We start from the raw sequence: 57671 nt of genomic DNA, 5'->3' as shown, positions 1-57671 counted from the left end.
ATTGCCTGGTCACGCAATCCACAAGCGCAGCGGCAGTTTGCCTTGCTTCAGGCTGCTGGCAGCGAACATCCGTTGAGCGCTTTTCAGGCTGGCAACCGTTACAGCCTGCAGGTTCAAAGCCCGGCGTTCCAGGCGGCATTAAGGGATTTTCATCAGCGCTTCTATCAGGCCGGGCAGATCACCTTGAGCCTGAGCGGGCCGCAAAGCCTCGACGAACTGCAGGCGCTGGCGTGTCGATTCGGCCAAGTGTTCAATAGCGGGACAAAAGTGCAGCAGGCGCTACCGCCAAGCTTCAACAACCAGGCACCACTGCAGGTCCGCAACGAGCGCCAAGTGGATGTCCTGTACCCGTGCGCCCCTCTCCCCGCTGGCTTTGAACAAGCCGTCGATTTTCTCGCGACCTGGCTGAGCGACACCCGGCCCGGCGGGCTACCGGCGACGCTGCGTGAGCGGGGCTGGCTGGAGCATTTCGAGTTTTCCTCGCTGTATGGCTTTGCCGGCCAGACCCTGCTGCACGCGGGCCTGAAACTCCACGTTACGGCTGACGCCGAGCAGGTCCGGGCACTGCTGGCTGACTGGCTGGCGTTCTTCCGGGCGGCTGACTTGGGCCAAATCAATCAGGAATACGCTCGATTGCAGCGCTGCCGCGAACTTACCGCCAGCGCATTGGAGCTGGCGCGCCGGGATAGCGCCGGGCAACGCTTCGAGGCGCTGGACGCGCAAGGACTTGCTGCGCTTGAGCGGTTACTCGAGACAATGCTCGCTGGCCAGGTAAAAACACCCACCCTCGCCTGGCAGTTGCCCACCGCGAATCCGTTGCTGAACGTGAAGGCAGAGACTACTCAAGCAACCGCCGTTCCCGAAGGCCTGACGGTTTCTCCCCTACTACCGCCGTCGCGCCAGCATGGTGTCATCTACCTGCGCTGGCAGCTCACCTCAGCCTTGCGCGAGCGCCTCTGGCAGGTACTTGATCGGGCGCTGCAAGCCCTGCGTGAACAGGCAGCGCAGGCTGGCGTACACCTGCAGTTCAGCGCCTGCGACAAATACTGGCAGTTGCGCTGCGCCGGCAATGGAACAGTGCTGGTCGCAGTGATCGAACAGGCGTTGGCAATCCTGCGGTTTCCCCCCAGCCAGAGCTGGACACCCGGCGCTGCCAACCAGCCCGATGTCATGCCAATTCGTGCCCTGCTCAGGCAGCTCCCGGAGCAGCTGCTTGGCTACCAGGACGAACCGTTACCAGCCTGTACCATCAGCCAGAGCGATCTTGATACGCTGTGGGAATATTCAATCTGGAATGTACTCTCGACCGGCTTGAGTGCCACCGATCAATCAGCACTGAACCGGGCCGTGGGTAAAGTGCCTGGGCGCGCAGGCAGGCATCTACCCGCCAGAATCGAAGCTGTGCGGCGCTGGCAAACACTGCCGCCGGTGGCCAGCGAGCAAGCGCTGCTGCTGTTTTGCCCGGTCGAAGACCAAGCCACTGGCCGGCTCCTTGCCCAGCAGTTGCAAGGGCCCTTCTATCAACGGCTGCGAGTCGAGCTGAATCTGGGCTATGCGGTGTTCAGCGCCTTCCGTCAGATCGAGGGCTGCAATGGCCTGCTACTCGGCGTGCAGTCGCCGTCGGCCAGCCACGCCGAGATCGTCAGGCACATCCACACAGTACTCGATGCCCTGCCCGCCACGCTGAGCTGCAACACCGCGGACAAGCAGGCCCTCGCCGCACAGTTCGACGAACAGGCCATGACCAACAATGACGTTGCCGAATGGGCCTGGCAGGCGCATCTGGCCGGCCATCAGCAGCCGCTGCTGAGCGATCTGCAAGCGGCGATCCTGGCTATCGACCCGCCACAACTGCAACACCTGGCGCGCCAGACAAGCCAGGCCGAACTCGGTTGGTTGTGCCTGGCGAACGGGCCGGCGCCCGGCGAAAACTGGCACTGACGCTGGCGATTCTTACCGTCCCTGTAACGGCGTTTATCTGAGATTTAACCATTCAGTTCGTATTTTTTTAGTAAGATAGCGCAATCTCGGCTATGGGACCCCCTCATCTGGAGGGTGGACTAAATAAGTAGCTGGCAAACCCCAGACCTATCCGGAAGGAGTAATCCCATGTGGACCAAACCTGCTTACACTGACCTGCGTATCGGCTTTGAAGTGACCATGTATTTCGCAAGCCGCTGAGCCTGCTTGCGGTACAACGCCTCGGTCCGCCGGGGCGTTTTTATTTCAGGACGCGGCAGGAGTGGCCATGTACATCCAGATTCTAGGTTCCGCCGCCGGTGGCGGGTTCCCGCAGTGGAACTGCAACTGCGCAAACTGCAAAGGCTTTCGCGACGGCAGCTTGCGCGCCACGGCGCGGACCCAGTCATCGATTGCCCTGTCTGACGACGGTATCCACTGGGTACTGTGCAACGCTTCGCCGGACATCCGCGCGCAGCTGCAAGGCTTTGCCCCGATGCAACCGGCCCGCGCCCTGCGCGACACCGGCATCAACGCCATCGTCCTGCTCGACAGCCAGATCGACCACACCACCGGCCTGCTCAGCCTGCGCGAAGGCTGCCCGCACCAGGTCTGGTGCACCGACATGGTCCATCAGGACCTGAGCACCGGCTTCCCGCTGTTCACCATGCTCAGCCACTGGAACGGCGGCCTGCAATGGAAGCGCATCGAGCTCGAAGGCAGCTTCGTCATCGACGCCTGTCCGAACCTGCGCTTTACCCCCTTCCCGCTGCGCAGCGCCGCACCGCCCTACTCACCGCACCGCTTCGACCCACACCCGGGCGACAACCTCGGGCTGATGGTCGAGGACCTGCGCACCGGCGGCAAGCTGTTCTACGCCCCGGGCCTGGGCCAGGTCGACGGCAAATTGCTACAGATGATGAGCGATGCCGACTGCCTGCTGGTCGACGGCACCCTGTGGGAGGATGATGAAATGCAGCGCCGTGGTGTCGGCACCCGCACCGGCCGCGAGATGGGCCACCTGGCGCAGAACGGCCCGGGCGGCATGCTCGAGGTGCTGGAAAGCTTCCCGCGTCAGCGCAAAGTGCTTATCCACATCAACAACACCAATCCGATTCTCGATGAGGATTCGGCCGAACGCGCCGAATGCGCCCGGCGCGGCGTCGAAGTGGCCTTCGACGGCATGAGCATCACTCTCTAGGAGCCGACATGAGCGACGCCAAACCGCTGTCCCCTGCCGAATTCGAACAGGCCCTGCGCGCCAAGGGCGCCTACTACCACATCCATCACCCCTACCATGTGGCGATGTATGAAGGCCGCGCAAGCCGCGAGCAGATCCAGGGCTGGGTGGCCAACCGTTTCTACTACCAGGTCAACATCCCGATGAAGGATGCAGCGATCCTGGCCAACTGCCCGGACCGCGAAATTCGCCGCGAGTGGATTCAGCGCCTGCTCGACCATGACGGCGCCCCTGGCGAAGACGGCGGCATCGAAGCCTGGCTGCGCCTGGGCCAGGCGGTCGGCCTCGACCCGGAGCAACTGCGCTCCCAGGAACTGGTGCTGCCCGGCGTGCGCTTTGCCGTGGATGCCTACGTCAACTTTGCCCGCCGCGCCAGCTGGCAGGAGGCGGCCAGCAGCTCGCTGACCGAGCTGTTCGCCCCGCAGATCCACCAGTCGCGGCTGGACAGCTGGCCCCAGCACTATCCGTGGATCGACCCGGCCGGCTACGAGTACTTCCGTACCCGCCTGGGCCAGGCCCGGCGTGACGTCGAGCATGGGCTGGCGATCACCCTGCAGCACTACACTACAGTTGCGGGCCAGCAGCGCATGCTGGAGATCCTGCAGTTCAAGCTGGACATTCTCTGGAGCATGCTCGACGCCATGAGCATGGCCTACGAACTGAACCGCCCGCCTTATCACAGTGTCACCAGCGAAAGGGTCTGGCACAAAGGAATCGCCTTATGAGTTTCGATCGCGCGCAAGTCCCGGCATGGCGCCCGGGCTATCGCTTCCAGTATGAGCCGGCACAAAAAGCTCATGTGCTGCTGTATCCGGAAGGGATGATCAAGCTCAACGAGAGCGCCGCGCTGATCGGCGGGCTGATCGACGGCCAGCGCGATGTCGCGGCGATCATTGCCGAGCTCGACACGCAGTTCCCCGGAGTACCCGAGCTCGGTGACGACATCGAGCAATTCATGGAGGTGGCCCGTGCCGAACACTGGATCACCCTTGCCTGAGCTGCCGGCAAAACCTGCAGTCGGCCTGCCGCTGTGGCTGCTTGCCGAGCTGACTTACCGTTGCCCGCTGCAGTGCCCGTACTGCTCCAACCCCCTGGACTTCGCCGCCCAGGGTCAGGAGCTGAGCACTGAGCAGTGGTTCAGGGTCATGGCCGAGGCGCGCGAGATGGGCGCGGCACAACTGGGCTTCTCCGGCGGTGAGCCGCTGGTGCGCCAGGACCTAGCCGAATTGATCGGCGAAGGTCGGCGCCTGGGCTATTACACCAACCTGATCACCTCCGGCATCGGCCTCACCGAGCAGAAGATCGCCGCCTTCAAGGAGGCCGGGCTGGACCATATCCAGATCAGCTTCCAGGCCAGCGACGAGCAGGTGAACAACCTGCTGGCCGGTTCGAAGAAGGCCTTCGCGCAGAAGCTGGAAATGGCCCGGGCAGTCAAAGCCCACGGCTACCCGATGGTGCTGAATTTCGTCACTCATCGGCACAACATCGACAAAATCGACCGTATCATCGAGCTGTGCGTTGCCCTCGAAGCCGATTTCGTCGAACTGGCCACCTGTCAGTTCTACGGCTGGGCACACCTCAACCGCGTCGGCCTGCTGCCGACCCGCGCCCAGCTCGAACGCGCCGAGCGCATCACCAACCAATACCGGGCTAAACTGCAGGCCGCCGGCAACCCGTGCAAGCTGATCTTCGTCACCCCGGACTATTACGAAGAGCGCCCCAAGGCCTGCATGAACGGCTGGGGCAGCGTGTTCCTCACCGTCACCCCGGATGGCACCGCCCTGCCCTGCCACGGCGCCCGCCAGCTGCCGGTGCAGTTTCCCAATGTCCGCGAGCACAGCATGCAGCACATCTGGTACGACTCGTTCGGCTTCAATCGCTTCCGCGGTTACGACTGGATGCCCGAGCCGTGCCGCTCCTGTGACGAGAAAGAGAAGGACTTCGGCGGCTGCCGCTGCCAGGCCTTCATGCTCACCGGCGACGCCAGTAACGCCGACCCGGTTTGCGCCAAGTCGGCCGAGCACGGCATCATCCTCAAGGCTCGCGAAGAAGCCGAGCACGCCCACCAGACCATCGACGAGCTGACCTTCCGTAATGAGCGAAACTCACGTGTCATTGTCCGCGGCTGAGCGCTTCAGCGCCGAACAGGCGGTCGCCGCCGGTACCGATTTTGCCGAGCTGCGGGTGGCTGCCCAGGGATTGTTCTGGAACGAATTTCGCCCCAGCGATGGCGCCTGCCGGATCTGGCACTGGCGCGATGGCCAGGCCCGTTGCCTGACGCCCAATGGCTTCAGCGTACGCAGCCGGGTCTATGAATACGGCGGTGGCAGCTTCTGCCTGAGCGACGATGGCCTGGTGTTTGTCAACGAGGCGGACCAGCAGCTGTATACCCAGGACCTCAACGGCGGGTTACCGCAGTCGCTGACCGAGGGCGTGCGGCGCTACGGCGATCTGCGCTGGGCCAACGGGCATGTGCTGGCGGTGGAAGAAAGCCATGGTCCGGGGGCGGTCGAGCATCGCCTGGTGGCCATCGCCAAGGGCAGCCGTGAAGTCCTGGCCGAAGGCGCCGACTTTTACGCCTCGCCAACCCTGAGCACCGATGGCTCGCGCCTGGCCTGGATTGAATGGAGCCGCCCGGAACAACCGTGGACGGCAACCCGGCTGCTGTGCTGCCAACGCCAGGCAGATGGCCAGTGGAGCACGCCACGCTGCATCGCCGGTGAAGCGGGTCCGCAACAGTCCCTGCAACAACCTCATTTTGACCCAGCCGGTCGTTTGTATTGCCTGTCCGACCGCAACGGCTATTGGCAGCCCTGGGGCGAAACGGCAACAGGCTGGAACCCCTTGCCAGCCGCCGCGGCCGACCATGCCGGCGCGCCCTGGCAGTTGGGCGCCAGCACCTGGTTACCGCTGGACGAGCAGCGCTACCTCGCGAGCTGGTTCGATAACGGCTTCAGCCGCTTGGGGATTTGCCTTGCCGATGGCTCGGTAGAGGATTACAGCGCGGACTACAGCCGCTTCCGCTGCCTGGATCTGGACGAGCAGCATCTCTATGCCATTGCCGCGTCGGCCATCAGCCCACCCGCCGTTATCGCCATCAACCGCCAGAACCATCATGTACAGGTCCTGGCCGGCGGTGCTTTACCGCTGCCCGCCGAACGCATCAGCCGTCCGCAAGCACTGCGCTACCGCAGCGGTGACGGCATCGCCCACGGTTTCTTCTACCCGGCCATGAACGCTGAGGTGCAGCCGCCGCTGCTGGTGTTCATCCATGGCGGCCCGACCTCGGCCTGCTACCCGGTGCTCGATCCACGCATCCAGTACTGGGCCCAGCGCGGCTTCGCCGTGGCCGACCTCAATTACCGTGGCAGCAGCGGCTATGGCCGGGACTATCGCCAGGCCCTGCACCTGCGCTGGGGCGAGATTGACGTCGAAGATGCCTGCGCCGTGGTCAGGCACCTGGCCGAGCGCAAGCTGATCGACCCGCAGCGCGCGTTTATCCGCGGCGGCAGTGCCGGCGGCTACACCACCCTCTGCGCCCTGGCGTTCCATGATGTATTCCGCGCCGGTGCCAGCCTGTATGGCGTCAGTGATCCGCAGGCGCTGGCCCGGGCAACGCACAAGTTCGAAGGTGATTACCTGGACTGGCTGATCGGCGATCCGGTGACCGATGCCGAGCGTTACCAGCGGCGCACCCCCTTGCTGCATGCCGCAAACATCAAGGTGCCGGTGATCTTCTTTCAGGGTGAGCTGGATGCTGTAGTAGTGCCGGAACAGACCCGTTCGATGCTTGAAGCGCTGAAGGCCAACGGGATTCGCGCCGAAGGGCATTTCTACCCTTCGGAGCGTCACGGTTTTCGTACGGCGAGCAACCTGGCGCATGCGCTGGAAGAGGAATGGAAGTTTTATCGGCGGGTGCTGGAAGGCAGTTAGATCGCTATCGCGGGTCAAGCCCGCTCCCACAGAGTCAATCCTGTGGGAGCGGCGGTGCGGCGCCCCGACTTGACCCGCGATTGGCCTCACCGCTTGGCGATGATATACACCGCATGGACGATGCCCGGGATATACCCCAGCAACGTCAGCAGGATGTTCAGCCAGAAGGCGCCGCCGAAGCCAACCTGCAGGAACACGCCAAGCGGCGGCAGGAGAATGGCGATGATGATGCGGATAAAGTCCATTGGGCAGCTCCCTTCAAAGATGTACTAGAACTGACTCTAGCGCGTCACCGGGGTTCCACTTGTAAGCAGCAGACAAAAAAACGCCCCAAGCCAAAAACAACAGGCCCGGGGCGATGCGCAGGAACGCGAGACGGTTCGGAAAATTCGTTAGTGCGGTGTAGTGATCAGGCCGTGGCCTCGCGCCGCAGGTTCTGCTGCGCGGCGTGCACACGGGCAAAGGCCCGGGCCAGGCGCAGGAGCATCTCGTCGATGTTGCCCTTGCTCACCGTCAGCGCTGGCGAAAAGCGCAGCACGTCGGCCTGCGGAGCGTTGAGCAGCAAGCCTTCGTGCAAGGCGGCCTGGACCAGCTCGGTGGCGATGTCTTCGCTCAGCTGCAACGCCCAGAGCAGCCCCTGGCCGCGCACCTCGGCCTGACCATAGCGACCCGCCAGACGGCTCAGACCGTCGCGCATGTGCCGCCCTGAATCCTGCACATGTTCGAAGAACCCCGGCTCCAGCACGGTCTGCAGCACCGCCAGGCCCGCCGCACTCATCAGCGCATTGCCATGGTGGCTGCCCTCCAGCTCGCCAGCCTCGGCGCAGCAGGCACTGCCACGGGCCAGCAGGGCCGCCAGTGGTACGCCGCCCCCCAGGCCCTTGCCAAGGGTAAGGATGTCAGCGCGCACGCCATACAACTGTTCGGCGAGCATCGCGCCGCAGCGACCGACGCCAGTCTGCACTTCATCGAGGATCAGCAGGATGCCCAGCTCGCGGCACAGTCGCTCGACACCCTGGAGATACGCCTGGGTCGCCGGAATCACCCCGGCTTCGCCCTGGATCGGTTCGAGCATGATTGCCACGGTGCGCGAATCGACAGCCGCGTGCAGCGCTTCAAGGTCGTTGAACGGCACCTTGCTGAAGCCCGGCAAACCCGGCTCGCAACGGTTGCACGGCGATGGGTCGGAGGCGGACAGCGCGCCCAGGCTGCGGCCATGGCAGCTCTGGCTGGCGGTGATGATGTGATAGGCGCCGTTGCGGTGCAGCTGACCCCATTTGCGCGCCAGCTTGATTGCCCCTTCGCAAGCTTCGGCGCCGCTGTTGAGCAGGTAGGCCTGATCGCTGCCGGTGCTTTCGCACAGGCGATTGACCAGGTTCAACAGGCCACGGTTATGAAAACCCGCCCCCGGATTGATCAACGCCTGCGCCTGGCTGCCCAGGGCTTTGACCAGCACACTGGGGCTGTGGCCGAGGCTGTTGACTGCACAGCCCTGGGTGAAATCCAGATATGCGTGACCTTCGCTGTCCCACAACCATGAGCCTTGGCCGCGGACGAAAACCTGGGGCGCGCGCTCTACCGCCGGCATCAGGTATTCACGCGACAATGCGTCTGCAGGCTGAGTAACGGCAGGTGCGATCTTGCGCTCGGCCACAGCCACAGCCGGGCGGCGCAGGTTGAACAGGTTCATGCGCGCAGCCCCTCGAGCGGCAGGCCAAGCAGACGCGCGGTCCAGTCTTCGACCTGACCGGTGCGCATGCGCTTGATCGCGATATCGCGCCAGCGTGACGAGAGGGCCGGACAATCCACCAGCTTTTTCAAACCTGCATGCTCCAGAGGTTCACGGTAAAAAGTGCGCAGCGCCCAGGCCACGGTCAGGCCCGGATAACTACGTTGAATCAGTTCGAAAGGTTCATCGGCGCTGACAAAACCCGGCTTGAGCACCCGGTAGAACCAGCCACAGCGGCCACTGTCCTGCGCCTGTTGCGGCAGGTTCGGCACGCCCCAGCGATGACTCAGGCGATAGCACGGCGAGCGCGGCTGACTGATCTGCAACAGCGCCCCGCCCCAGCGGAACATGTCCCCCAGGCACACCTGATGTTCATCCAGGCCGTGGGTCGAGAGGTTCTCGCCGAAACCCGGGGCGCGCCAATCGAGCTGTGGATAACGTTGCCGCCACCAGGCGTAGTGCTCGGCCGGGTAATGGTGCAAGGCCCGTTCAGGGCCGGTGTGAAAGCGTGGGTCGCCGTGTTCGTCGCTCCCCAGCCCCTGTGGCCATAACCACAACCGTCTTGCAACCTCCTGCTTATCAATATCAGTCAATAAGCCATGCCCGAGGTTTTTTGCCTTGCCTATGTAAACGCCATCCACATACACGATATTCATCGCGCCTTCTGGCCCTGTAAACCTTGTGAATACGGGATAGACTAGGCTTCTTGCAGGCTAACGGCCATTTGGTTTTTCGAGCATTTTTGATAAGTAATTCTTATGGATTTTCGCCAACTGCGTTATTTCGTCGCGGTGTATGAAGAAGGCCACGTCGGCCGGGCTGCCGAGCGCCTGTCACTGTCGCAACCGGCGCTTTCGCAGCAGATCCGCCAGCTTGAGCAAAACCTCGATGTGAGCCTGTTCGAGCGCGGCAACAAGCGCCTGCTGCCGACCCTGGCCGCGCACACCCTGTACAACCATGCCCTGCCCCTGCTCGACGGCCTGCAGCGGGCTCGCGAGGCGCTGCGCAACTTCAAGGGCCAGGCGTTGCGTACCCTGGCCATTGGCGTACTGCAGACCGTGCGCCCAAGCCTGGTACCGCAGCTGCTCGACCGAGTGCGCAAGGCGCAGCCGCATCTGGTGGTACAGATCTACGAACTGTCGGGCCTGGAGATCGAACGGCGTCTGCTCAACGGCAGCCTGGATATCGGCATCAGCTACCTGCCACCGCGCCAACCGGGCCTGCATGGGCTGCTGTTGTACGAAGATGAACTGCAGTTGGTCATCCCCAACACCCACCCCTTGCGTGAATTCAAGAAGGTCTCGCTCAAGCAGGCTGCCGAGTTACCCATGCTGCTGCTCGGCGAAGAGTTCCAGGTACGGCAGATCTGGCAGTCGCAACTGGCCAACCTCGGCCGGCGGCCGCAGGTACAGGCAGAAATGAACAACATGGGCGGGATTCTCGACAGCCTGGCGCATACCTCGCTGGCGACCGTATTGCCGGGGCGCGCCAAGGAAGTGGTCGAAGATGACCAGGAACTGCTGTGGAAGCCATTGAGCGAACCACGGGTGCCGCTGAAAATTGGCCTGGTGTTCCGCGATGCACAACGCCAGCAAGCGTCGGTGGAGCTGCTGCGCAACCTGCTGGAAGAAGAAGCCGATCCGCGGCAGATCGGGGTGTCGCCGCTGGATGTGCTGGGCTGAGGTTAAATCGCAGGCAAAAGAAAACCCCGCCGAAGCGGGGCTTTGCAGACTGTTTCCCTGACATCCTTTTCGCCCCGCCATCCTGGCAGGAATCCTTCGTGTCCGTGTTCTGTACTTTGCGCTTCCTGCGCTACGTCCATGTGAGAAGATTAACTGTGGATCCAATCTTCCGATAGAGGCGAAAAGTCACCACGTTATGTAAGAGAATGCTTACAAACAACTAACACCCTTAAAACTGTGCCGCATCGAGCAGGTACAGCGATTCGCTACCGGCTTTTACCGAGGTGCTGAGCGAGTGGATACGCGGCAGAAGACGGGCGAAATAGAAGCGTGCAGTGCCCAGCTTGCTGGCATAGAAATCGTCTTCACCTTGCTTGGCCAAGGCCGTACGGGCCATCAACGCCCACATGTAGGCATAAGCGGTATAGCCGAACACCTGCAGGTATTCCACCGAGGCTGCGCCAATTTCGTTCGGGTTGTTCTTGGCCCGATCCAGGACCCAGGCAGTCAGATCGTCAAGATTGTCCAGAGCCGCGTTGAGCGGTTTGACGAACTCGGCCAGGTTGCTGTCGGCACTGGCGGTGAAATGACGGATTTCGTCGGCAAACAGCTTGTACAGCGCCCCTCCGCTACCAACCACCTTGCGGCCCATCAGGTCGAGAGCCTGGATGCCATTGGTGCCTTCGTAGATCTGGGTAATGCGCACGTCGCGCACCAGTTGCTCCTGGCCCCACTCACGGATGTAGCCGTGGCCGCCGAATACCTGCTGGCCGTGTACGGCCGATTCCAGGCCCAGGTCCGTCAGGAACGCCTTGGCCACCGGAGTCAGCAACGCCACTAGCTCTTCGGCGCGTTTGCGCGTGTCGGCGTCTTCGCTGAACTTGGCGGTATCGAGCTGCATCGCCACGTAGGTGGAAAATGCACGACCGCCTTCATTGAGGGCCTTCATGGTCAACAGCATGCGTCGCACATCAGGGTGGACGATGATCGGGTCAGCGACCTTGTCCTTTGCTTGCGGGCCGGTTGGCGCGCGGCTTTGCAGGCGGTCGCGCGCGTATTCAATGGCGTTCTGGTAAGAGCGCTCGGCCGAGGCCAGGCCCTGAATACCCACGCCCAGACGCTCGTAGTTCATCATGGTGAACATCGCCGCCAGGCCCTTGTTCGGCTCGCCGACCAGGTACCCGACCGCCTCATCGAAGTTCATCACGCAGGTGGCCGAGGCCTGGATGCCCATCTTGTGTTCGATCGAGCCACAGGTGGCCGGGTTGCGTGCGCCCAGGCTGCCATCGGCATTGACCATGAACTTCGGCACCAGGAACAGGGAAATACCCTTCGGCCCGGCAGGCGCATCCGGCAGCTTGGCCAGCACCAGATGGATGATGTTTTCGGTGAGGTCGTGTTCGCCACCGGTGATGAAAATCTTGGTGCCACTGACCTTGTAGCTGCCATCGGCCTGAGGGTCGGCCTTGGTGCGGATAATCCCCAGGTCAGTACCGGCGTGCGGCTCGGTCAGGCACATGGAGCCGGCCCAGACACCGGCATACATGTTCGGCAGGTATTTTTCCTTGAGCTCGTCGCTGGCGTGGGCGTTGATCGACAAGCAAGCACCAGCAGTCAGCATCGGGTACAGGCCGAAGGACAGGCTGGAGGAATTGACCATTTCCTCGACCTGGGCCGAGATCACCTTGGGCATGCCCATGCCGCCGTAGGCTGGGTCGCCACCGACGCCAACCCAGCCGCCTTCGGCGTAGGTCTTGTAGGCTTCGATAAAACCGGCCGGAGTGCTCACGGCGCCGTTATCCCAGTGGCAACCTTCTTCATCGCCGCTGCGGCTCAGCGGCGCGATGCTCTTGCTGGTGACCTTGCCGGCTTCTTCCAGCACCGCCAGGGCGGTGTCTTCGTCCACCGCTTCGGCAAGGCCGGGCAACTGCGCCCAGAGCTTGGCGACTTCGAAGACTTCATTGAGGACGAAGCGCATATCGCGCAGGGGCGCTTTATAGTCAGCCATGGCTACCTCTCACACTAGAGTCGGGGACGGCCTACAGGGCCGCATCACTGTTATGAAACCAGTGTAACCGAACAACTTTTGTGACACATAGGGTCATCTGGCGACTATACAGTCTATTTCGGTCACGCCATGCGCACCGCACCACGTTTTGCCTGAACCCCATGGGCCATGACACAGTTGCGCCCGGCGCCCTTGGCGCTGTAGAGGGCCTGGTCGGCGGATTTGAGCACTTCATCGGGTGAACGATGATCGGCCAGGCGCTCACTGGCACCAATACTGATAGTCACCGACACACTGGAAGCCGCCGACGCCCCACGCCGTTGTCGACCCTGCTGGTCGTCCTGGGGGCGGTTGTCCTGGTTGCGCAACTGGATGTTGTAGTTGGCGATCACCTCGCGCACTGCCTCAAGGTGCGGCATACACTCTTCGATAGTTTTGCCGGCAAATACCACGGCGAATTCCTCACCCCCATAGCGATAGGCCCGACCGCCGCCGGTGACCTTGGACAGTTTGCTCGCCACCAGGCGCAGTACCTGGTCACCCACATCGTGGCCATGGGTGTCGTTGAATTTCTTGAAGTGGTCGACGTCAGTCATCGCCAGCACATAGTTGCGCCCCAGGCGCTGCATGCGCTCGTTGAGCGCGCGGCGGCCGGGCAAACCGGTCAGCTCATCACGAAAAGCCATTTGATAGGCCTCGTGGGACACCGCCGCGGCAATCATCAGCATCACCTGGCTGCACATGATGTTCAGGGTGAACGGCAGGATGAAGGTCTTGGGCAGCATCCAGAAGATACCGATCAGGCCGATCACCTGCGCCGCGTGCAAGGGACGCGGTTCACGCAGGTACTGCACCACCAGCAGGATGAAGGCGCAGAGGAACACCGGATAGGCCAGCTGGATCAGGCTCATCCACTGGCCATGCAACGAAGGCCAGCGAATCTCCGCCAGCCAGCTCAACAGCGCTTGGGGAAAACTCTGCTCCAGGCCCAGGGCGACGCTGCCCACAGCCAACAATACGGCGAAACGCGCGACCATGTCCTGGAACAGATGGGTGCGCTCTTGCCAGGCGCCATACAGGGCGAACATCAGCGGCAACAGCAGGCAGACCAGGTGGAACACCACCGCTGCATCTTCTCGCACGCGGCCGTTGTCGCGGTAGAAGTCGGTCTGGGTGTCGAGCAGGAAGTAGGCGATGTACACCGTGAGCATCAGAAACAGTTCACGTTGGCGGCGGTACACGGCGCAGTAGGCGCCGCCGAGCAACAAAACCAAGGTGGGCAGGACATTGAACAGCGACGTGAAAAACACACTGAGGTCTCTCACGTAAGCGGCCGCGAGCCCTGACACCAGCAAACAGACCGATGGCAGGAAGTGGCTCAGGCGTACAGCGGATAAACGAAACAAGGGTAATCTCCGACCCGGCAGATCAATAATGGCATTGTGCCTTAATGTATCGGCAGCGCACATGAATAGATGAATGCACTTGATCGGGATGGCTGGATGGGGTGGGCTGGGTGGGAGCGGGCTTGCCCCGCGATGCGATGTGGCTGACAGAAAGCTATCGCGGGGCAAGCCCGCTCCCACAGGAAGCAAAAGCAAAAAAAAACGCCTGCCGGTGAGGGCAGGCGTTTTTTCTTACAGCCTTTGACTTAGTAGGAGAGACCGAAGTCCTCTTCTTTCATGTCCATCAGGTTGTTGGCGCCCGACAGCATGGTTGCTACGTGGGTGCGGGTACGCGGCAGGATGCGCTGGAAGTAGAAGCGCGCGGTCTGCAGCTTGGCGGTGTAGAAGGCTTCTTCAGTGGTGCCGGCAGCCAGTTTTTCGGCAGCCAGGCGCGCCATGTCAGCCCAGAAGTAGGCCAGGCAGGCATAACCGGAGTACATCAGGTAGTCCACCGAAGCGGCACCGACTTCTTCACGGTCTTTCATCGCGGCCATACCGACCTTCATGGTCAGTTCGCCCCACTCTTTGTTCAGCTGGGCCAGCGGCGCGACGAACTCGCTGATTGCTTCGTTGCCTTCGTTACCCTGGCAGAACTTGTGCACGATCTTGGTGAAGCCCTTGAGCGCTTCGCCCTGGGTCATCAAGACTTTACGGCCGAGCAGGTCCAGCGCCTGGATGCCGGTGGTGCCTTCGTACAGCATCGAGATACGGCTGTCGCGAACGTTCTGCTCCATGCCCCACTCGGCGATGAAGCCGTGGCCGCCATAGATCTGCACGCCGTGGTTGGCCGCTTCGAAGCCGACTTCGGTCATGAATGCCTTGGCGATCGGAGTCATGAAGGCCAGCAGTGCGTCGGCTTTCTTCTTCTCTTCTTCGTCCTGGCTGTACTTGACGATGTCCACCTGCTTGGCGGTGAAGTAGACCATCGCGCGGTTGCCTTCGGCGAACGCCTTCATGGTCAGCAGCATGCGACGTACGTCCGGGTGGACGATGATCGGGTCAGCGGCTTTGTCCGGCGCTTTCGGGCCAGTCAGCGAGCGCATTTGCAGGCGGTCGCGAGCATATTTCAGGCCGCCCTGGAACGCCACTTCAGCGTGGGCCAGGCCTTGCAGCGCGGTACCCAGGCGAGCGGTGTTCATGAAGGTGAACATGCAGTTCAGGCCTTTGTTGGCCGGGCCGATCAGGTAGCCGGTAGCGGCGTCGAAGTTCATCACGCAGGTGGCGTTGCCGTGGATGCCCATCTTGTGTTCGAGGGAGCCACAGGACACGGCGTTGCGCTCACCGACGGTGCCTTCGGCGGTCGGCAGGAACTTCGGCACGATGAACAGCGAGATGCCTTTGGTGCCAGCCGGTGCATCGGGCAGGCGGGCCAGAACGATGTGGACGATGTTGTCGGCCATGTCGTGCTCACCGGCCGAGATGAAGATCTTGGTGCCGGTGACTTTGTACGAACCATCAGCCTGAGGCTCGGCCTTGGTGCGCAGCATACCCAGGTCGGTACCGCAGTGTGGCTCGGTCAGGCACATGGTGCCGGTCCACTCGCCGGAAACCAGCTTGGTCAGGTAGGTCTCCTGCTGCTCGGCGGTGCCGTGCTCGGAGATGGTGTTCATCGCGCCGTGGGACAGGCCAGGGTACATGCCCCAGGACCAGTTCGACTCGCCGACCATTTCGCTGACCGCCAGGCCCAGCGACTCAGGCAGGCCCTGACCGCCGTGCTCGACGTCATGGGCCAGGCTCGGCCAGCCACCTTCGACGAACTGCTTGTAGGCTTCCTTGAAGCCGGTCGGGGTTTTAACGCCCGATTCGCTCCAGGTGCAGCCTTCCAGGTCGCCGACACGGTTCAGCGGGGCCAGTACCTGTTCACAAAACTTGGCGCCTTCCTCGAGGATGGCGTCAACCATGTCCGGGGTGGCGTCCTGGCAAGCCGGCAGGCTCTGATAATGCGCTTCGTAGCCGAGCAGCTCGTCACGAACGAAGCGAATATCACGCAAGGGGGCTTTGTAATCAGGCATAGCGATGAACCTCTGCTGATGAATCCTGGATAGGGAGACCGCGATATACCGACCAGCTCTAGGCGGCTTTCGGTCAAACAGTTGTTTGAAACATACGTTTACGCCGAAAACTTGTCAAGCATCAAGCAGAGGGCAGTTCGGCCATGCCAGACTGCGCGATTGCCTTGGCAAAATGCCCGGCAAACGCGCAGCCGAACGCCGGCCAACAAGGCCAAAGCGCTGATACATAAAGACTAGTTGAAGGCTCGCGAAGGGCGAGCCGAAGGGGGTCAGGCGTAGGTGTCGATCAGGGTGCCGAGCATTTCGTCCGATGCTTTGGCCACTTTGACACCGAGTTCGACCTGATGCTTGCCCAGCGCCATCTCGACACTGCTGGTGGCCAGGTCCATCTGCTGGCTGCGGTCGACCGCGCGCAGGCGCTCGGCCTGATAGTCACTGGACTGGCTGGTGGCGGCACGCTCGACGGTGGTGTTGGCGATCTGGCTGGCGGCCTGATCGACGCGGTTTTGCCCAGCGTTAATGGCACCGAGCCCTGCGTAGTATGCTGAACTGCCCGAGATTTCCATGTCGAAACTCCATGACACTAAAAGCGAACGGCCTCTATTGAAGCAGACTTGCTGGCAAAAGACCCGTTGAAAACACTAATGGCACTTTGCCTTATGATAGACCAGTCTCAGTCCAGCAGGTCCAGTTGCAGGTACGCAGCCACGGTTTCGGCGCTGACCTGCTTGAGCTTGGGCACCCGCCCCAGGCACGGCGCCGGTAAACGCTCGGCGAGGCTGGCGAGGTTTTCTTCCAGCCGCGAGGTGCGTGGATCGACGATGTTGGCGACCCATCCGGCCAGTTGCAGGCCATCGCGAGCGATGGCTTCGGCCGTGAGCAAGGCGTGGTTGATACACCCCAGGCGCACACCGACCACTAGAATTACCGGCAGCTTCAGGGCAACGGCCAGGTCTGACAGGTTGGCTTCACCAGATAGCGGCACGCGCCAGCCTCCAGCCCCTTCGATCAGAGTGAAATCCGCCTCTTTGGCCAACACCTCGCGCATCGGCGTCAACAAGGCCTGAACACTCAGGGCGACACCGGCTTCCCGCGCAGCCAGGTGCGGAGCAATGGCCGGTTCGAAAGCGAACGGATTGACCTGTTCGTAGGGCAACTTGAGCGAACTTTCGGCGATCAGCGCCATGGCATCGGCATTGCGCAGGCCCTTGCTGCTGACCTCACAGCCCGAGGCCACGGGCTTGGCACCCAAGGTGCTGAACCCGGCCAGGTGCGCGGCATGCAGAAGGCCGGCGGCAATGGTGGTCTTGCCGACATCGGTGTCGGTCCCTGCAATGAAATAGGCCCGGCTCATCTCACTCCCCTTCTACCGGCGGCTTTTGCAGTACACCGTAGACCACCTGATAGGTAGCCGGTAGTCCCTGAGGCTGACGGAAGCGTTCGTAGGCCTGCAACAGGCCCTGCATTCGTGCCCGTCCGGTAAGCCCGGCGGGGCGCCCCGGATTAAGGTTGTGGGCGCCGAGGGCCTTGAGTTCGTGGGTCAGGCTGCGCACGTCCGGGTAGTGCAATACATGGGGCCGAGCCTGCAGGCCGAGCACCTTCAGCTCGCTTTCGCCGCACAGGCGTTGATAGTCCTCAAGGCGCCGGAAGCGGTTGACATGCACCAGGCCGTCGACCGCCTGCCAGCTTTCGCGCAGCTCATGCAGGGTGCCGACGCAGAGACTGGCGAAGGCCAGCACGCCGCCCGGCTGCAGAACGCGTCGGGCCTCGCTGAGCACGGCGCGAAAATCGCCGCACCATTGCACCGCCAGGCTGGTGAAGATCAGCTCGACACTGGCGTCCCGCAGCGGCAAACGCTCGGCATCGCCAGCCACATGGTGGTGCGCCCCGCCCTGCTCCCGGGCGTGCAGGAGCATGCCTTCGGCAATATCCAAGGCAACACCGGCAGCCTGGGGAAAACGGCGGTTCAGAGCGCGGCTGAAGTAGCCGGTACCGCTGCCCAGGTCCAGCCAGCGTTGCGGCTCGAATGCACCGGGCAACTGCTCAAGCAGTGCATTGCCCACCGCGCGCTGCAGTTCGGCGACGCTGTCGTAGCTGGCGGCAGCGCGGGAGAACGACGCTGCGACCTGACGTTTATCGGGCAAGGCGCCGGGCAGGCCCGGCAGGGAAAGATCAGTCATCGTCACTCTCATGTACAAAGGCCTTGATTGCCGCCGCCAACTCATGAGGTGTTTCCATCACAAAACCATGAGCACTGTCTTCCAGCAGCCCGACTTCCACGTCGGGCAGTATTTCCAGCAACTCGCCGGCGACCTCCGCCGGTACCAGCCCATCCCGCCCGGCAAACAGGTGCAATTGCGGACCGCCATAACGCTGCAGGGCTGCACGCGTATCGAGCTGGCCAAGGACTTCGAGCCCCGCCACCAACTGCTCCGGAGCGGGAGCAGGCATCCCGGCGCTGAGCAGGCGGGCCAGGCTGCGCGGCTCTTCGGCGCCCTGGCTGCACAGCGAAACGAAGCGCTTGAGGGTGACCTGGGTGTGATAGCGGCAACCTTCGAGGAAGGTCTGGAAGGTATCCAGCGCCATGCCGTGCGGCCAGTCCGGGCGGCTGACAAAACTGAGGTTGCTGCCCAGGGTGATCAACCCATGGCAGTCATCGCCGCGCCGTGCAGCCAGTTCGGCGGCGAGCATGCCGCCCAGCGACCAGCCGCCCAGCCAGGCATTGCGCGGCAACTGCCGATCGAGCTTGTCGAGCCAGTCCTCGGGGTTGCTGGACACCAGGCTGGGCAACGCCTGGATTTCGACCCGCAAGCCAGGGTCGATGGCCCGCAGGGTCGCCACCAGCGGTTGCAAGGCGGAACTGCCCAGGCCCCAGCCTGGCAACAGGATCAAATGATTACGCATCTGCAGGCTCCAGCAGCGGATAACAGTCAGCCAGTGCATTCAACAATAGCTGCACCTGCGCCGGGCTGTGCGCCGCACTCAGGGTCACGCGCAGGCGCGCGCTGCCGGTGGGTACCGTTGGCGGGCGGATCGCGGTCACCAGCAGGCCGCGCTCGCGGAGCATCTGCGACAGGCGCAAGGCCCGCGCGCTGTCGCCGATCAGGATCGGCTGGATCGGCGTGAAGCTGTCCAACAGTTGCAGGCCGATCTGCTCGGCGCCGCTGCGAAACTGCTGAATCAACGCCGCCAGGTGCTCACGGCGCCAGTGTTCGCTGCGCAGCAACTCCAGGCTGCGCAGGGTGGCGCAGGCCAGGGCCGGTGGCTGGCTGGTGGTATAGATGTAGGGCCGGGCGAACTGGATCAGGCATTCGATCAGCTCTTCGCTGCCAGCGACAAAAGCACCTGCGGTGCCACAGGCTTTGCCCAGGGTGCCAATCAGGACCGGCACCTGTTCGAGGCTCAGGCCGAAATGCTCGACGATGCCGCCACCGTTGCGTCCCAGGGTGCCGAGGCCATGGGCATCGTCGACCATCAGCCAGGCGTCGCGGGCATTGGCCACCGCAGCCAGGGCTGGCAAATCGGCCAGGTCGCCGTCCATGCTGAACACGCCGTCAGTCACCACCAGGGTATTGCCGACGGCCTTGTCCAGGCGGCTGGCCAGGCTCACGGCATCGTTGTGCAGGTAGCGGTTGAAACGTGCACCGCTGAGCAGGCCGGCATCCAGCAACGAGGCATGGTTGAGACGGTCCTGCAGCACCGTGTCGCCCTGCCCGACCAGTGCGGTCAACGCACCGAGGTTGGCCATGTAGCCAGTAGAAAAAAGCAGCGCCCGCGGCCGCCCGGTCAGCTCGGCCAGGGCTTCTTCTACCGCGTGATGGGGGCTGCTGTGGCCTATCACCAGGTGCGAGGCACCGCCGCCGACCCCCCAGCGCTCGGCACCGGCGCGCCAGGCGGCGATCACTTCCGGGTGATTGGCCAGGCCCAGGTAATCGTTGCTGCAAAACGCCAGCAACGGCTGGCCGTCGACCACCACTTCAGGGCCCTGCGGGCTTTGCAGCAGCGGCCGCTGACGGTACAAGTCAGCTGCGCGGCGTTGCTCCAGCCGCGCGCGAAGATCAAAAGCCATGGCTGCCTCAGGCCGAGGCGGCGTTGTAGAACAGCTCGCTGCTCTTCTGTTCCACCAGGGCCTGTTCGATGGCGGCCTGATGGACTTCGTCGGCGTGCTCTTCACGGGCTTCGGGCTGGATACCCAGGCGCGCGAACAGCTGCATGTCCTTGTCGGCTTGCGGGTTGGCGGTGGTCAGCAGTTTCTCGCCGTAGAAGATCGAGTTGGCGCCAGCAAAGAACGCCAGGGCCTGCATCTGCTCGTTCATCGCTTCACGGCCAGCGGACAGCCGCACGTGGGACTTGGGCATGAGGATCCGGGCCACGGCGAGCATACGGATGAAGTCGAACGGGTCGACTTCTTCGGCGTTCTCCAGCGGGGTTCCGGCGACTTTCACCAGCATGTTGATCGGTACCGACTCCGGGTGCTCCGGCAGGTTGGCCAGCTGGATCAGCAGGCCTGCGCGGTCGTCCAGCGACTCGCCCATGCCGAGGATACCGCCCGAGCAGATCTTCATTCCGGCATCACGCACATAGGCCAGGGTCTGCAGGCGATCGCTGTAGGTGCGGGTGGTGATGATGCTGCCGTAGAACTCCGGCGAGGTGTCGAGGTTGTGGTTGTAGTAGTCAAGCCCGGCCTCGGCCAGCGCCTGGGTTTGCTCCAGGTCGAGCTTGCCGAGGGTCATGCAGGTTTCCAGGCCCATGGCCTTGACCCCTTTGACCATCTGCAGCACGTAGGGCATGTCTTTGGCGGACGGATGCTTCCACGCCGCCCCCATGCAGAAGCGGGTCGAGCCGATGGCCTTGGCCCGGGCTGCCTCTTCGAGGACCTTCTGCACTTCCATCAGCTTCTGTTTTTCCAGCCCGGTGTTGTAGTGGCCGGACTGCGGACAATATTTACAATCTTCCGGGCAGGCGCCGGTCTTGATCGACAGCAGGGTCGAGACCTGCACGCGGTTGGCGTCGAAATGCGCGCGGTGCACGGTTTGCGCCTGGAACAGCAAGTCATTGAACGGCTGCTGGAACAGGGCTTTGACCTCGGCCAGGGACCAGTCGTGACGTGTTGTTGCAGTTGTGCTGGCGCTCATCGGCGATTCCTTGTTTAGGCTTGTACTGGCGCCGGCACAGGAAACCCCGCCAGCGCATCACGGATAGCTCGCATAGTTAAGGAAGGCTGATGCACTGTCAACCACAACTCAAAACACTGGTTTACAATTGGCTATTTAATAACCATACATGCCTACTCTGCAATGAAGCGGCCGAGCAGCCCTACCCCCTGTGCGTCGCCTGCGAAAGCGAACTGCCCTGGCTGGATGATCGCTGCCAGGTGTGTGCCCTGCCGTTGCCCATGCATGGCCTGGTCTGCGGCCAGTGCAGCCGGCGCCCGCCGGCCTTCTATCGGGTCGAGGCGCCCTGGCATTACGGGTTTCCGGTCGATGCGCTGGTTACCCGCTTCAAGCACAACAGCCAGTGGCCGCTGGGCCGCCTGCTCGCGCAACTGCTCGGGCGCTGGTTGATCCACCGCTTTGACGAAGGGCTACCGCGCCCGGCCTTGTTGCTGCCGGTACCGCTGTCACGGCGGCGTTTGCGTCAACGCGGCTACAACCAGGCGGGCATGCTGGGCAACTGGCTGGCGCAACAGCTGGGTATAAGCTGCAGCGAACAGGTACTCACTCGCACCCTCGATACCCCGGCCCAGCAAGGCCTCAAGGCCAAGGCACGCAAACGCAACCTGCGCCAGGCCTTCGCCGTGCACGACAGCAGCCTGATTGCCGGGCGTCATGTAGCGCTGGTGGATGACGTACTGACCACTGGCGCCACTGCCCAGGCATTGGCCAGCCTGCTGCTCAAGGCGGGTGCCCGACGGGTCGATGTCTATTGTCTCGCACGCACCGCCAAGCCCGGCAGCGCTTGACTTGAACGCGGGGTGCGGGCACTTTCGGGCTGTTTCCTTTCAGGTGCCCGTTACCGCTTATGTCTCTGCCTGCCCTGCTCACCCAGCACATCGTCCGCCGCCCGCAGCGTATTGCCTTGCTGCAACACATTGCCGAACAAGGTTCGATCACCCGTGCGGCAAAAAGCGCCGGCATGAGTTACAAGGCGGCCTGGGATGCAATCGACGAACTCAACAACCTGGCGGCCAGCCCGCTGGTCGAGCGCAGTGTTGGCGGTCGCGGTGGTGGTGGAGCAAAACTGTCTGCCGAAGGCCAACGGGTGCTGCGTCTGTACCAGCGCTTGCAGGCCCTGCAGGCGCAGATCCTTGAAGCCGCCGAGGACGCCAGCGATCTCGACCTGCTCGGCCGCCTGATGCTGCGCACCAGCGCGCGCAACCAGCTGCACGGGCGCATCAGCTCGATTGAAGCCCAGGGCCGCTATGACCGCATCAGCCTGACCCTGGCGGGCGAACTGCGCATTGATGCCGAGATCACCCACGACAGCACCGGCCGCCTGGAACTGACCCCCGGTACCGCCGTCGTGGCGCTGATCAAGGCTGGCTGGCTCGAGTTGCTGGGCCTCGACCAACAGCCTGCCGAGGGCTACAACTGTTTGCCGGTCAAGGTCGATGCCTTGCTTGATGACGCCGAAGGCCCCACCGAAGTGCGTCTGGCACTGGCCAGCGGGCAAACCCTTTGCGCCTTCGCTGAAGCACACTGGCTGAAGGACCATCAGGTCGTTGTAGGCAGCAACTTGCAAGTGCAATTCCAACCTTCCTACGTGCTTCTCGGAACTCCTCTATAAAACTGCCACAAAACCGTCATGCACCCTGACTAAGGTGACTGCCAAACCCGCAGGAAGCCTGTCATGCACCTATTAGAAGAACATCAGCCAACCGACCTTGAACACCTGACCCGTCTCAGCCGCCGCCGCTTCATCGGCGCCGGCGCCTTGTGCGGCGCGGCGCTGTTTCTCGGTGGCAATCTGCTCAGCCGCAGCGTACTGGCGGCCAGCGTCAGCGCCGGCGGCAGCAGCCTGCTGGGCTTTGCCAGCATCCCCGCCGCCACCGCCGACAGCATCAGCCTGCCGCCAGGCTACAAGGCCCGGGTACTGATCAGTTGGGGCCAACCGCTGCATGCCGACGCCCCGGCCTTCGACCCTTCCGGCAATGGCAGCGCCCTGGCCCAGGAACTGCAGTTCGGTGACCACAACGACGGCATGAGCCTGTTTCCCTTCCCCGGCGACGACGACCGCGCCTTGATGGCGATCAACAACGAGTACACCAACTACCGCTACCTGTTCAGCCATGGCGGCAAGCCGGCCTCTGCTGAAGAGGTGCACAAGGCCCAGGCCGCCGAAGGGGTGTCGGTGATCGAAGTGCAGCGCCGTGATGGCCAGTGGCAGTTCGTCCAGGACTCACCCTACAACCGGCGTATCCATGGCAACACACCCATAAGCCTGAATGGCCCGGCCGCCGGCGATGCACTGCTCAGAACCGCGGCCGACAACAGCGGGCGCAAGGCGCTGGGCACCTTCCAGAACTGCGCCAACGGCAAGACGCCGTGGGGTACTTACCTGACCTGCGAAGAGAACTTCACCGACTGCTTCGGCAGCAGCGATTCATCCCAGGCCTTCGACGCCGCACAGAAGCGCTACGGTGCCTCGCTCACCGGCAAGGAGGTCGACTGGCACCAGCACGACCCGCGCTTCGACCTGGCCAAGAACCCCAACGAACTGAACCGTCATGGCTGGGTGGTGGAAATCGATCCGTTCGATCCGCAATCGACTCCAGTCAAACGCACCGCCCTGGGCCGTTTCAAGCACGAGAACGCCGCTCTGGCCGAAACCCGCGACGGCCGCGCGGTGGTGTACATGGGCGACGATGAGCGTGGCGAGTTCATCTACAAGTTCATCAGCCGCGATCGCATCGACCACAAGAACGCCAACGCCAACCGCAACCTGCTGGACCACGGCACCTTGTATGTGGCGCGCTTCGACGATGGCGACCATAACCTTGATCATCCGCGCGGCAAGGGCCAATGGCTGGAGCTGACCCATGGCAAGAACGGCCTCAACGCCGCCAACGGTTTTGCCAGCCAGGCCCAGGTACTGATCCATGCGCGCCTGGCCGCCAGCCACCTCAAGGCCACGCGCATGGACCGCCCGGAGTGGATCGTGGTCAGCCCCAGGGACGGCCAGGTCTATTGCACCCTGACCAACAACGTCAAACGCGGTGAAGAAGGCCAGCCAGTCGGCGGCCCCAACCCGCGCGAGAAGAACGTCTACGGGCAGATCCTGCGCTGGCGCGAAAGCGCCGATGACCATGGCGCGATGAGCTTCGACTGGGACCTGTTTGTAGTAGCGGGTAATCCGGCCGTGCATGCCGGTGATGCCAAGGCAGGTTCCGCCAACATCACCCCACAGAACATGTTCAACAGCCCTGATGGCCTGGGCTTCGATGCCGATGGCCGCTTGTGGATCCTGACTGACGGCGATTACAGCAACAATGGTGACTTTGCCGGCATGGGCAACAACCAGATGCTCTGCGCCGACCCGGCCAGTGGTGAGATCCGCCGCTTCATGGTCGGGCCGGTGGCGTGCGAAGTGACGGGGATCGCCTTTGCTCCGGATCAGCGCACCTTGTTCGTCGGTATTCAGCATCCGGGGGAAACCGGTGGCTCGACCTTTCCCGAGCACCTGCCCGACGGCAAGCCGCGCTCCTCGGTGATGGCGATCAGCAGGGAGGATGGCGGGATCGTTGGGGGTTGAGTCTGTGCAGCCCAATCTGTAGGAGCGGCGATGCGGCGACCCGACGTACCCCGCGATGACCCCAGTGCAGACGGCACATCAGGTGGTGTCTGCATCGCGGGGCAAGCCCGCTCCCACACGAGCCGCCGATGTGCGATACCATGCAGGGAACCGCACAGCAGGAGCGAGCATGTCCCACCCCTTTGAAACACTCACCCCCGACCTGGTCCTCGACGCCGTGGAAAGCATCGGCTTTCTCAGCGACGCCCGGGTGCTGGCACTGAACAGCTACGAGAACCGGGTCTACCAGGTGGGTATCGAAGGGGCTGAACCACTGATCGCCAAGTTCTACCGCCCGGACCGCTGGACCGACGCGGCGATCCTCGAGGAGCACAGCTTTACCGCTGAACTGGCCGAATGCGAAGTGCCGGTGGTCGCGCCACTTGTCCACAACGACAAGACCCTGTTCGAACACAGCGGCTTTCGCTTCACCCTGTTCCCGCGCCGCGGTGGCCGTGCACCAGAGCCGGGCAACCTCGATCAGCTGTATCGCCTTGGGCAACTGCTCGGCCGTCTGCATGGGGTCGGCGCCACCCGCCCGTTCGAGCACCGTGAAGCACTGGCCGTGGATAACTTCGGCCACGCCTCGCTCAATACCCTGCTCGAAGGCAACTTCATCCCCAAAAGCCTGCTGCCAGCCTTCGAGTCGGTGGCCCGCGACCTGCTCAAGCGGGTCGAGGCGGTTTACGCCAGCACCCCGCACCAGGTCATTCGCCTGCACGGCGACTGCCACCCGGGCAACATGATGTGCCGCGACGAGGTGTCCCACATCGTCGACCTCGATGACTGCCGCACGGGCCCGGCGGTGCAGGATTTGTGGATGATGCTTGCCGGCGATCGCCACGAGCGCCTGGGCCAGTTGGCCGAGCTGATGGATGGCTACAACGAGTTCCACGATTTTGATCCGCGCGAGCTGGCCCTGATCGAACCCCTGCGCGCCCTGCGCCTGTTGCACTACAGTGCCTGGCTGGCCCGGCGCTGGGACGACCCGGCGTTCCCGCGCAGCTTCCCCTGGTTCGGCCAGGAGCGTTACTGGGGCGACCAGATCCTCGCCCTGCGTGAGCAAATGGCGGCACTGGATGAAGAACCGCTGAAATTGTTCTGAAGCGTGCGCGAGTCTGTCTACAATAGCCCCCTGCTTTTAGATAGCTGCCTAAGCAAGGAATCTGCATGCACGCCGCCAACCCGCGCCGCGGGTACATCCTGGGCCTGAGCGCCTACATCATCTGGGGTTTGTTCCCGCTCTACTTCAAAGCGCTGCAAAGCGTTCCCGCCGTGGAAATCATCGTCCACCGGGTGCTCTGGTCAGCCCTGTTCGGCTCGTTGCTGCTACTGGTCTGGAAACATCCTGGCTGGTTGCGCGAGCTGCGCGACAACCCCAAACGCCTGGCAATCCTGGCCCTGAGTGGCTCGCTGATCGCCGGCAACTGGCTGACCTACGTGTGGTCGGTCAACAACGGGCGCATGCTCGAAGCCAGCCTGGGCTACTACATCAATCCATTGGTCAATGTGTTGCTGGGCATGCTCTTGCTCGGTGAGCGCCTGCGCCGCCTGCAGTGGGTAGCCGTGGGCCTGGCTGCACTCGGGGTGGCCCAGCAGGTCTGGCAGGTCGGCAGCCTGCCCTGGGTATCGCTGGTGCTGGCACTGAGCTTCGGCTTCTACGGCCTGATCCGCAAACAGGCGCCGGTCGCCGCCCTGCCCGGGCTGGTGGTGGAAACCTGGATGCTGGTACCGCTGGCCATCGGCTGGATGCTGCTCAACCCCATGGCCCATAGCGCCCAGGCGAGCTTCTACACCAGCAGCGAAGCCCTGTGGCTGATAGCCGCCGGACCGGTGACACTGGTGCCACTTGTGTGTTTCAACGCCGCCGCCCGGCATCTGCCTTACACCACCCTGGGCTTCCTGCAATACCTGGCGCCTACCCTGGTACTGCTGCAGGCGGTGTGGCTGTTTGGCGAGCATCTGTCGAGCAGCACCCTGGTGGCCTTCATGTTCATCTGGGCGGGCCTGGCGCTGTACAGCGTGGATGCCTGGCTGAGCCTGCGCCGGCGCAGCTGATCAAAAAACGTACAAAGCCATGCAGGCCACGCAATTAGTGGCCTGCAGCGACATCTCCCAAGGTTATCCACAGGCGCATCCCCGATAAACCGGGATAACTAATCCTCAGGGCGCAGGTTCAATTCCACCATCAGGTCGTCGGCCAACGCCTCCAGTTTGCCCTGCAAGACATCCAGCGACAGTGTCAGCGGCACGGCCAGCAAGGCATCGGCATGAAACAGCGGCTCGCTGCTCATCGGCGCCGGGCGCACCTCGGTGGTCAGGCGCTCGACGTTGACGCCCTGGTCGGCCAGCAAGCGGGTAATGTCGCGGACGATACCCGGGCGGTCATTGCCCACCAGTTCCATGGCGATCGGCTTCCAGGTGCAGGACGGCTCGATGCCGCTTTCGGCGATCAGCACACGAATGTCGTACTTGCCCAGGGCCTGCAGCGCCTCGACCAGCTCATCGTAGGACTCGGCCGGCACCGCCACCTTGAGAATGCCGGCAAATTGCCCGGCCATCCGCGACATGCGGCTCTCCAACCAGTTACCGTTATGCTCGGCAATACATTCAGCGATACGCTCGACCTGCCCGGCCTTATCGGGGGCGATCACTGTCAATACGAGATGATCCACGCGGCAACCCTCTGCTTTTAACGTTCAGCCCCGAAATCAAAGGGCGCGGAGAAAGTATAGGCAAGGCGCGGCAACCTGCCGCAGGAGCTTCGAATGACTAATCGTGTACTGTTTCAAGATTTATCTGGAACAATCTGCCGGTTTTTTGAGAACATACCGATTCCCAGCGTGACCCTATGCGACCAATTGGTCGCAGAACGACGTATTTAGTCTAATTTTCACAACCGCAGCGCATCATGTAGTATGCCGCAGCGCGGACTACAAAACGTTGGATCGATGTCTGCCAAGGCGCCTGTGAAAATACGCCAACGCCCGCCAGCCTGTCTGGCAGGCCGCACCCAGCCGCCCGCGAGGGCATGTTCTGGTGCCGTGTTTAGAGAAGCGCGCAAGGCTTAAATAGAAGAGCTGAATAGCTGAGCAGAGTGAGGCAAGCAATGACTGAACACGTTCAAGTCGGTGGCCTTCAGGTCGCCAAAGTCCTGTTCGACTTCGTGAACAACGAAGCCATTCCCGGAACCGGCGTCAACGCCGAACAATTCTGGGTGGGTGCGGAAAAGATCATCAACGACCTCGCTCCAAAGAACAAAGCACTGCTGGCCAAACGTGACGCACTGCAGGCGCAGATCGACGCCTGGCACCAGGCGCGCAAAGGCCAGGCTCACGATGCCGTGGCTTACAAAGCCTTCCTTCAGGACATCGGTTACCTGCTGCCAGAAGCGGCAGACTTCCAGGCCTCGACCCAGAACGTCGACGACGAAATCGCTCGCATGGCCGGCCCGCAGCTGGTGGTGCCGGTCATGAACGCCCGCTTTGCCCTGAACGCCTCCAACGCCCGTTGGGGTTCGCTGTACGACGCGCTGTATGGCACCGACGCCATCAGCGAAGCCGGCGGCGCGGAGAAAGGCAAAGGCTACAACAAGGTTCGCGGCGACAAGGTAATTGCCTTCGCCCGTGCCTTCCTCGACGAATCGGCGCCACTGGCTGCTGGTTCCCATGTCGATTCCAGCGCTTACCGCATCGAAGACGGCAAGCTGGTGGTCGCCCTCAAGGGTGGCAGCAACAGCGGCCTGCGCGATGACGCCCAGCTGATCGGTTACCAGGGCGACGCCTCGGCGCCGACCGCGATCCTGCTCAAGCACAACGGCCTGCACTTCGAAATCCAGATCGACGCCAGCACCCCGGTCGGCCAGACCGATGCCGCCGGTGTCAAAGACGTGCTGATGGAAGCCGCCCTGACCACCATCATGGACTGCGAAGACTCGGTCGCTGCCGTCGATGCCGACGACAAAGTGGTGATCTACCGCAACTGGCTGGGCCTGATGAAAGGCGACCTGGCCGAAAGCGTCAGCAAAGGTGGCCAGACCTTCACCCGGACCATGAACCCGGACCGCGAGTACACCGCGCCAAACGGTGGCTCGGTCAGCCTGCACGGCCGTTCGCTGCTGTTCGTGCGCAACGTCGGTCACCTGATGACCATCGATGCCATCCTCGACAAGGACGGCAACGAAGTGCCGGAAGGCATCCTCGATGGCCTGGTCACCAGCCTGGCTTCGATCCACAACCTCAACGGCAATACCAGCCGCAAGAACAGCCGCACCGGCTCCATGTACATCGTCAAACCGAAGATGCATGGCCCGGAAGAAGCAGCGTTCACCAACGAACTGTTCGGCCGTATCGAAGATGCCCTGGGCCTCAAGCGCAACACCCTGAAGGTCGGCATCATGGACGAGGAGCGCCGCACCACGGTCAACCTCAAGGCCTGCATCAAAGCTGCCAGTGAGCGCGTGGTGTTCATCAACACCGGCTTCCTCGACCGTACCGGTGACGAGATCCATACCTCCATGGAAGCCGGCGCCGTGGTGCGCAAAGGTGCCATGAAGACCCAGAAGTGGATCGGCGCCTACGAGAACTCCAACGTCGACATCGGCCTGGCCACCGGCCTGCAAGGCCGCGCCCAGATCGGTAAAGGCATGTGGGCCATGCCGGACCTGATGGCCGACATGCTCGAGCAGAAGATCGCTCACCCGCTGGCCGGTGCCAACACCGCCTGGGTGCCATCGCCGACGGCCGCAGCGCTGCACGCCCTGCACTACCACAAGGTTGACGTGTTCGCCCGTCAGGCGGAACTGGCCAAGCGCGCACCGGCCTCGGTCGATGACATCCTGACCATCCCGCTGGCGGCCGACACGAACTGGTCGGACGAAGAAAAACGCAACGAGCTGGACAACAACGCCCAGGGCATCCTTGGTTATGTCGTGCGCTGGATCGACCAGGGTGTCGGTTGCTCGAAAGTGCCGGACATCAACGATGTCGGCCTGATGGAAGACCGCGCCACCCTGCGGATTTCCGCGCAGTTGCTGGCCAACTGGCTGCGTCACGGCGTGGTCAGCGAAGCGCAGATCCTCGAAAGCCTCAAGCGCATGGCGCCGGTGGTCGACAAGCAGAACGCCAACGACCCGCTGTACCGCCCGCTGGCACCGGACTTCGACAACAACATCGCCTTCCAGGCGGCGGTCGAACTGGTCGTCGAAGGCACCAAGCAACCGAACGGTTACACCGAGCCGGTGCTGCATCGTCGTCGTCGTGAGTTCAAGGCCAGGAACGGCCTGTAGCATCCTCGGGGGCTGCTTTGCAGCCCCATCGCCGGCAAGCCAGCTCCCACAGGGTCGGTGAATGCAGTACCTGTGGGAGCTGGCTTGCCAGCGATGAGGCCAGACCTGCCTAAGAAATCCCCAGCTCCCTGTGCACCAACTCCACCAGTTTGTCCAGATCGATCGGCTTGAGCAGAAAGTCGACAACGCTCAAGTGCATCGCCTCGATGGCGTCCTGCACATCCGCAGCCCCTGACACGATGATGATCGGCATCGCCGCGCGCTCCGATTCGCGTATGTGTCGAATCAGCTCAAGACCACCGAAAGCGCCCATGCGCAGGTCGGTGATCACCAGGCCAATACCCCGCTCCTTGACCAGGCACTCCAGCGCCTGCTTGCCGCTGCTCGCGGTCAGGCACTTGATACGCTTGGAGCTCAGGTACCTGGCCAGGGCTTCGCGGGCCACACGGTTGTCATCAACGATCAATACCTTCAGCGGCGCAGCCGGTGGCGCCGTTACCGATGCCAGCGCCTCACGCTCGTCCTCGCTCAGTATGTCTTCATGGTCGGACATGGCTGCCTCATCATCAATGACCTGCAAAATGTCCTGTGAATCAGTTCAGACTGCATTCAGATTACTTGCAAACTGCCTTTCGTCGGGTAATTGACACATGACGCACTGCTTCAACACCCTGACGCGGTTTATAGACTTACGTCCAATGGGCACTGAGCACCCCGCGACCGACCATGAAGGTCGAAAACAACAAGGTCGATGATCACAGCTCGACACAAAGACGCGGTAATGCTCATGAGCAAAATGGACGCCTTCGCCCAGGCAGGAAAATCTGCAGTGATGCAGAACATCCAGGGGACCATGCAATTCTTGCAACGCTTTCCACCCTTCAATCAGATGGAGAATGCCCACCTGGCGTTTCTCGTCGAACAGTGCCAGCTGCGCTTCTATGCGGCCAATGACAGCATCATCAAGCCCGCTGACGGCCCGGTCGAGCACTTCTACATCGTCAAGCAAGGCCGTGTGGTCGGTGAGCGTCAGCACGTGACCCGCCCGGGCACCGAAACCACCTTCGAGATCACCAGCGGCGAGTGTTTCCCCCTCGCCGCCTTGCTCGGCGAACGGGCTACCCGCACCGAACACCTGGCAGGCGAAGACACCTTCTGCCTGCAATTGAACAAGGCCGCGTTCATCCGCCTGTTCACCCTCTCCGAAGCCTTCCGTGACTTCGCCCTGCGCGGGGTCAGCAGCCTGCTCGACCAGGTCAACCAGCAGGTCCAGCGTCGCGCCGTGGAAACCCTCGGCAACCAGTATTCGCTGAACACCCGCTTGGGCGAGCTGGCCATGCGTCATCCGGTGGTCTGCGATCCGGCTACGCCGCTGCGTGAAGCGGTGCGCCTGATGCACGAGCAGCAGGTCGGCAGCATTGTCATTGTCGACGAGCAGCGCTTTCCCATCGGCATCTTCACCCTGCGCGACCTGCGCCAGGTGGTGGCCGATGCCAGCGCCGACTTCGCCCAGCCGATCAGCCGGCACATGACCGCCTCGCCCTTCTACCTGAGCCCGCAAGCCAGTGCCTTCGATGCCGCCATCGCCATGACCGAGCGGCATATTGCCCACGTCTGCCTGGTCGAAGAGCGGCGCTTGTGTGGCGTGGTGTCGGAGCGAGACCTGTTCTCCCTGCAACGGGTTGACCTGGTGCACCTGGCGCGCACCATCCGCCACGCCAGCCGGGTCGAAAACCTGGTGTCACTGCGCGGCGAAATCAGCCAGTTGGTCGAGCGCATGCTGGCCCATGGCGCCTCGTCGACACAGATTACCCAGATCATTACCCTGCTCAACGACCACACCGTGTGCCGGGTGATCGAGCTGGCCATCGAAGACAAGGGCGACCCGGGCGTGCCGTTCAGCTGGCTGTGCTTCGGCAGTGAAGGCCGGCGTGAACAGACCCTGCACACCGACCAGGACAACGGCATCATTTTCGAAGCCCGCGATGCCGCCCATGCCGCCGAGATTCGCGGCCGCCTGCTGCCGCTGGCCCAGCACATCAACCAGGGCCTGGCGCAATGCGGCTTCAGCCTGTGCAAGGGCAACATCATGGCCGGCAACCCCGAGCTGTGCCTGTCCCGCGCCGAATGGGCAAGGCGCTTTGCCGCCTTCATTCGTGAAGCCACGCCGGAGAACCTGCTGGCTTCGAGCATCTACTTCGACCTGCGGGTGGTCTGGGGCGATGAGCAGGCCTGTGAACAACTGCGCCAGAGCATCCTTGAGCAGGTGGCCGACAACCGCCTGTTCCAGCGCATGATGGCTGACAACGCCCTGCGCCAGCGCCCGCCGGTGGGCCGTTTCCGAGAGTTCGTGCTGACCCGCCAGGGTAACGACAAGGCCGCCACCCTCGATCTCAAGGTCCAGGGCCTGACGCCGTTCGTCGATGGCGCACGCTTGCTGGCCCTGGCCAACGGCATCGGCGCCAACAACACCCTGGAGCGCCTGCGCCAACTGGTGGCCAAGGAAGTGATCGACCCGCTCGACGGCGCCGCCTATGAAGAGGCCTACCACTTCATTCAACAAACCCGTATGCAGCAACATCAACTGCAGAGCCGGCAAAATCTGCCCTACTCCAACCGGGTCGACCCTGACAGCCTCAACCACTTGGACCGGCGCATTTTGCGCGAGTCCCTGCGCCAGGCGCAGCGCCTGCAAAGCAGCCTGGCCCTGCGGTACCAGCTATGAGCCTGTTTGCCTGGCTGCGCCCCAGCCCACCACGGCTCGACGAGCAACTGCGCCAGCGCGTGCAACAGCTGACTGCCCCGGCGCCGCTGGCCGAACATAGCCTGCGCCAGCAGCGCTGGGTGGTGCTCGACCTGGAAACCAGTGGCCTGAACCTCAACCGTGACCACGTGCTGTCGATTGGCGCGGTGGTGATCGAAGACGGTGCCATCGACTTCCGCCAGCAGTTCGAACGTACCCTGCACCAGCGCGACCACAAGCTCACCTCCAGTGTGCTGATCCACGGCCTGGGGCCCAGCGCCATCGCTGCTGGCTGTGACCCGGCCCAAGCCCTGCTTGAGCTGATGGACTTTATCGGCGACAGCCCGTTACTGGCCTTCCATGCGCCGTTCGATCAACGCATGCTCAGCCGCGCTTTGAAGGACCATCTCGGTTATCGCCTGCAGCACCCGTTCTTCGATGTCGCGGAACTGGCACCCCTGCTCAACCCGCAGATCACCCTGCGCGAAGCCGGGCTGGATGACTGGACCGCTTACTTCAACCTGGAAGCCGCCGAGCGCCACAACGCCAGTGCCGATGCCCTGGTCACCGCCGAGCTGGCGCTGATCCTGTTCAGCCAGGCCCGGCGCCAGCAACTGGACAGTCCGGCTCTGCTTGACCAACAGTTGCATCGCCTGCGCAGGCGTCGGCAACAAAGTCATGGCTTTTAAGCATCATCCGATGAGCGTGAATTGCGTCTGATGGGGAGCTTCTGCGACAATCGCGAATAATTCTCGTTAGTTAACGCATCTTTTCGGGGAACGCCTTGTCGTCTGTGCAAAGCCCACACACTGAGCTGGTCGGTACGCTGTACCGTGACCATCGCAGTTGGCTGCTCGCCTGGCTGCGACGCAATATCGCCTGCGCCGAGCGCGCCGAAGACCTGAGCCAGGACACCTTCGTGCGCCTGCTCGGGCGCGAGCAATTGCCTGCGCCACGCGAACCCCGGGCGTTCCTGCTGGCCATTGCCAGGGGCCTGCTGTTCGACCACTTTCGCCGCGCCGCACTGGAGCAGGCGTATCTGGCCGAGCTGATGCTGATCCCCGAAGCCGAGCAGCCCTCCCCCGAAGAACAACACTTGATCCTCGAAGACCTCAAGGCCATCGACCGCCTGCTTGGCAAGCTGTCGAGCAAGGCCCGGGCAGCATTCCTGTATAACCGCCTGGACGGCCTGGGCCATGCCGAGATCGCCGAACGCCTGGGCGTTTCCGTATCGCGGGTGCGCCAGTACCTGGCCCAGGGCATGCGCCAGTGCTACGTGGCGCTGTACGGTGAACCGACATGAATAACAAGCCGGTTTCGGCGCGGGTGCTGGATGCCGCGATCGCCTGGCAGCTGTGCCTGGACTCGGGCAGTGGCAGCACCGACGAACGCGCCGAGTTCGCCCGCTGGCATGCCGCCAACGAAGAACACGCGCGCGCCTGGATGCAACTGGGCATGCTCGACCAGCGCTTCAGCGCCGCGGCCGGCCCTGCGCGCCAGGCCCTGCTGCAATCACGCGCCGGTCTGCGCCAACGGGTACGCAAGCTGGGCAGCGGCCTGGCCAGCCTGGTGCTGGTGGTGGGTCTGCTGAGCTGGGTCAGTGCCCATCAGACGCTGGGCTACTGGCTGGCCGATCAACGCACCGGCACGGGTGAGCAGCGTACCTTGCGCCTCACCGATGGCACCCTGATCAGCCTCAACACCCATTCGGCAGTGGATATCCGCTTCGACGAGCAAGAGCGCCTGATCGTGTTGCACGAAGGTGAAATCTCTATCGAGACCGGCCACAAGGACGATCGCCCGTTTGTAGTCACTACCGAGGACGGCCGCATGCGCGCACTGGGTACGCGCTTCCTGGTCAGGCTCGAAGACCAGGGCACGCGCCTGAGCGTGCTGCAGTCGGCGGTGGCTGCCCGGCCGCAGAACAGCGGCGACGAGCAAATCTTCAAAGAAGGCCAGCAAGTGCTAATGAGCCACGACCGCTTGGGCCGGGCTGACGGCCTGGCCGCCGGTGCCGATGCCTGGACCCGCGGCATGCTGGTGGTCGACAACGTGCGCCTGGCCGATCTGGTCGACGAGCTGGGACGTTACCGCAGCGGGCATCTCGGGGTTGCTGCGGATGTAGCGGACCTGCGCATTACCGGCAGCTTCCCGCTCAACGATACCGACCTGGCGCTGACCTCGTTGCTGCCGACCTTGCCGGTGCAGATCGAACAGCGCACACCGTGGTGGGTGACGGTGGTAGCTAAACGCGATACGCACTGAGGGCCCGATGCGGGCCCTGTGGGAGCGGGCTTGCCCCGCGATAGGCATGAAATAGAAATCGAAATTATTTCCACTACCCCCTGACACTTTTCCCAACTCACTCGGCAAGGAAGCTAGTTAGCACTTACTTCCGTCGAGGAGCCGCTGTATGTCCCGCGCTTTTGAGAACTTCCTGCGTCCCAGCCTGCTGGCCGTGGCCATTGCCCTGACAGCGCCTCTGGCGAGTAGCCCGCTGATCGCCGCCGAGCAATCGGGCAACCTGCGCAGCTACAACCTGCCCGCAGCCCCGCTGTCCACCACGCTCAACCAGATCGCCAGCCAGGCCGGCATCGCCCTGGCCCTGGACCCAAGCCTGGCCAGCGGCCGCACCTCGGCGCCGGTCAGCGGCCAGTACGACGGCGTCGGCGCCCTGCAGGCGGCCCTGCGCGGCACCGGCCTGCAACTGCAACAGAGCAGCGCCGGCACCTATAGCCTGGTTGCGGCACCCGAAGGCACCCTGGCCCTGCCGGAAACCAGCGTCAATGCACGCAGCGACTATGAAAGCGCCTGGGGCCCGGCCACCGGCTTCACCGCCACCCGCACCGCAGCCGGGACCAAAACCGACACTCCGATCGTTGAAGTGCCGCGCTCGATGAGCGTGATCACCCGTGAGCAGCTGGACGACCGCCAGGTCCTCAACCTCAACGACGCCCTGCGCTACACCGCCGGCGTACAAAGCAGCGGTTACGGCTCCGACACCCGCGCCGACTGGCTGCGCGTGCGGGGTTTCGACCCGACCCAGTTCCTCGACGGCCTGCCGCTGCCGAAGGGCTCGTTCGCCAACCCGAAAGTCGAGCCGTGGAACCTGGAGCGCATCGCCGTGCTGCGTGGCCCGGCATCGTCGGTTTATGGCCAGACCCCACCCGGCGGCATGCTCGACATGGTCAGCCGTCGCCCCCAGGCTGAAAGCGCCCACCAGATCGAAGCTCAGGTCGGCAGCAACAACCACCGCCAGATCAACTTCGACAGCACCGGCAAGATCGATGACCAAGGCCAGTTCCTGTACCGTGTCAGCGGTGTCGTACGCGACAGTGGCGCGCCGACCGATCATGTTCCGGACAAGCGCTACAACCTCGCGCCAAGCCTGACCTGGAACATGGATGAAGACACCAGCCTGACCTTCATCACCCAGTTCACCCGTGACGATACCGGGATCAGCGGCCAGTTCCTGCCGCTGCAGGGCACCAAGCTGGGCTCGCCGGCCGGTGATATCTCCCACCACAAGAACCTCGGTGACCCGGACTGGGAATTCTACGACCGCACCTACTACGCCCTGGGCTATGCCTTCGAACACCGTCTGAACGATGTCTGGCAGTTCCGCCAGAACCTGCGCTACACCAAGAGCGACCTGTCGTTCCAGGGTATCAACGTCGCGACCATGAACAACGACACGATCCAGCCTGACGGCACCGTTCCTCGCGAGACCGGCATCGTCAACGAAGACATCAGCCAGTTCGCCGTCGACAACAACTTCCAGGCCGACTTCCAGACCGGCGCCCTGAGCCATACCCTGCTGATCGGCCTCGACCACCAGCGCTCGAACACCAACTACCGCTGGGACTACGGCCTGAGCCCGAGCGTGCCGCCAGGCAACGTGATCAACCCGCCGTACGGCCAGGACTTTTCCAAGGTGGATTACTTCACCATGTACGACTACGGCCAGAAAATCCGTCAGACCGGCTTCTACGTGCAAGACCAGATCGCCCTCGACAACTGGCGCCTGACCCTGGGCGGGCGTGAAGACTGGGTGCACACCGGCACCACCTTCCACAACCAGAACGATGCGACCAGCACCGAGCGCGACAAGGCCTTCACCGGCAACGTCGGCCTGAGCTACGTGTTCGACAACGGCGTGACCCCGTACATCTCCTACACCGAGTCGTTCCAGCCGACTACCGGCGCCGCCGTCGCCTCCACCGATTCGTTCAAACCGACCGAAGGCCGCCAATACGAAGTCGGCATCAAGTACCAGCCGGTTGGCAGCAAGAACCTCTACACCGCAGCCGTGTATGACCTACGCCAGGACAACGTGAAAGTCACCGAAGGCAACATCACCCAGCAGGTTGGCCAGTTGCAGGTTCGCGGCCTTGAGCTGGAGGCCACCACACAGGTGACCGAAAACCTCAAGCTGACCGGTTCCTACAGCTACACCGATACCGAGATCCTCAAGGGTGCGGCCAACGAGCAAGGCAACCGCATGGCGCTGATCCCGCGCAACCAGGCGACCCTGTGGGCCGACTACACCTGGCACAGCGGCCTGCTCGACGGCTTCGGCGTCGGCGGTGGCGTGCGTTATGTCGGTGACAACTACGGCAACACCACCAACACCGATCTCGGTTATGTCGGCTCCTACACCGTCTACGACGCGTCGGTGCACTACGACCTGGGCCGCAAGGTCAGCACGCTCAAGGGCATGACCGTCGCCGTCGAAGCCAAGAACCTGTTCAACAAGGACTACCTGGCCAACTGCGACGGTTACTGGTGCTACTACGGTGACGAGCGCAATGTGGTCGCCAGCGTCAATTACAAGTTCTAAGGCCGCGGATGAAAAGCCGAACCATCCGTCGCTGGTCCTTCGTTCACACCTGGACCAGCCTGATCTGCACCCTGTTCCTGCTGATGCTGGCAGTCACCGGCTTACCGTTGATCTTTCATCACGAGATCGACCACCTGCTGGGCGATGCCCCCGAGCTCAAGCAGATGCCGGCCGACACACCCAAGCTCGATTTGCAGGAACTGGTGCTCAAGGCCCAGGCCCATCGCCCTGGCGAGGTGATGCAGTACTTCGGCTGGGATGAGGACGACAGCAACGGCGTGATCGCAATCATGGCCGCCACCGCAGGCACCGAGCCGAATTCGTCGCACACGTTCATGCTCGATGCACGCAGCGGCGAAGCGGTGGAAATGCCTTCGGCCAACGGCGGCTTCATGATGACCATGCTGCGCCTGCATGTGGACATGTTCGCCGGGCTGCCCGGCAAGCTGCTGCTGGCGTTCATGGGGCTGTTGTTCGTGGTGGCGATCATCTCCGGCGTGGTGCTCTATGCGCCGTTCATGCGCCGGCTGAAGTTCGCTACCGTGCGCAACGACAAGTCCACGCGCCTGCGCTGGCTCGACCTGCACAACCTGATCGGCATCGTCACCCTGACCTGGGCGCTGGTGGTTGGGGTTACCGGGGTCATCAGCGCCCTGTCGGATCTGGTCATCGCGGCGTGGCGCAACGAAAGCCTGACGGCGATGGTCGCGCCCTACCGCGATGCACCGCCGCTAACGGAGCTTGCGCCGGTCAGCCGCGTGCTGGATATCGCCGCCGACGCCGCACCGGGCATGCAGCCGGACTTCATCGCCTTCCCCGGCACGCGTTTCTCCAGCGAGCATCACTATGCGGTGTTCATGAAGGGCAGCACACACCTGACCGCACACCTGCTGACCCCGGTGCTGATCGACGCCAGTAACCTTGAAGTCACCGCCATCGGTGACCGGCCCTGGTACATGGACGCCATGGGCCTGTCGCAGCCACTGCACTTCGGTGACTACGGCGGCCGGCCGATGCAAGTTCTCTGGGCAGTGCTGGATGTGCTGACCATCATCGTGCTGGGTAGCGGGGTGTACCTGTGGCTAGTGCGCCGGCGGGCCAGCAAGCCGGTGGCGGTGGCACAAGCGGAGACGGTGCAATGAAGCGCAAGTCGTCAGGTTTCTGGAGCGTGTTCGGCATGCCAGTGGCGATAGCACTGGTGGGCACGCTGGGCCTGTTTGCCGCCTTGCTTGGCGATGGCTGGTGGGATGCGCTGGCCTGGGCGGGGTTGGGCTTGCCAGCGCTGTACAGCTTGCGCGGCTTGGCTCGATAGCAATCGCGGGGCAAGCCCCGCGATGCGGCTCTATCAGTCCGCCAGCTTCGGCAGGCACTCATCCAGGCGCTTGTACAGCGCACTGCCAGCGGGCCAGTTGCGCAACAACCGCGCCCGGTCACGGGCAAAGGCCTGGGCAAAGCTAATCTGGGTAGCGTGATGACACATGGCATCCAGATCGATCAGCGACCATTGGCCGTCCTGCCAGAACAGGTTGTGGCCCTTCATGTCGCCGTGGCTGATGCGCTCGTGGATCAACTGAGCGAGCAGGTGCTGCAAGGCCTGCAGTTGCTCCTCGGGCACCTCGCCGGATTCGACATACGGCGCGAAACAAGCCAACAGATCCGGGCCATCAGCGTACTCGGTGACCAGATAGGCGCGGCTGCGCAAGCCCATGAAGCGCAGCTCCTGCACCGCCAGCGGCTTGGGCGTGGCAATGCCGAGAAACTCCAGGCGATGCCCTTCGATCCACGAATGCCAGGCCCGGCTCGGGCGCCAGAAGCGCTTGAACCAATGGGCGGTGTTCTTGATGTTGTAGCGCTTGAGCACCAGTGGTCGGCCATTGACCTCGACCTTGGCCACGCTGGCGGCGCCGCCGGTCTTGTACAGGTGGCCCTGGTCGATCAGGGTATCGGCCTGCTCCAGCACCGGCAGCATGGCGACCACTTCGTTGCGACGAATGGAACGCAGGCCCGACGCGCCGCGCTCGACGCTGAACAGCGTGCACTCGCGCCCGGCCTTGTCGAGGTAGTCCTTCAGGCGCCAGCTGCGCACCTTGTCGATCTGCTTCTGCAGGGCTTCCAGCGGCAGCGCGTGCTCGGCGTTGGCCAGCAGGTAATGCACCAGCAGCTCTTCGATAAAGGGCTCCAGACGCTTGGGCAACTGGGCGAACAGTACCCCGAGGTTCTGCAACACCTGTTGGCGCGACAGCGGCTGGCCAAGGGTTTCGGCCTTGATCCCGGCGCCATCGATCAAATACAGCTGGCCGTTATGGCGCAGCAGGTTGTCCAGGTGCAGGTCGTCCTGCCACAGGCCCTTGGCGTGCATCTGCGCCACCGCCGTCAGGGCTTCGCCGAGCACCAGGTGCTGTTCATCGGCCAGCGGCGGCAGGGCTTCGACTTCAGCCCAGGCATCGGCCAGGCTCACGGCGTTTTCGAGAAACTCGAACAGCAGCCAACCGCCCTCGCCTTCGCGCAAACCATCGGCCAGCAGCAACGGCGTGGTCAGGCCCTGGGCGGCCAGCAGCCGCGCACCCTCCAGCTCACGCTGAAAATGCCGGGCAGCACTGCTGCCGACCAGCAATTTGGCCAGCACCGGCTTGCCGCGCCAGATCCCGGCGCCAACATAACGCTGGCCCGGCAGCACCCGCAGCAGGCTGAGCAACTGCAGCTCGGCACTGCCGGCGGCGTCGGCCAGGCTGATGTTCAGGGGCAGATCCGGGCTGCGCCCGGCATCCTTGAGTTCAGACAAACGCATCAGCGAGCCTCTTTCTCACGGCGGCGGCGCGTCAGGCGCTGCAGCCAGGTATCCACCAGCGGGCTGTCGGTGGGCTGGTCCAGGTAGGACGAGAGCATCACCCGCACTTCAGCTTCGCTCCAGATCGGTGCCCGGCGCAACAGCGGCTCAAGGTCCTTGAGCCGGTCACGCATGCCCAGCAGCAGCGGCCGGGTTTTCTCCAGGTCGATCAGTTGCGCCAGCCAGCCATCGCTACGGGTACGCAGGAAGATATGCTTGGGGTAAAAGCAGCCATGCACCTGATTGGCAGCGTGCAGGGTACGCGCAAGCTGCCCGCAGGCGCGCAGGATGCCCTGGCGCTGGCCAATGTCCAGCTGCGGCCACTGCGCCAGCAGGCTGTCGAGGTCGCTCCAGTCATCCAGGGCACGGGTCATGAGGATCGCCCGACGCTCGCCTTCGACCTTGCGATCGCCGTAATACACCGCCTGCAAAGCGGGAATCCCGAGCTTCTGGTAGCGGCTGATATTGCGAAACTCGCGAGCAAAGGTCGGCTCGCCGAACGGCCGGTGCAGGGTACGGGTCAGGTAATCGCTCTGGCGCTTGAGGTAGTAGCCTTTGCCTTCAAGCTCCAGGCGATAGACGCTGCTCCAGCCGCCACGACCGGTATTGGGCTCATCCACCGCATCGAGCTGCAGGGCCCAGAGCTGGTCGAAACCGTTGAGGCCATGGCGCTCAAGCAGTGCCACATCGGCACTGGCAAGAAAGTCAGTCATTCGCGTCCCTCGAAAAACGTCACCACATGGCGAATGCGGCGTTTGTCCGATTCATTCAGACGCTCGCGCCCGCGGTACTGCAGGTAGAAGCGCAGACGCTGGGTGTTCGACAAGTGATACTTGGCCACTTTGTCCAGGCACGCCAGGTCTTTGGTGATGCGGTAACGCAGCATGAAGCCCCACCAGAAATCGCCGGTCGGGCAGTCGATGAAGAATAGCGTGGCCTGGTCATCCACCAGCAGGTTGCGCCACTTCAGATCGTTATGGGTGAAGTGGTGGTCATGCATGATTCGCGTATGCCGGGCCAGCTGACGGCTGATGTGGTCAACCCAGCCGCGATCGGCCAGACGCGCATCGTTGCGCTCGGCCAGGGCCGACAGATCTTCGGTGCGCGGCAGCTCGCGGGTGATCATCGCCCCGCGGCCAAAGGCCAGGCCATTACGCTCAAGGCCAAAGGCGACCACTTCGGCGGTGGGGATGTCCCACTTGGCGAACTGCTTGAGGTTCTGCCATTCGGCCTTGATCCGCGGGCGCCCCAAATACCGGCGCAGGCCTTTGCCTGCGCCGGTATAGCGTTTGACGTAATAGTTGACCCCGTCGCGCTCGACACGGATCACTTCGCTCAGCGGGTCGTGGGTCAGGCGCTCGCCCTTGAGGGCGAACACCGCGTCGATGCTGCCAAAATCCGTCGCCAGGGCCTGGTAGGCAGGCTCCAGTTTCCAACCCGCCATCAGAGCGCGTCTCCGTACCGTTGTTTACGCTCGTAGAGCTTCTGCGCCTTGCCTTCCAGCCAGGCCAGCAGCCCGGCTTCCTCGGCCAGAATCTGCCGTAGCGGCTGCTGGAAGTAGCCACGCAAGAAGCGCAACTTGTCGCGCCGGGTCAGGCCGATGTCCAGTGCCGAGAAGTACAGCGCGGCCAGGTCCTTGTCACGCCAGCGGCGGGAGATTTTCGCCCGGGTCTGGGCGCGGTGCAGGTCGATAACCGACAACTTGAAGTCATCGGCGGTCACCGGCCGGTCGGTGTGCAGCAAGAAATGGCAGATGTAGCAGTCGCGGTGGTTGACCCCGGCGCGGTGCATCATGCCGGTCATGCGCGCTACTTCGGCGATCAGCGCACGCTTGAGGCGCGGCGCGGGTGGCTGCTTGACCCAGTCGATGCTGAAGTCTTCGAGGCTGACGGTCGGTGCCAGTTCTTCAGTGACGATGAACGAATGCTGGGCAGCCGGATTATCACCGCGCTCACCATAGGCCACCGCAGTCATGGTCGGCACGCCCACTTCGTGCAGGCGCTGGATGGCCTGCCATTCCTGGCCGGCGCCGAGCACCGGCAGCTTGGCGGTGAACAGGTTCTTGAAGATCTCGCCCCAGCCGATGCCACGGTGGATCTTGACGAAATAGCCACGGCCTTCGACTTCGGTGCGCAGGGTACGGCGGCCTTCCAGCTCGCGGTACACCTCGCCTTGCAGGGCCTCGACGGCCTCGAAGGCATCGCGCCCGGCCCACAGGCGCTTGAACGGCTCAGCCAGTATCAGTTTCATGCGCGCTCCTGCGCCAGGATCACGTCGGCGGCATGCTCGGGCATGCTGTAGAGGTCGGCGCTGTCGGCAAACGCCAGGCCATGGCGCGCCCACGCGGCGCGTGCCTGGCCGTCTTCGAGCATGCGCTGCAGGTAGCGGTTGAGCTGCTCCTGTTCGAACGGCTCATCGAGCACCAGGCCGCTGTCGGCTTCGGCGATGTAATGGGCATAGCCGCACACGGCCGAAACCAGTACCGGCAGCCCGGCGACCAGCGCTTCGAGCAGCACGGTGCCAGTGTTTTCGTTGTAGGCCGGGTGGATCAGCAGGTCGGCGCCGAGCAGAAAGCGCGGGATATCGCTGCGGCCCTTGAGGAACTGCACCTGGTCGCTCAGCCCGAGGGTTGCGCTTTGCAGCTGGAACACCTTGGGGTCGTCCTGGCCGATGACCATCAAGCGCGTGCGCTTGCGCAAGGACGACGGCAAGGCGGCCAGGGCCTTGAGGCTGCGGTCGACACCCTTGGTCTTGAAGCCAGAGCCAATCTGCACCATCAGCAGCTGATCATCCTCAAGGCCGAACTCACGACGGAATTCGGCGCGGATCTCGGCGGCATTGGCCGGCGCGCGGCGGTCCTGGCTGATGCCAGGTGGCAGCAAATGGAAGCGCTCGATCGGTGTCTGGTAATGCTTGATGAACAGCGGCTGCTGGACTTCGGAGATCATCAGGATCTCGGTCTTGGCATCCTTGGCGAACACCGCCCGCTCGTACTCGGCAAAGTGCCGGTAGCGGCCCCAGCGCCGATACAGCGAGTTGCGCAGGTTCTGCGCCTTGTCTTCGAAGCAGCCGTCGGCGGCGTAGTAAACGTCCAGCCCGGGCATCTTGTTGAAGCCGATCAGGCGGTCAACCGGGCGCTTGGCCAGGTCCGCTTCCATCCAGGCACTGAGTTTCTCGTTGCGCCGATGGTTGAACAGCGCCTTGACCGGTGCCACCAGCACTTCGAAGCCCTCGGGCACATCGCCTTCCCAGATCAGCGTGTAGACGCGGATCTGGTGACCGCGACGCTGACACTCCAGGGCAATGCGCATGAAGTCACGCTGCAGGCCGCCGAAGGGAAAATACTTGTATAGAACAAAAGCCAGTTGCATCAACGAACATCCTCAGCCAGCAGCAACGCGCGCAATTGGCTCGCCACACGCTCGGGATTCAGGCGAGTGAAGCACAGTGGCCACTCGCGTTTGAGATCGAACCGGCGCTGGTCATCAGCGCTCGGCTTGTAGGTACATTTTTTTTGCAGGCACGGCGCGCAGGCAAAATCGCTGGCGATATGCACCTGGGACTTGCCATAGGCACCGGTGAGGCCCGGGTTGGTCGGGCCGAACAGTGACAGGGTCGGTACATCCAGTGCTGCCGCCAGGTGACCGAGGCCGGTATCCACGGCAATGCAGGCCTTGGCTGCGGCCAGTACGCGGGCGACTCCGACCAGGTTCAACTTGGGCAACACCTGGCAGTTGCTCAGGCCCTTGGCAATGCGCTCGGCTCGCGCCTGCTCGGCCGGGTTGCCCCACGGCAGGCGTACCTGCAGGCCTTGCTGGCCGAGGCGTTCGGCCAACTGACGCCAGTAGGCTTCCGGCCAGTGCTTGGTCGCCCAGGTGGTGCCGTGCAGGAACACCACGAACGGCGCCGCCGGCGGCAACTGCAGGCGGTTGAGGTCCAGGCCGTAATCGCCCAGACCAGCCGGCAGGTTGTAGCCCAGAGCGAGGGCGAACAGCTGGCGCACCCGCTCCACCGCATGCTGGCCGCGCTCCACCGACAAACGCCGGTCGTAGAAGCGGCTCGCCAGCCCTTCACGGGCCGAGTAACGGTCCATGCCGGCCACCGGCGCCTTGACGTAACGGGTCAGCCAGGCGGATTTGACCAGGCCCTGGGCGTCGATCACCAGGTCGTACTTGCTCTCGCGCAGACGCTGCTTGAACTGGCGCCATTCGCCGCTCTTGAAGGTCTGCCAGAGGTTCTTGCGCCAGCGACGAATGGCCACCGGGATGATCTTGTCCACCGCTGGATGCCAGCTGGGGATCTCGGCAAAGCCTTCTTCGACCACCCAGTCGAAGCGGATGCCGGGGATTGCCCGGGCGGCGTCGGTCAGCGCCGGCAGCGCGTGGATCACATCGCCCAGGGACGAGGTCTTGATCAGCAGTACCCGCACTTAGTCGACCTCGGCCATGACGTCGATCAGGTTCGGGCCGTTCAGGCGCTGCAGCGCAGCCTCCACGGCTTCCGGCTCCAGTTGACGCAAGCAGTTGTAATGGCCGAATCGGCAGGTACGGTCGAAACAGGGGCTGCAGTCCAGGCCCAGGCGCACCACCTCGACCTGATCGGCCAGGGGCGGAGTGAAGCCCGGCGAGGTCGAGCCGTAGACCGCCACCAGTGGACGGTTCAGCGCGGCGGCCACATGCATCAGCCCGGAGTCGTTGGACACCACCGCATTGCTGCACGACAGCAGGTCGATGGCTTCGGCCAGCGAGGTCTCGCCGCTGAGGTTGCTGGCTTCTTCGCGCAGCCCCGGAATCAAGCGGGCACGAATGGCCTCGCCGACGGCGTGGTCGTTCTTCGAGCCGAACAGCCAGACTTGCCAGCCTTCGCGGATCTTGGTCTCGGCAACCTTGGCGTAATGCTCCGACGGCCAGCGTTTGGCTTCACCGAACTCGGCACCGGGGCACAGCGCCAATACCGGACGGTCCAGGCTCAGGCCGAACTTGGCCAGGGCGGCGTCGCGGCTCTGCGCTTGAATCTGCAGGCTCGGGCGCGGGTACGGCTTCGGCAGCTCGGCACCAGCCGGGTAGGCCAGGGCCATGAAGCGCTCGATCATCAGCGGGTACTTGGCCTTGTCGAGCTTGCGCACGTCGTTGAGCAGGCCGAAACGCAGCTCGCCGCGCCAGCCGGTGCGCTTGGGGATGCCGGCAAAGAACGGCACCAGCGCCGATTTCAGCGAGTTGGGCAGCAGGATCGCCTGGTCGTACTGGCCGGCCAGGGATTTGCCGATACGCCGACGCGTAGCCAGTTCGAGCGCGCCGTGGCCGAGCGGGAAGCTCAAGGCCTGACGCACTTCGGGCATGCGCTCGAGGATCGGCCGGCTCCACTCGGGTGCCAGCACATCGATCACACATTCCGGGTGACGCTGCTTCAGGCACTGGAACAAAGTCTGCGCCATTACCATGTCGCCCACCCAGCTGGGGCCAATGATCAAAATTCTCATGCTTTATCCAGAAACGATCAGGGAGGCTGCAAACTGTCCGCAAACAGCCTGGCCTCCCCTCTTTATATTCAGGCTATATGTCGACCAGTGTACGCCACTCGGGCTGTACTGTGGTCGTGGCAGGCGTCCTGATGCCTGAACCGCCTGGCCGATGTATCAACTCAAGCCCAGCTCCGACCAGATCCGCCGCACCTCCTGGCGCTCCTGAACGAACTGTCCGGCATCGATCACCCCGGCCTGCTTCTGCAGGGCCTGGCGGTGCGCGGCGGAACGGAACGCCTTGTACACCTCGCGCAGCAGCACGGCATCGCTGGCGGGCATCAGCCCGGCCTGCTCGAGCTCTTCGAGGATGCGGATATTGTCGGTCCAGCGCAGCAGCGCCGGATGGTCGTGAGACCAGGCCAAAGCGGCGTATTGCACCATAAATTCGATATCGACGATACCACCGGCATCCTGCTTGATATCGAAGGGCACACCGGCATCGAAGGCGTTGGCCGCCGTCCCGGCGGCGCTGAGCTTGGTGCCGAGGTTGTCGCGCATCTTGGCGCGCATCTCGCTGACCTCGGCCTGCAGCTTGGGCAGGTCGCGCGCCTGGCCGAGAATGCGTGCACGCACGGTCTCGAACGCCGAACCCACCTGCGGGCAACCGACCAGCACCCGGGCGCGAACCAGGGCCTGATGCTCCCAGGTCCAGGCTTCGTTTTGCTGGTAACGCTCAAAGGCGCCCAGGGAGCTGACCAACAAACCTGAGGCACCCGAGGGGCGCAGGCGCATATCAACGTCGTAGAGCTGGCCGGAGTTGGTCTGGGTGGTCAGCAGGTGAATAATGCGCTGGCCCAGGCGGGTGAAGAACTGCGCGCTGTCGATCGGCTTGGCACCGTCGGTTTCGGCCTGCGGGTCACCGTCGTGGATGAATACCAGGTCCAGGTCCGAGCCGTGGCCCAGCTCGATGCCACCCACCTTGCCGTAGCCGACAATAATGAAGCCCGGGTCGCACAGGCTGCCGTCGCTGCGCTTGGGCTGGCCGTGACGGCTCACGGTCTGGCGCCAGGCCAGGGCCAGCACCTGGTTGAGGATGGCTTCGGCCAGCCAGGTCAGGTAGTCGCTGACTTTCATCAACGGCAGGTTGCCGGCGATTTCCGAAGCGGCCACGCGCAGGCTGTGGGCCAGCTTGAAGTGGCGCAGGGCTTCCATTTGCTGTTCAAGGTCGTCTTCGGGGATGCGCGTCAGCCGCTCGCGCAACTCGGCGGCCAGTTCCGGGGCCTGCGGCGGGCTGAACAGGCGGCCTTCGTTGAGCAGCTCGTCGAGCAATAGCGGGAAACGGGTGATCTGTTCGGCGATCCACGGGCTGGCGGCGCACAGGGTCAGCAGACGGCGCAGCGCCCCGGGGTTTTCGGTGAGCAGCACCAGGTAGGCCGAACGCCGGGCTACGGCTTCGACCAGCGGCAACACCCGCTCCAGCACCAGGTCCGGGTCGGCGTGCTCCACCGCCTGGGCCAGCAAACGTGGGATAAAGGCATCCAGACGCTCACGACCCAGGCGCTGCATGGCCCGCAACTGCGGGCTGACGCGCAGGCCGGCAAGCTGCTTGAGGGCTTTTTCCGGGTCGGCGAAACCGGCGTCCTGCAACTGACGGCAGGCGGCCTCTTCATTCTGGGCTTCTTCCCACAGCGGCAGCCATTCGCCGCCGACGATCACTTCACCTTCTTCATTCTCGTCTTCGTCCGGGTCGGCAATCACCTGACGGAAGTGCCAGTCGATCCGCCCACGCCAGTGCATCAGCTGGGCATGGAAGCTCGGCCAGTCGGCAAAGCCGAGCATGAAGGCGATGCGCGCGCGGTCCAGTTCGTCGTCCGGGAGCATCTGGGTCTGGCGGTCGGCAATCGCCTGGATCGCGTGTTCGGTGTAACGCAGGAACTCATAGCCTTCACGCAGCTCGGCAATCACCGCCGCTGGCAGGTAGCCCTGCCCTTCGAGGGTCGACAGCACCTTGAGCAACGGTCGTTGTTGCAGGCTCAGGTCGCGCCCGCCGTGAATCAGCTGGAAGGCCTGGGCAATAAACTCGACTTCGCGGATGCCGCCGGCACCCAGCTTGATGTTCTCGGCCATGCCCTTGCGCCGCACTTCCTGCTGGATCAGCTGCTTCATGGTGCGCAGCGCTTCGATCGCCGAGAAGTCCAGGTACCGCCGGTAGACGAAGGGCCGCAGCATATCCAGCAGTTGCGCACCGGCGACCTGGTCGCCAGCCACCACCCGCGCCTTGATCATCGCGTAGCGTTCCCAATCGCGGCCCTGATCCTGGTAATACTGCTCCAGGGCATTGAAGCTGAGCACCAGGGCGCCGGCCGAACCGTAAGGGCGCAGGCGCATGTCGACGCGGAACACAAAACCGTCGACGGTGATCGGGTCCAGGGCCTTGATCAAGCGCTGGCCCAGGCGGGTGAAGAACTCCTGGTTATCCAGCGAGCGCTTGACCCCTTCAGTCTCGCCGCCTTCAGGGAAGGCGAAGATCAGGTCGATGTCCGACGACAGGTTCAGTTCCACCGCGCCGAGCTTGCCCATGCCCAGCACCACCATGTGCTGCGGCTGGCCGCTGCGGTGGCCGATCGGAGTGCCGAACTGCTGGCAATGGCGCGGGTACAGCCAGTTGTAGGCCTGGTCGATAGAAGCGTCGGCAAGGTCGGACAGGTCGCGGCAGGTCTGCACCAGGTCGGCCTGGCGGGTCAGGTCGCGCCAGATGATCCGCACCTGCTGGCGGCTGCGCTGGCGGCGCAGGTTGCGCGCCAGTTCGTCTTCGCTCTCGGCAGCCTGGGTGGCGGCAGCGATCTGCGCGCACAGCGCACCTGGGGCAAATGCCCGGTCGAGCTCGCCACTGGCGGCCAGATCAACCAGCATCGCCGGGTCGCGCAGCACCTGTTCAAGGACGAAATCACTGGCCGCAGTCACCCGGGCGAACTGCGCCCAGCGCTCGGCGTTCCAGCCTTCAACAGACAATTCGGGGAGCTGGGCGACAGCCGCACGAAACGATTGCTCGTTACGGCTGACCAAGGCAGTGAGGGTGGCCGGCAGTTCGGCCAGCAAAGGCAGGCTCATGGTCTATCCTTGATCGGCGAGAAAAGATTGGCGAGTGGGAGCGGGCTTGCCCCGCGATTGGGCTTTTTCAGGAAAATCGCTTCGCGGGGCAAGCCCGCTCCTACCGACCACTGCTGGACTGTCGTACAAAAGTTAGAAATAGCTGTAAAAACTGATTTTCTGGCAGAAACCATCGCAGCAAACCTTTTCTTAACTTGTTTTTAACCACCGGTATCGATTTTTCCCACAACCCGAACAGCGGCCACGAGCCATTTTTGTGTAGTTTTACTACTGCCCGATCACCTCAAAAGCATGAAATGGTGATTCATTTGTAGTAAAACTACACAACGCCGGTACACTCTCCGGTAATCCAAGAATTTCATGTCGTCTGCCCAAAAGGCCAGTCGCAAACTCAGGCAACCGATTCTGGAAGCCTTTCCGCCCTGGAGCAAGCCATGCAAGACCTCGATCCCGTCGAAACCCAGGAATGGCTGGACGCCCTGGAGTCGGTTCTCGACAAAGAAGGCGAAGACCGCGCTCACTACCTGATGACCCGTATGGGCGAGCTGGCCACCCGTAGTGGCTCTCAGCTGCCATATGCCATCACCACGCCATACCGCAACACCATCCCCGTAACCCACGAAGCACGCATGCCTGGCGACCTGTTCATGGAACGCCGCATTCGCTCGTTGGTACGTTGGAACGCGCTGGCCATGGTGATGCGCACCAACCTGAAAGACTCGGATCTGGGCGGCCACATCTCCAGCTTCGCCTCCAGCGCCACCCTGTATGACATCGGCTTCAACTACTTCTTCCAGGCCCCGACCGACGAGCACGGCGGCGACCTGATCTACTTCCAGGGTCACGCTTCGCCAGGCGTCTACGCCCGTGCGTTCATGGAAGGCCGGATCACCGAAGACCAAATGAACAACTTCCGTCAGGAAGTCGATGGCAAGGGCCTGTCGTCCTACCCACACCCATGGCTGATGCCTGACTTCTGGCAGTTCCCGACCGTTTCCATGGGTCTGGGCCCGATCCAGGCGATCTACCAGGCGCGTTTCATGAAGTACATGGAAAGCCGTGGCTACATCCCTGCCGGCAAGCAGAAGATCTGGTGCTTCATGGGCGACGGCGAGTGCGACGAGCCGGAATCCCTGGGCGCAATCTCGCTGGCTGGCCGCGAGAAGCTGGACAACCTGATCTTCGTCATCAACTGCAACCTGCAGCGCCTCGACGGCCCGGTTCGCGGCAACGGCAAGATCATCCAGGAACTCGAAGGCGTGTTCCGTGGCGGTGGCTGGAACGTCAACAAAGTGGTCTGGGGCCGTTTCTGGGACCCGCTGCTGGCCAAGGACGTCGACGGCATCCTGCAACGCCGCATGGACGAAGTCATCGACGGCGAGTACCAGAACTACAAGGCCAAGGACGGCGCGTTCGTCCGTGAGCACTTCTTCAACACTCCAGAGCTCAAGGCCATGGTCGAAGACCTGTCCGACGACGAGATCTGGAAGCTCAACCGTGGTGGTCACGACCCGTACAAGGTCTATGCGGCCTACCACCAGGCGGTCAACCACAAAGACCAGCCGACCGTCATCCTGGCCAAGACCATCAAGGGTTACGGCACCGGTGCTGGCGAAGCCAAGAACACCGCGCACAACACCAAGAAGGTCGACGTCGACAGCCTGCGTCACTTCCGCGATCGTTTCGACATCCCGGTCAAGGACGAAGAGCTGGAAAACCTGCCGTTCTTCAAACCTGAAGAAGGCAGCGCCGAGGCCCGTTACCTGGCCGAGCGCCGCAGCGCCCTGGGTGGCTTCGTGCCGCAGCGCCGCGCGAAGAGCTTCAGCATCCCGACGCCGCCACTGGAAACCCTGAAGGCGATCCTCGACGGCTCGGGCGACCGTGAAATCTCCACCACCATGGCCTTCGTGCGGATCCTCGCGCAACTGGTCAAGGACAAGGAAATCGGCCAGCGCATCGTCCCGATCATCCCGGACGAAGCCCGCACCTTCGGTATGGAAGGCATGTTCCGCCAGCTGGGCATCTACTCGTCCGTCGGCCAGCTCTACGAGCCAGTCGACAAAGACCAGGTGATGTTCTACCGCGAAGACAAGAAGGGCCAGATCCTCGAAGAAGGCATCAACGAAGCGGGCGCCATGTCCTCCTTCATCGCTGCCGGTACTTCGTACTCGAACCACAACCAGCCGATGCTGCCGTTCTACATCTTCTACTCGATGTTCGGCTTCCAGCGTATCGGTGACCTGGCCTGGGCCGCTGGCGACAGCCGCACCCGTGGCTTCCTGATCGGCGGTACCGCCGGCCGTACCACCCTCAACGGTGAAGGCCTGCAGCACGAAGACGGTCACAGCCACATGCTGGCCGCGACCATCCCGAACTGCCGCACCTATGATCCGACCTACGGCTACGAGCTGGCGGTGATCATCCAGGACGGCATGAAGAAGATGACCGAAGAGCAACAGGACGTCTTCTACTACATCACCGTGATGAACGAGTCCTACCAGCAGCCAGCCATCCCGGCCGGTGTCGAGGAAGGCATCATCAAGGGTATGTACCTGCTCGAGGAAGACACCCGCGAAGCTGCACACCACGTTCAGTTGCTGGGCTCCGGCACCATCCTGCGTGAAGTGCGCGAAGCGGCGAAGATCCTGCGTGAAGAGTTCAACGTTGGCGCCGACGTCTGGAGCGTTACCAGCTTCAACGAACTGCGTCGCGACGGCCTGGCCGTAGAGCGCAGCAACCGCCTCAAGCCTGGTCAGAAACCTCAGGTTACCTACGTCGAAGAGTGCCTGGCTGGCCGCAAGGGCCCGGTCATCGCCTCCACCGACTACATGAAGCTGTTCGCCGAACAGATTCGCCAGTGGGTACCGAGCAAAGAGTTCAAAGTCCTGGGTACCGATGGCTTCGGTCGCAGCGACAGCCGCAAGAAGCTGCGTCACTTCTTCGAAGTCGACCGTCACTTCGTGGTGCTGGCTGCCCTGGAAGCCTTGGCTGACCGTGGCGATATCGAACCTAAGGTCGTGGCTGAAGCCATCACCAAGTTCGGCATCGACCCGGACAAACGCAACCCACTGGACTGCTGAGGAGTATTTTTAAGTGAGCGAACTCATTCGCGTACCTGACATCGGCAGCGGTGAAGGTGAAGTCATCGAGCTGTTCGTCAAAGTTGGCGACCGTATCGAAGCCGACCAGAGCATCCTGACCCTGGAATCGGACAAGGCGAGCATGGAAATCCCTGCTCCCAAGGCCGGTGTGGTCAAGAGCCTGAAGGTCAAGCTGGGCGACCGCCTGAAAGAAGGCGACGAACTGCTGGAACTGGAAGTCGAGGGCGCCGCTGCTGCGGCCCCTGCGGCTGCCCCTGCCGCAGCACCTGCTGCCGTGGAAAAACCTGCTGCTGCCGAGGCCCCTGCGGCCCCGGCCGCTGCACCGGCGGCTGCCACTGTCCAGGACATTCATGTTCCGGACATCGGCTCCTCGGGCAAGGCCAAGATCATCGAGCTGCTGGTCAAGGTTGGCGACACGGTCGAAGCCGACCAGTCGCTGATCACCCTGGAATCCGACAAGGCCTCGATGGAAATCCCGTCGCCGGCTGCCGGCGTGGTGGAAAGCATCGGCGTCAAGCTGGAAGACGAAGTCGGCACTGGCGACTTCATCCTCAAGCTCAAGGTCCAGGGCGCCGCCGCGCCAGCAGCAGCGCCTGCCGCTGCGGCTCCGGCCAAGGCTGAAGCTGCGCCCGCCGCAGCCGCCCCTGCGCCAGCTGCCAAAGCCGAGACCGCACCTGCTCCTGCTGTTGCCCCTGCGGCAAACGGTGCCAAGGTGCATGCCGGCCCTGCCGTGCGTCAGCTGGCCCGTGAATTCGGCGTCGAGCTGAGCGCCGTCGCTGCCAGCGGCCCGCACGGTCGTGTGCTCAAGGAAGACGTACAGGTTTACGTCAAGGCCATGATGCAGAAGGCCAAGGCAGCTCCAGCCGCCGGTGCAACCGGTGGTGCTGGTATTCCGCCGATCCCGGAAGTCGATTTCAGCCGTTTCGGCGAAATCGAAGAAGTGCCGATGACCCGCCTGATGCAAGTTGGCGCCACCAACCTGCACCGCAGCTGGCTGAACGTGCCGCACGTGACCCAGTTCGACAGCGCCGACATCACCGAGCTGGAAGCTTTCCGCGTAGCCCAGAAGGCCGTGGCCGAGAAGGCTGGCGTCAAGCTGACCGTGCTGCCCCTGCTGCTCAAGGCCTGCGCCCACCTGCTCAAGGAACTGCCGGACTTCAACAGCTCGCTGGCCCCTAGCGGCAAGGCGATCATCCGCAAGAAGTACGTCAACATCGGCTTCGCGGTTGATACCCCGGACGGCCTGCTGGTCCCTGTGATCAAGAACGTCGACCAGAAGAGCCTGCTGCAACTGGCTGGCGAAGCTGCTGCCCTGGCGGAAAAAGCCCGGACCAAGAAGCTCTCGGCCGACGACATGCAAGGCGCCTGCTTCACCATCTCCAGCCTCGGCCACATTGGCGGCACCGGCTTCACGCCGATCGTCAACGCGCCGGAAGTGGCGATCCTCGGTGTGTCCAAGGCGACCATCCAGCCAGTCTGGGACGGCAAAGCCTTCCAGCCGAAGCTGATGCTGCCACTGTCGCTGTCCTACGATCACCGCGTGATCAACGGTGCAGCTGCTGCGCGCTTCACCAAGCGCCTGGGCGACCTGCTGACCGACATCCGCACCATGCTCCTGTAATTGCTGTTTCCTGTCTCCCCTGCCGGGGAGACAGGCTCCCTTTTCGAGCTGCCACGCTCGTACCTCAACCCCGTCATTTTGGCGGGGCTTTTTTTATCTGCTGGAATGGTCCCCCTGTGGGCGCGGCGATGCGGCGGTCCGACTTGCCCCGCGATGGGCAGCGTCTGACTTAAGATTCCTACGCCAATGCCGACACAGTTAGTACGGAGGTCTCTGTATCGCTTGTCAGCCTCAAGCGCATGATGCAACCTTGCCGACACGCGTAGTAGCAGATTGCTCTATTTGCGCGAACAGCCTTCTTGAAGCGAGCTCTCGATGAAAAGCCAACCTGATGCCGCCAGCCGTATGGTGGCCGAGGTCGTGACGCAGTTGCCCGTGCCCTCGCGGCTCGGGATGCTGCGTTTCGAGCGGCTGAACGAGGCGAGCTGGGCGCTGCTCTATCTTGATCCTGGTTGTGAACGGCAATTTGGCCTGGCCGCAGTGGAACTCTGTGCACTGGTCGGCTCGCCCTACGCCAGCCTGATGGAGCCCGAAGCGCGCTACAAACTGCACGATGCCATTCAGTTGCAACTGGCCCAGCGCCCGCATTACCTGGTGCGCTATACCCTGCACACCGCCCAGGGCCCGCTGCACCTGCTGGAGCTGGGCGAAGCCTACAAGCAGCACAACCGCCAGTTGCTGCGCGGTTACCTGATGGTCCTCGACAGCCAGCCGGGTGACACGCCAGACCTGTCGGCCGCCGACCTCGAAACCCGCAACAGCCGCCTGCAGATCGCGTTGCAGCTCAACCAGCGGGCCCAGCAGGAACAGCTCGAGCACCTGGAGCGGGTACGTGCCCAGCAGGACCTGATCCTGCACCTGGCCCGCCATCGCTACAGCGCCAGCAATTCGCTGCTCGAAGCCGCCGAACTGATCACCCGCAGTGCCTGCGAGATCTACAAGATCGACTGCGCGAGCATCTGGTACCTGGAAGACCAGCACCTGCAACCAATCTCGGCGTTCTACCGAGACACCCAGGAATACCGCCTGCCCGAGCCGATCGACGCCAGTCGTTTTCCCGATTACCTCGAAGCCCTGCACACCAGCCGCGCCATCGACGCCCACAACGCCACCCACGACCCGCGCACCCGGGAAATGGCCGAGAGCCTGCGCCCGCGCGACATCAACGCCATGCTCGACGCCAGTATCCGCATCGATGGCCAGGTGGTCGGGGTATTGTGCCTGGAGCAAACCGGCTCGGCGCGCGCCTGGCAAACCGATGAAATTGCCTTTGCCGGCGAGCTGGCCGACCAGTTCGCCCAGGTCATCAACAACCACAACCGGCGCACCGCGACCAACGCCCTGCACCTGTTCCAGCGCGCCGTCGAGCAAAGCGCCAACGCCTTTTTGCTGGTCAACCGCGACGGCGTGGTCGAGTACGTCAACCCAAGCTTTACCGCCATCACCCAGTACAGCACCGATGAAGTCCACGGCCACCGCCTGTCGGAACTGCCGGCGCTGGAAAACTTGAGCGAACTGCTGTTCGACGCGCCGTCCAGCCTGGCCATGGGCAACAGCTGGCAGGGCGAATTCAAGAGCCGGCGCAAGAACCTCGAGCCCTACTGGGGCCAGCTGTCGATTTCCAAGGTGTTCGGCGACAACCGCGAACTGACCCATTACATCGGCATCTACGAAGACATCACCCAGAGCAAGCTGGCCCAGCAGCGCATCGAGCGCCTGGCCTATACCGACAATCTGACCAGCCTGGGCAATCGCCCGGCGTTCATCCGCAACCTCGACGAGCGCTTCGCCCGCGACAGCGACAGCCCGATCAGCCTGCTGCTGGTGGACATCGACAACTTCAAGCGGATCAACGACAGCCTCGGCCACCAGACCGGCGACAAGCTGCTGATCAGCCTGGCCCGGCGCCTGCGCAACAGCCTGAGCCCCGGCGGCAGCCTGGCGCGCTTTGCCAGCAACGAATTCGCCGTGCTGCTCGAAGACACCGACCTGGAGGGCGGCCAGCAGGTTGCCCAGCAACTGCTGCGCACCCTCGACAAGCCGATGTTCGTCGACAACCAGCTGATCAACGTCACCGGCTCCGTGGGCCTTGCCTGCGCGCCGCTGCATGGCCGCGACCCGCAGACCCTGATGAAAAACGCAGGCCTGGCCCTGCACAAGGCCAAGGCCAACGGCAAGCACCAGGTCCAGGTGTTCACCGAGGCGCTGAATGCCGAAGCCAGCTACAAGCTGTTCGTCGAGAACAACCTGCGCCGTGCCCTGACCCAGAACGAACTGGACGTGTTCTACCAGCCCAAGCTGTGCCTGCGCAGTGGCCGCCTGCTGGGCCTGGAAGCGCTGCTGCGCTGGAACCATCCGGAAAAGGGCATGATCCGCCCCGACCAGTTCATCAGCGTCGCCGAAGAGACCGGGCTGATCATCCCTATCGGCAAGTGGATCGCCCGCCAGGCCTGCCGCATGAGCCAGAAGCTGCGCACCGAAGGCCTGGGTAACCTGCAGGTGGCGATCAACCTCTCGCCCAAGCAGTTTTCCGACCCCGACCTGGTCGCCTCGATCGCCAACATCCTCAAGGAGGAAGCCCTGCCCCCGCACTTGCTGGAGCTGGAGCTGACCGAGGGCCTGCTGCTGGAAGCCACCGAAGACACCCACCGCCAGCTCGACCAGCTCAAGCAACTGGGCCTGACCCTGGCCATGGACGACTTCGGCACCGGCTATTCGTCGCTGAGCTACCTGAAGAAATTCCCGATCGACATCATCAAGATCGATCGCAGCTTCATCCACGAAATCCCCGACAACCAGGACGACATGGAGATCACCTCGGCGGTGGTGGCCATGGCCCACAACCTCAAGCTCAAAGTGGTTGCCGAAGGCATCGAGACTGCCGAGCAGCTGGCATTCCTGCGTCGTCACCGCTGCGATGTCGGCCAGGGCTACCTGTTCGACCGGCCGATTCCAGGCAGTGAGCTGATCGATAAGCTCAAACGCTATCCGCGTGGCCCTATCGCCTGACAGCGGCGTTTCTCTCGGGCAATATAGAGTTCATTCAGGCCCCTTCGCGGGGCAAGCCCGCTCCTACCTTTTATCAGCAGAGGAACGATCATGGTCCTGCGCTCGGAGATTCTGGTGAACAAAAACGCCCTGCCCACTGCGGAACAGGCCCTGCCTGGCCGCGAAACGCCGATGACCCTGCCCGAGAAGCATTTCGTCTTCAAGGACACCCCGCTGCTCGGCCCGTTCTTCGAAGGCGCCATCGACTTTGCGATCTTTGGCCTGGGCTGCTTCTGGGGTGCCGAGCGGCGCTTCTGGCAACGTGAAGGCGTGGTCAGCACCGTGGTCGGCTATGCCGGCGGCTTCACCCCCAACCCGACCTACGAAGAAGTCTGCTCGGGCCTGACCGGCCACACCGAAGTGGTGCTGGTGGTGTTCGACAAGGACAAGGTCAGCTACAAAGAGCTGCTGGCGATGTTCTGGGAACTGCACAACCCGACCCAGGGCATGCGCCAGGGCAACGACGTCGGCACCCAGTACCGCTCGGTGATCTACTGCACCAGTCCCCAGCAACTGGACGAGGCACTGGCCAGCAAGCAGGCCTACCAGGCCGAACTGAGCAAGGCCGGCTTCGGCGAAATCACCACCGAGATCGACCAGGCGCCGACCGTGTACTTCGCCGAAGCCTACCACCAGCAGTACCTGGCCAAGAACCCAGAAGGCTACTGCGGCATCGGTGGTACCGGTGTCTGCCTGCCACCGAGCCTGCAAGGCAACTGAGGGATCGACATGTCCGCACCGAGCATGACCCTGTTCCATTCGCCGGCCTCGCCGTTCGTGCGCAAGGTCCTGGTGGTGTTGCACGAAACCGGGCAGACCGACCGCGTGGCCCTG

Annotated in this window: 48 protein-coding genes (2 of these 48 cut by a window edge); 26 read left to right on the top strand and 22 right to left on the bottom strand. The window is 63.2% G+C overall.

What is annotated here, in order from left to right; genetic code table 11:
• The 7 genes from pqqF to JV241A_RS01625 all read left to right on the top strand — a co-directional run.
• A protein-coding gene (gene pqqF, locus JV241A_RS01655; RefSeq protein WP_134061261.1) for a pyrroloquinoline quinone biosynthesis protein PqqF crosses the window boundary here: on the top strand, positions 1–1941 show its 3' portion. The gene continues 393 nt to the left of window position 1, outside the view; only the last 1941 of its 2334 coding nucleotides appear in the window; its start codon lies beyond the left edge, outside the window; the stop codon is at positions 1939–1941.
• Positions 1942–2109: 168 nt separating this feature from the next.
• Positions 2110–2181: a pyrroloquinoline quinone precursor peptide PqqA gene (pqqA, locus tag JV241A_RS01650; protein WP_008365141.1), complete on the top strand. Its 72-nt coding sequence runs from the start codon at positions 2110–2112 to the stop codon at positions 2179–2181.
• Between the two features lie 67 nt (positions 2182–2248).
• The gene (gene pqqB / locus JV241A_RS01645; RefSeq protein WP_115085011.1) at positions 2249–3160 is read left to right on the top strand and encodes a pyrroloquinoline quinone biosynthesis protein PqqB; all 912 of its coding nucleotides are present in this window, start codon (positions 2249–2251) and stop codon (positions 3158–3160) included.
• Positions 3161–3168: 8 nt separating this feature from the next.
• On the top strand, positions 3169–3924 hold the full coding sequence (gene pqqC / locus JV241A_RS01640; protein WP_115085010.1) for a pyrroloquinoline-quinone synthase PqqC: 756 nt from the start codon (positions 3169–3171) through the stop codon (positions 3922–3924).
• Entirely contained in the window at positions 3921–4196 is a 276-nt protein-coding gene (pqqD, locus tag JV241A_RS01635; protein WP_115085009.1) for a pyrroloquinoline quinone biosynthesis peptide chaperone PqqD, read from the top strand. Before pqqC ends, pqqD begins: the two co-directional genes overlap by 4 nt.
• On the top strand, positions 4168–5328 hold the full coding sequence (gene pqqE, locus JV241A_RS01630) for a pyrroloquinoline quinone biosynthesis protein PqqE (protein WP_134061260.1): 1161 nt from the start codon (positions 4168–4170) through the stop codon (positions 5326–5328). The genes pqqD and pqqE overlap by 29 nt, the downstream gene beginning before the upstream one ends.
• Positions 5294–7132: a S9 family peptidase gene (locus tag JV241A_RS01625; RefSeq protein ID WP_115085007.1), complete on the top strand. Its 1839-nt coding sequence runs from the start codon at positions 5294–5296 to the stop codon at positions 7130–7132. Before pqqE ends, JV241A_RS01625 begins: the two co-directional genes overlap by 35 nt.
• An 86-nt stretch (positions 7133–7218) precedes the next feature.
• Here the strand turns inward: JV241A_RS01625 and JV241A_RS01620 are convergent, their stop codons facing one another.
• The 3 genes from JV241A_RS01620 to JV241A_RS01610 all read right to left on the bottom strand — a co-directional run bounded on the left by JV241A_RS01620 (position 7219) and on the right by JV241A_RS01610 (position 9517).
• On the bottom strand, positions 7219–7377 hold the full coding sequence (locus JV241A_RS01620; protein ID WP_003177654.1) for a YqaE/Pmp3 family membrane protein: 159 nt from the start codon (positions 7375–7377) through the stop codon (positions 7219–7221).
• A gap of 164 nt (positions 7378–7541) precedes the next feature.
• Entirely contained in the window at positions 7542–8822 is a 1281-nt protein-coding gene (locus JV241A_RS01615; RefSeq protein ID WP_134061259.1) for an aminotransferase class III-fold pyridoxal phosphate-dependent enzyme, read from the bottom strand.
• Positions 8819–9517, bottom strand: a complete 699-nt coding sequence (locus tag JV241A_RS01610) for an MOSC domain-containing protein (RefSeq protein ID WP_134061258.1) — start codon at positions 9515–9517, stop codon at positions 8819–8821. Before JV241A_RS01610 ends, JV241A_RS01615 begins: the two co-directional genes overlap by 4 nt.
• Positions 9518–9619: 102 nt before the next feature.
• Here JV241A_RS01610 and JV241A_RS01605 point away from each other — a divergent pair, with 102 nt between their 5' ends.
• Positions 9620–10543, top strand: a complete 924-nt coding sequence (locus JV241A_RS01605) for a LysR family transcriptional regulator (RefSeq protein ID WP_115084987.1) — start codon at positions 9620–9622, stop codon at positions 10541–10543.
• A 229-nt stretch (positions 10544–10772) separates the two neighbouring features.
• Here JV241A_RS01605 and JV241A_RS01600 read toward each other — a convergent pair whose 3' ends face one another.
• The 9 genes from JV241A_RS01600 to bioB form a co-directional block, all read right to left on the bottom strand.
• The gene (locus JV241A_RS01600) at positions 10773–12551 is read right to left on the bottom strand and encodes an acyl-CoA dehydrogenase C-terminal domain-containing protein (protein ID WP_134061257.1); all 1779 of its coding nucleotides are present in this window, start codon (positions 12549–12551) and stop codon (positions 10773–10775) included.
• Between the two features lie 122 nt (positions 12552–12673).
• Positions 12674–13957: a GGDEF domain-containing protein gene (locus tag JV241A_RS01595; RefSeq protein WP_115084985.1), complete on the bottom strand. Its 1284-nt coding sequence runs from the start codon at positions 13955–13957 to the stop codon at positions 12674–12676.
• Positions 13958–14202: 245 nt separating this feature from the next.
• On the bottom strand, positions 14203–16008 hold the full coding sequence (locus JV241A_RS01590; protein ID WP_115084984.1) for a phenylacyl-CoA dehydrogenase: 1806 nt from the start codon (positions 16006–16008) through the stop codon (positions 14203–14205).
• 269 nt (positions 16009–16277) lie between these two features.
• Positions 16278–16574 (bottom strand): pyrroloquinoline quinone biosynthesis protein PqqE, encoded by a 297-nt coding sequence (locus JV241A_RS01585; RefSeq protein WP_115084983.1) that lies wholly within the window; start codon positions 16572–16574, stop codon positions 16278–16280.
• Between the two features lie 107 nt (positions 16575–16681).
• On the bottom strand, positions 16682–17362 hold the full coding sequence (gene bioD / locus JV241A_RS01580; RefSeq protein WP_115084982.1) for a dethiobiotin synthase: 681 nt from the start codon (positions 17360–17362) through the stop codon (positions 16682–16684).
• Position 17363: 1 nt separating this feature from the next.
• Positions 17364–18188 (bottom strand): malonyl-ACP O-methyltransferase BioC, encoded by an 825-nt coding sequence (bioC, locus tag JV241A_RS01575; RefSeq protein WP_115084981.1) that lies wholly within the window; start codon positions 18186–18188, stop codon positions 17364–17366.
• Entirely contained in the window at positions 18181–18912 is a 732-nt protein-coding gene (locus tag JV241A_RS01570; protein WP_115084980.1) for an alpha/beta fold hydrolase, read from the bottom strand. The genes bioC and JV241A_RS01570 overlap by 8 nt, the downstream gene beginning before the upstream one ends.
• Entirely contained in the window at positions 18905–20077 is a 1173-nt protein-coding gene (gene bioF / locus JV241A_RS01565; protein WP_134061256.1) for an 8-amino-7-oxononanoate synthase, read from the bottom strand. The genes JV241A_RS01570 and bioF overlap by 8 nt, the downstream gene beginning before the upstream one ends.
• Positions 20078–20084: 7 nt before the next feature.
• Positions 20085–21143, bottom strand: coding sequence for a biotin synthase BioB (gene bioB, locus JV241A_RS01560; RefSeq protein WP_010221404.1), 1059 nt, complete (start codon positions 21141–21143; stop codon positions 20085–20087).
• Positions 21144–21232: 89 nt separating this feature from the next.
• Here bioB and JV241A_RS01555 point away from each other — a divergent pair, with 89 nt between their 5' ends.
• The 5 genes from JV241A_RS01555 (at position 21233) to rarD (ending at position 26856) form a co-directional block, all read left to right on the top strand.
• Positions 21233–21970 (top strand): ComF family protein, encoded by a 738-nt coding sequence (locus JV241A_RS01555; protein ID WP_134061255.1) that lies wholly within the window; start codon positions 21233–21235, stop codon positions 21968–21970.
• Between the two features lie 59 nt (positions 21971–22029).
• Complete coding sequence (locus JV241A_RS01550) at positions 22030–22794, top strand: TOBE domain-containing protein (protein WP_115084977.1); 765 nt, start codon at positions 22030–22032, stop codon at positions 22792–22794.
• A 63-nt stretch (positions 22795–22857) separates the two neighbouring features.
• Positions 22858–24759: a PhoX family phosphatase gene (locus JV241A_RS01545; protein ID WP_134061254.1), complete on the top strand. Its 1902-nt coding sequence runs from the start codon at positions 22858–22860 to the stop codon at positions 24757–24759.
• Positions 24760–24928: 169 nt separating this feature from the next.
• Entirely contained in the window at positions 24929–25903 is a 975-nt protein-coding gene (locus tag JV241A_RS01540) for a serine/threonine protein kinase (protein ID WP_134061253.1), read from the top strand.
• A gap of 65 nt (positions 25904–25968) precedes the next feature.
• Positions 25969–26856: an EamA family transporter RarD gene (rarD, locus tag JV241A_RS01535; protein ID WP_115084974.1), complete on the top strand. Its 888-nt coding sequence runs from the start codon at positions 25969–25971 to the stop codon at positions 26854–26856.
• Positions 26857–26954: 98 nt separating this feature from the next.
• Here rarD and JV241A_RS01530 read toward each other — a convergent pair whose 3' ends face one another.
• A complete protein-coding gene (locus JV241A_RS01530; protein ID WP_115084973.1) occupies positions 26955–27473 on the bottom strand; it encodes a glycine cleavage system protein R in 519 nt (172 codons plus the stop codon).
• Between the two features lie 434 nt (positions 27474–27907).
• Here JV241A_RS01530 and JV241A_RS01525 point away from each other — a divergent pair, with 434 nt between their 5' ends.
• Positions 27908–30085 carry a malate synthase G gene (locus tag JV241A_RS01525; protein WP_134061252.1) on the top strand — a complete coding sequence of 726 codons (2178 nt, stop codon included), beginning with the start codon at positions 27908–27910 and terminating at the stop codon, positions 30083–30085.
• A 109-nt stretch (positions 30086–30194) separates the two neighbouring features.
• Here the strand turns inward: JV241A_RS01525 and JV241A_RS01520 are convergent, their stop codons facing one another.
• Positions 30195–30638, bottom strand: a complete 444-nt coding sequence (locus tag JV241A_RS01520) for a response regulator (protein ID WP_134061251.1) — start codon at positions 30636–30638, stop codon at positions 30195–30197.
• 234 nt (positions 30639–30872) lie between these two features.
• On the opposite strand from JV241A_RS01520, the gene JV241A_RS01515 reads away from it, so the two are divergent.
• From JV241A_RS01515 to JV241A_RS27380, 7 genes are all read left to right on the top strand, one after another.
• Complete coding sequence (locus JV241A_RS01515; protein WP_134061282.1) at positions 30873–32810, top strand: DUF294 nucleotidyltransferase-like domain-containing protein; 1938 nt, start codon at positions 30873–30875, stop codon at positions 32808–32810.
• Positions 32807–33517: a 3'-5' exonuclease gene (locus tag JV241A_RS01510; protein WP_115084971.1), complete on the top strand. Its 711-nt coding sequence runs from the start codon at positions 32807–32809 to the stop codon at positions 33515–33517. The genes JV241A_RS01515 and JV241A_RS01510 overlap by 4 nt, the downstream gene beginning before the upstream one ends.
• A 95-nt stretch (positions 33518–33612) precedes the next feature.
• Entirely contained in the window at positions 33613–34131 is a 519-nt protein-coding gene (locus JV241A_RS01505; protein WP_115084970.1) for an RNA polymerase sigma factor, read from the top strand.
• Positions 34128–35093, top strand: coding sequence for a FecR family protein (locus JV241A_RS01500; protein WP_115084969.1), 966 nt, complete (start codon positions 34128–34130; stop codon positions 35091–35093). The genes JV241A_RS01505 and JV241A_RS01500 overlap by 4 nt, the downstream gene beginning before the upstream one ends.
• Positions 35094–35241: 148 nt before the next feature.
• The gene (locus JV241A_RS01495; protein WP_134061250.1) at positions 35242–37668 is read left to right on the top strand and encodes a TonB-dependent siderophore receptor; all 2427 of its coding nucleotides are present in this window, start codon (positions 35242–35244) and stop codon (positions 37666–37668) included.
• Between the two features lie 8 nt (positions 37669–37676).
• Positions 37677–38810, top strand: a complete 1134-nt coding sequence (locus tag JV241A_RS01490) for a PepSY-associated TM helix domain-containing protein (protein WP_134061249.1) — start codon at positions 37677–37679, stop codon at positions 38808–38810.
• Positions 38807–38980 carry a hypothetical protein gene (locus JV241A_RS27380; RefSeq protein WP_166675629.1) on the top strand — a complete coding sequence of 58 codons (174 nt, stop codon included), beginning with the start codon at positions 38807–38809 and terminating at the stop codon, positions 38978–38980. Before JV241A_RS01490 ends, JV241A_RS27380 begins: the two co-directional genes overlap by 4 nt.
• A gap of 33 nt (positions 38981–39013) precedes the next feature.
• Here the strand turns inward: JV241A_RS27380 and JV241A_RS01485 are convergent, their stop codons facing one another.
• The 8 genes from JV241A_RS01485 to glnE all read right to left on the bottom strand — a co-directional run bounded on the left by JV241A_RS01485 (position 39014) and on the right by glnE (position 49067).
• On the bottom strand, positions 39014–40456 hold the full coding sequence (locus JV241A_RS01485) for a lipopolysaccharide kinase InaA family protein (protein ID WP_134061248.1): 1443 nt from the start codon (positions 40454–40456) through the stop codon (positions 39014–39016).
• A complete protein-coding gene (locus JV241A_RS01480; RefSeq protein WP_134061247.1) occupies positions 40456–41208 on the bottom strand; it encodes a lipopolysaccharide kinase InaA family protein in 753 nt (250 codons plus the stop codon). Before JV241A_RS01480 ends, JV241A_RS01485 begins: the two co-directional genes overlap by 1 nt.
• Positions 41205–41939 carry a lipopolysaccharide kinase InaA family protein gene (locus JV241A_RS01475; protein WP_115084964.1) on the bottom strand — a complete coding sequence of 245 codons (735 nt, stop codon included), beginning with the start codon at positions 41937–41939 and terminating at the stop codon, positions 41205–41207. The genes JV241A_RS01480 and JV241A_RS01475 overlap by 4 nt, the downstream gene beginning before the upstream one ends.
• Complete coding sequence (gene rfaP, locus JV241A_RS01470) at positions 41939–42745, bottom strand: lipopolysaccharide core heptose(I) kinase RfaP (RefSeq protein WP_134061246.1); 807 nt, start codon at positions 42743–42745, stop codon at positions 41939–41941. The genes JV241A_RS01475 and rfaP overlap by 1 nt, the downstream gene beginning before the upstream one ends.
• Positions 42742–43866 carry a glycosyltransferase family 4 protein gene (locus JV241A_RS01465; protein ID WP_134061245.1) on the bottom strand — a complete coding sequence of 375 codons (1125 nt, stop codon included), beginning with the start codon at positions 43864–43866 and terminating at the stop codon, positions 42742–42744. The genes rfaP and JV241A_RS01465 overlap by 4 nt, the downstream gene beginning before the upstream one ends.
• Positions 43866–44924, bottom strand: a complete 1059-nt coding sequence (gene waaC, locus JV241A_RS01460; RefSeq protein ID WP_115084961.1) for a lipopolysaccharide heptosyltransferase I — start codon at positions 44922–44924, stop codon at positions 43866–43868. The genes JV241A_RS01465 and waaC overlap by 1 nt, the downstream gene beginning before the upstream one ends.
• A complete protein-coding gene (gene waaF, locus JV241A_RS01455; protein WP_134061244.1) occupies positions 44925–45974 on the bottom strand; it encodes a lipopolysaccharide heptosyltransferase II in 1050 nt (349 codons plus the stop codon).
• Positions 45975–46130: 156 nt separating this feature from the next.
• The gene (gene glnE / locus JV241A_RS01450; protein WP_115084959.1) at positions 46131–49067 is read right to left on the bottom strand and encodes a bifunctional [glutamate--ammonia ligase]-adenylyl-L-tyrosine phosphorylase/[glutamate--ammonia-ligase] adenylyltransferase; all 2937 of its coding nucleotides are present in this window, start codon (positions 49065–49067) and stop codon (positions 46131–46133) included.
• Positions 49068–49501: 434 nt separating this feature from the next.
• On the opposite strand from glnE, the gene aceE reads away from it, so the two are divergent.
• The 5 genes from aceE to JV241A_RS01425 form a co-directional block, all read left to right on the top strand.
• Positions 49502–52147 (top strand): pyruvate dehydrogenase (acetyl-transferring), homodimeric type, encoded by a 2646-nt coding sequence (gene aceE, locus JV241A_RS01445; protein WP_115084958.1) that lies wholly within the window; start codon positions 49502–49504, stop codon positions 52145–52147.
• A 13-nt stretch (positions 52148–52160) separates the two neighbouring features.
• The gene (gene aceF / locus JV241A_RS01440) at positions 52161–53789 is read left to right on the top strand and encodes a dihydrolipoyllysine-residue acetyltransferase (RefSeq protein ID WP_134061243.1); all 1629 of its coding nucleotides are present in this window, start codon (positions 52161–52163) and stop codon (positions 53787–53789) included.
• 315 nt (positions 53790–54104) lie between these two features.
• On the top strand, positions 54105–56798 hold the full coding sequence (locus JV241A_RS01435; protein ID WP_115084956.1) for a GGDEF and EAL domain-containing protein: 2694 nt from the start codon (positions 54105–54107) through the stop codon (positions 56796–56798).
• 90 nt (positions 56799–56888) lie between these two features.
• The gene (msrA, locus tag JV241A_RS01430; RefSeq protein WP_115084955.1) at positions 56889–57557 is read left to right on the top strand and encodes a peptide-methionine (S)-S-oxide reductase MsrA; all 669 of its coding nucleotides are present in this window, start codon (positions 56889–56891) and stop codon (positions 57555–57557) included.
• A gap of 9 nt (positions 57558–57566) precedes the next feature.
• Positions 57567–57671 carry the 5' portion of a glutathione S-transferase gene (locus JV241A_RS01425; protein WP_115084954.1) on the top strand. It continues 528 nt past the right edge of the window, so 105 of the gene's 633 nt are visible here — the first part of the coding sequence; its start codon is at positions 57567–57569; its stop codon lies beyond the right edge, outside the window.

The sequence above is a fragment of the Pseudomonas sp. JV241A genome (assembly GCF_900275665.1).
In the GTDB taxonomy this organism is placed as follows: domain Bacteria; phylum Pseudomonadota; class Gammaproteobacteria; order Pseudomonadales; family Pseudomonadaceae; genus Aquipseudomonas; species Aquipseudomonas wadenswilerensis.
Note: the sequence above shows the minus strand (reverse complement) of the source record. Positions and strands in the feature narration are given on the sequence as shown.

Bases quoted from the DNA above. Each gene is read 5' to 3' on its own strand.
- pqqB (WP_115085011.1), top strand. From the start codon at position 2,249: ATGTACATCCAGATTCTAGGTTCCGCCGCCGGTGGCGGGTTCCCGCAG.
- pqqC (WP_115085010.1), top strand. From the start codon at position 3,169: ATGAGCGACGCCAAACCGCTGTCCCCTGCCGAATTCGAACAGGCCCTG.
- pqqD (WP_115085009.1), top strand. From the start codon at position 3,921: ATGAGTTTCGATCGCGCGCAAGTCCCGGCATGGCGCCCGGGCTATCGC.
- JV241A_RS01625 (WP_115085007.1), top strand. From the start codon at position 5,294: ATGAGCGAAACTCACGTGTCATTGTCCGCGGCTGAGCGCTTCAGCGCC.
- JV241A_RS01620 (WP_003177654.1), bottom strand. From the start codon at position 7,377: ATGGACTTTATCCGCATCATCATCGCCATTCTCCTGCCGCCGCTTGGC.
- JV241A_RS01615 (WP_134061259.1), bottom strand. From the start codon at position 8,822: ATGAACCTGTTCAACCTGCGCCGCCCGGCTGTGGCTGTGGCCGAGCGC.
- JV241A_RS01610 (WP_134061258.1), bottom strand. From the start codon at position 9,517: ATGAATATCGTGTATGTGGATGGCGTTTACATAGGCAAGGCAAAAAAC.
- JV241A_RS01605 (WP_115084987.1), top strand. From the start codon at position 9,620: ATGGATTTTCGCCAACTGCGTTATTTCGTCGCGGTGTATGAAGAAGGC.
- JV241A_RS01600 (WP_134061257.1), bottom strand. From the start codon at position 12,551: ATGGCTGACTATAAAGCGCCCCTGCGCGATATGCGCTTCGTCCTCAAT.
- JV241A_RS01590 (WP_115084984.1), bottom strand. From the start codon at position 16,008: ATGCCTGATTACAAAGCCCCCTTGCGTGATATTCGCTTCGTTCGTGAC.
- JV241A_RS01585 (WP_115084983.1), bottom strand. From the start codon at position 16,574: ATGGAAATCTCGGGCAGTTCAGCATACTACGCAGGGCTCGGTGCCATT.
- bioD (WP_115084982.1), bottom strand. From the start codon at position 17,362: ATGAGCCGGGCCTATTTCATTGCAGGGACCGACACCGATGTCGGCAAG.
- bioC (WP_115084981.1), bottom strand. From the start codon at position 18,188: ATGACTGATCTTTCCCTGCCGGGCCTGCCCGGCGCCTTGCCCGATAAA.
- JV241A_RS01570 (WP_115084980.1), bottom strand. From the start codon at position 18,912: ATGCGTAATCATTTGATCCTGTTGCCAGGCTGGGGCCTGGGCAGTTCC.
- bioF (WP_134061256.1), bottom strand. From the start codon at position 20,077: ATGGCTTTTGATCTTCGCGCGCGGCTGGAGCAACGCCGCGCAGCTGAC.
- bioB (WP_010221404.1), bottom strand. From the start codon at position 21,143: ATGAGCGCCAGCACAACTGCAACAACACGTCACGACTGGTCCCTGGCC.
- JV241A_RS01555 (WP_134061255.1), top strand. From the start codon at position 21,233: ATGCACTGTCAACCACAACTCAAAACACTGGTTTACAATTGGCTATTT.
- JV241A_RS01550 (WP_115084977.1), top strand. From the start codon at position 22,030: ATGTCTCTGCCTGCCCTGCTCACCCAGCACATCGTCCGCCGCCCGCAG.
- JV241A_RS01545 (WP_134061254.1), top strand. From the start codon at position 22,858: ATGCACCTATTAGAAGAACATCAGCCAACCGACCTTGAACACCTGACC.
- JV241A_RS01540 (WP_134061253.1), top strand. From the start codon at position 24,929: ATGTCCCACCCCTTTGAAACACTCACCCCCGACCTGGTCCTCGACGCC.
- rarD (WP_115084974.1), top strand. From the start codon at position 25,969: ATGCACGCCGCCAACCCGCGCCGCGGGTACATCCTGGGCCTGAGCGCC.
- JV241A_RS01525 (WP_134061252.1), top strand. From the start codon at position 27,908: ATGACTGAACACGTTCAAGTCGGTGGCCTTCAGGTCGCCAAAGTCCTG.
- JV241A_RS01520 (WP_134061251.1), bottom strand. From the start codon at position 30,638: ATGTCCGACCATGAAGACATACTGAGCGAGGACGAGCGTGAGGCGCTG.
- JV241A_RS01515 (WP_134061282.1), top strand. From the start codon at position 30,873: ATGAGCAAAATGGACGCCTTCGCCCAGGCAGGAAAATCTGCAGTGATG.
- JV241A_RS01510 (WP_115084971.1), top strand. From the start codon at position 32,807: ATGAGCCTGTTTGCCTGGCTGCGCCCCAGCCCACCACGGCTCGACGAG.
- JV241A_RS01500 (WP_115084969.1), top strand. From the start codon at position 34,128: ATGAATAACAAGCCGGTTTCGGCGCGGGTGCTGGATGCCGCGATCGCC.
- JV241A_RS01495 (WP_134061250.1), top strand. From the start codon at position 35,242: ATGTCCCGCGCTTTTGAGAACTTCCTGCGTCCCAGCCTGCTGGCCGTG.
- JV241A_RS01490 (WP_134061249.1), top strand. From the start codon at position 37,677: ATGAAAAGCCGAACCATCCGTCGCTGGTCCTTCGTTCACACCTGGACC.
- JV241A_RS27380 (WP_166675629.1), top strand. From the start codon at position 38,807: ATGAAGCGCAAGTCGTCAGGTTTCTGGAGCGTGTTCGGCATGCCAGTG.
- JV241A_RS01485 (WP_134061248.1), bottom strand. From the start codon at position 40,456: ATGCGTTTGTCTGAACTCAAGGATGCCGGGCGCAGCCCGGATCTGCCC.
- JV241A_RS01480 (WP_134061247.1), bottom strand. From the start codon at position 41,208: ATGACTGACTTTCTTGCCAGTGCCGATGTGGCACTGCTTGAGCGCCAT.
- JV241A_RS01475 (WP_115084964.1), bottom strand. From the start codon at position 41,939: ATGGCGGGTTGGAAACTGGAGCCTGCCTACCAGGCCCTGGCGACGGAT.
- rfaP (WP_134061246.1), bottom strand. From the start codon at position 42,745: ATGAAACTGATACTGGCTGAGCCGTTCAAGCGCCTGTGGGCCGGGCGC.
- JV241A_RS01465 (WP_134061245.1), bottom strand. From the start codon at position 43,866: ATGCAACTGGCTTTTGTTCTATACAAGTATTTTCCCTTCGGCGGCCTG.
- waaF (WP_134061244.1), bottom strand. From the start codon at position 45,974: ATGAGAATTTTGATCATTGGCCCCAGCTGGGTGGGCGACATGGTAATG.
- glnE (WP_115084959.1), bottom strand. From the start codon at position 49,067: ATGAGCCTGCCTTTGCTGGCCGAACTGCCGGCCACCCTCACTGCCTTG.
- aceE (WP_115084958.1), top strand. From the start codon at position 49,502: ATGCAAGACCTCGATCCCGTCGAAACCCAGGAATGGCTGGACGCCCTG.
- JV241A_RS01435 (WP_115084956.1), top strand. From the start codon at position 54,105: ATGAAAAGCCAACCTGATGCCGCCAGCCGTATGGTGGCCGAGGTCGTG.
- msrA (WP_115084955.1), top strand. From the start codon at position 56,889: ATGGTCCTGCGCTCGGAGATTCTGGTGAACAAAAACGCCCTGCCCACT.